Origin of the sequence: Pseudescherichia sp., from assembly GCF_031979925.1 — a bacterium.
Lineage (GTDB): Bacteria > Pseudomonadota > Gammaproteobacteria > Enterobacterales > Enterobacteriaceae > Pseudescherichia.
Genome location: NZ_DALZFB010000013.1, coordinates 1 through 56,710, shown reverse-complemented (window position 1 = coordinate 56,710; position 56,710 = coordinate 1). Strand labels below are relative to the sequence as shown.

Annotated in this window: 54 protein-coding genes (1 of these 54 cut by a window edge); 37 read left to right on the top strand and 17 right to left on the bottom strand. The window is 58.1% G+C overall.

Features of this window, described 5'->3' with window-relative positions:
- The 6 genes from RTM13_RS17975 to hemC form a co-directional block, all read right to left on the bottom strand.
- Window positions 1-817: the 5' portion of an RHS repeat-associated core domain-containing protein gene (locus RTM13_RS17975; protein ID WP_312213853.1), read on the bottom strand. The gene continues 428 nt to the left of window position 1, outside the view; 817 of the gene's 1,245 nt are visible here — the first part of the coding sequence; its start codon is at window positions 815-817; its stop codon lies off the left edge, out of view.
- Window positions 777-2,489: a hypothetical protein gene (locus RTM13_RS17970; protein ID WP_312213851.1), complete on the bottom strand. Its 1,713-nt coding sequence runs from the start codon at window positions 2,487-2,489 to the stop codon at window positions 777-779. The genes RTM13_RS17975 and RTM13_RS17970 overlap by 41 nt, the downstream gene beginning before the upstream one ends.
- Window positions 2,490-3,050: 561 nt before the next feature.
- Window positions 3,051-4,247 carry a protoheme IX biogenesis protein HemY gene (gene hemY / locus RTM13_RS17965; protein WP_312213849.1) on the bottom strand — a complete coding sequence of 399 codons (1,197 nt, stop codon included), beginning with the start codon at window positions 4,245-4,247 and terminating at the stop codon, window positions 3,051-3,053.
- 2 nt (window positions 4,248-4,249) lie between these two features.
- Window positions 4,250-5,437, bottom strand: coding sequence for a uroporphyrinogen-III C-methyltransferase (hemX, locus tag RTM13_RS17960; protein ID WP_312213847.1), 1,188 nt, complete (start codon window positions 5,435-5,437; stop codon window positions 4,250-4,252).
- A 21-nt stretch (window positions 5,438-5,458) separates the two neighbouring features.
- Complete coding sequence (gene hemD / locus RTM13_RS17955) at window positions 5,459-6,199, bottom strand: uroporphyrinogen-III synthase (protein WP_312213845.1); 741 nt, start codon at window positions 6,197-6,199, stop codon at window positions 5,459-5,461.
- A complete protein-coding gene (gene hemC, locus RTM13_RS17950) occupies window positions 6,196-7,137 on the bottom strand; it encodes a hydroxymethylbilane synthase (RefSeq protein ID WP_312213843.1) in 942 nt (313 codons plus the stop codon). The genes hemD and hemC overlap by 4 nt, the downstream gene beginning before the upstream one ends.
- Window positions 7,138-7,480: 343 nt before the next feature.
- On the opposite strand from hemC, the gene cyaA reads away from it, so the two are divergent.
- Window positions 7,481-10,027 carry a class I adenylate cyclase gene (cyaA, locus tag RTM13_RS17945; protein ID WP_312213841.1) on the top strand — a complete coding sequence of 849 codons (2,547 nt, stop codon included), beginning with the start codon at window positions 7,481-7,483 and terminating at the stop codon, window positions 10,025-10,027.
- A 68-nt stretch (window positions 10,028-10,095) separates the two neighbouring features.
- Here cyaA and cyaY read toward each other — a convergent pair whose 3' ends face one another.
- The gene (gene cyaY, locus RTM13_RS17940; RefSeq protein WP_312213839.1) at window positions 10,096-10,416 is read right to left on the bottom strand and encodes an iron donor protein CyaY; all 321 of its coding nucleotides are present in this window, start codon (window positions 10,414-10,416) and stop codon (window positions 10,096-10,098) included.
- A 135-nt stretch (window positions 10,417-10,551) separates the two neighbouring features.
- On the opposite strand from cyaY, the gene lptM reads away from it, so the two are divergent.
- The 8 genes from lptM to corA all read left to right on the top strand — a co-directional run bounded on the left by lptM (window position 10,552) and on the right by corA (window position 17,463).
- Window positions 10,552-10,755, top strand: coding sequence for an LPS translocon maturation chaperone LptM (gene lptM / locus RTM13_RS17935; RefSeq protein ID WP_312213837.1), 204 nt, complete (start codon window positions 10,552-10,554; stop codon window positions 10,753-10,755).
- Window positions 10,756-10,790: 35 nt separating this feature from the next.
- Entirely contained in the window at window positions 10,791-11,615 is an 825-nt protein-coding gene (gene dapF, locus RTM13_RS17930; RefSeq protein ID WP_312213835.1) for a diaminopimelate epimerase, read from the top strand.
- Window positions 11,612-12,319: a DUF484 domain-containing protein gene (locus RTM13_RS17925; protein WP_312213833.1), complete on the top strand. Its 708-nt coding sequence runs from the start codon at window positions 11,612-11,614 to the stop codon at window positions 12,317-12,319. The genes dapF and RTM13_RS17925 overlap by 4 nt, the downstream gene beginning before the upstream one ends.
- A complete protein-coding gene (xerC, locus tag RTM13_RS17920) occupies window positions 12,316-13,218 on the top strand; it encodes a tyrosine recombinase XerC (RefSeq protein WP_312213831.1) in 903 nt (300 codons plus the stop codon). Before RTM13_RS17925 ends, xerC begins: the two co-directional genes overlap by 4 nt.
- Window positions 13,218-13,934 (top strand): 5-amino-6-(5-phospho-D-ribitylamino)uracil phosphatase YigB, encoded by a 717-nt coding sequence (gene yigB, locus RTM13_RS17915; protein ID WP_312213829.1) that lies wholly within the window; start codon window positions 13,218-13,220, stop codon window positions 13,932-13,934. Before xerC ends, yigB begins: the two co-directional genes overlap by 1 nt.
- Window positions 13,935-13,996: 62 nt before the next feature.
- The gene (uvrD, locus tag RTM13_RS17910; protein ID WP_312213827.1) at window positions 13,997-16,159 is read left to right on the top strand and encodes a DNA helicase II; all 2,163 of its coding nucleotides are present in this window, start codon (window positions 13,997-13,999) and stop codon (window positions 16,157-16,159) included.
- A gap of 148 nt (window positions 16,160-16,307) precedes the next feature.
- Window positions 16,308-16,364 (top strand): YsgD/CorL family protein, encoded by a 57-nt coding sequence (ysgD, locus tag RTM13_RS20250; RefSeq protein ID WP_353621329.1) that lies wholly within the window; start codon window positions 16,308-16,310, stop codon window positions 16,362-16,364.
- Between the two features lie 148 nt (window positions 16,365-16,512).
- On the top strand, window positions 16,513-17,463 hold the full coding sequence (corA, locus tag RTM13_RS17905; RefSeq protein ID WP_222889085.1) for a magnesium/cobalt transporter CorA: 951 nt from the start codon (window positions 16,513-16,515) through the stop codon (window positions 17,461-17,463).
- 38 nt (window positions 17,464-17,501) lie between these two features.
- Here corA and rarD read toward each other — a convergent pair whose 3' ends face one another.
- Window positions 17,502-18,395, bottom strand: coding sequence for an EamA family transporter RarD (gene rarD, locus RTM13_RS17900; RefSeq protein WP_312213825.1), 894 nt, complete (start codon window positions 18,393-18,395; stop codon window positions 17,502-17,504).
- A 57-nt stretch (window positions 18,396-18,452) separates the two neighbouring features.
- On the bottom strand, window positions 18,453-18,920 hold the full coding sequence (gene yigI / locus RTM13_RS17895; protein ID WP_312213823.1) for an acyl-CoA thioesterase YigI: 468 nt from the start codon (window positions 18,918-18,920) through the stop codon (window positions 18,453-18,455).
- A 160-nt stretch (window positions 18,921-19,080) separates the two neighbouring features.
- Here yigI and pldA point away from each other — a divergent pair, with 160 nt between their 5' ends.
- From pldA to rhtC, 3 genes are read left to right on the top strand one after another with little or no spacing between them, the layout of a single operon-like run.
- The gene (gene pldA, locus RTM13_RS17890) at window positions 19,081-19,950 is read left to right on the top strand and encodes a phospholipase A (RefSeq protein WP_312213821.1); all 870 of its coding nucleotides are present in this window, start codon (window positions 19,081-19,083) and stop codon (window positions 19,948-19,950) included.
- A gap of 35 nt (window positions 19,951-19,985) precedes the next feature.
- Window positions 19,986-21,812, top strand: coding sequence for an ATP-dependent DNA helicase RecQ (gene recQ / locus RTM13_RS17885; RefSeq protein WP_312213899.1), 1,827 nt, complete (start codon window positions 19,986-19,988; stop codon window positions 21,810-21,812).
- 60 nt (window positions 21,813-21,872) lie between these two features.
- Window positions 21,873-22,493 carry a threonine export protein RhtC gene (rhtC, locus tag RTM13_RS17880; RefSeq protein ID WP_312213819.1) on the top strand — a complete coding sequence of 207 codons (621 nt, stop codon included), beginning with the start codon at window positions 21,873-21,875 and terminating at the stop codon, window positions 22,491-22,493.
- A gap of 38 nt (window positions 22,494-22,531) precedes the next feature.
- Here rhtC and RTM13_RS17875 read toward each other — a convergent pair whose 3' ends face one another.
- Both RTM13_RS17875 and rhtB read right to left on the bottom strand, forming a co-directional pair.
- Entirely contained in the window at window positions 22,532-23,416 is an 885-nt protein-coding gene (locus RTM13_RS17875; RefSeq protein ID WP_312213817.1) for an Rpn family recombination-promoting nuclease/putative transposase, read from the bottom strand.
- A gap of 165 nt (window positions 23,417-23,581) precedes the next feature.
- Window positions 23,582-24,202 carry a homoserine/homoserine lactone efflux protein gene (gene rhtB, locus RTM13_RS17870; protein WP_312213816.1) on the bottom strand — a complete coding sequence of 207 codons (621 nt, stop codon included), beginning with the start codon at window positions 24,200-24,202 and terminating at the stop codon, window positions 23,582-23,584.
- A 108-nt stretch (window positions 24,203-24,310) separates the two neighbouring features.
- On the opposite strand from rhtB, the gene pldB reads away from it, so the two are divergent.
- From pldB to RTM13_RS17855, 3 genes are all read left to right on the top strand, one after another.
- Window positions 24,311-25,303: a lysophospholipase L2 gene (gene pldB, locus RTM13_RS17865; protein WP_312213814.1), complete on the top strand. Its 993-nt coding sequence runs from the start codon at window positions 24,311-24,313 to the stop codon at window positions 25,301-25,303.
- A 39-nt stretch (window positions 25,304-25,342) separates the two neighbouring features.
- Complete coding sequence (yigL, locus tag RTM13_RS17860; RefSeq protein ID WP_312213812.1) at window positions 25,343-26,143, top strand: sugar/pyridoxal phosphate phosphatase YigL; 801 nt, start codon at window positions 25,343-25,345, stop codon at window positions 26,141-26,143.
- Window positions 26,144-26,214: 71 nt separating this feature from the next.
- Window positions 26,215-27,114, top strand: a complete 900-nt coding sequence (locus tag RTM13_RS17855) for a carboxylate/amino acid/amine transporter (RefSeq protein WP_312213810.1) — start codon at window positions 26,215-26,217, stop codon at window positions 27,112-27,114.
- On the opposite strand, the gene metR is transcribed toward RTM13_RS17855, so the two are convergent.
- Window positions 26,999-27,955: an HTH-type transcriptional regulator MetR gene (gene metR, locus RTM13_RS17850; protein WP_312213809.1), complete on the bottom strand. Its 957-nt coding sequence runs from the start codon at window positions 27,953-27,955 to the stop codon at window positions 26,999-27,001. The two genes, RTM13_RS17855 and metR, sit on opposite strands and share 116 nt — an antisense overlap.
- Before the next feature lie 116 nt (window positions 27,956-28,071).
- On the opposite strand from metR, the gene metE reads away from it, so the two are divergent.
- A complete protein-coding gene (metE, locus tag RTM13_RS17845; RefSeq protein WP_312213807.1) occupies window positions 28,072-30,333 on the top strand; it encodes a 5-methyltetrahydropteroyltriglutamate--homocysteine S-methyltransferase in 2,262 nt (753 codons plus the stop codon).
- A 36-nt stretch (window positions 30,334-30,369) separates the two neighbouring features.
- Here the strand turns inward: metE and RTM13_RS17840 are convergent, their stop codons facing one another.
- Window positions 30,370-31,131 (bottom strand): DeoR/GlpR family DNA-binding transcription regulator, encoded by a 762-nt coding sequence (locus RTM13_RS17840; RefSeq protein ID WP_312213805.1) that lies wholly within the window; start codon window positions 31,129-31,131, stop codon window positions 30,370-30,372.
- Between the two features lie 131 nt (window positions 31,132-31,262).
- On the opposite strand from RTM13_RS17840, the gene RTM13_RS17835 reads away from it, so the two are divergent.
- The 6 genes from RTM13_RS17835 to RTM13_RS17810 are packed head-to-tail and all read left to right on the top strand — an operon-like array spanning window position 31,263 to window position 37,022.
- A complete protein-coding gene (locus RTM13_RS17835; RefSeq protein WP_312213804.1) occupies window positions 31,263-32,240 on the top strand; it encodes an ABC transporter substrate-binding protein in 978 nt (325 codons plus the stop codon).
- 3 nt (window positions 32,241-32,243) lie between these two features.
- The gene (locus RTM13_RS17830; RefSeq protein WP_312213803.1) at window positions 32,244-33,956 is read left to right on the top strand and encodes an iron ABC transporter permease; all 1,713 of its coding nucleotides are present in this window, start codon (window positions 32,244-32,246) and stop codon (window positions 33,954-33,956) included.
- Window positions 33,944-34,969: an ABC transporter ATP-binding protein gene (locus tag RTM13_RS17825; protein ID WP_312213802.1), complete on the top strand. Its 1,026-nt coding sequence runs from the start codon at window positions 33,944-33,946 to the stop codon at window positions 34,967-34,969. The genes RTM13_RS17830 and RTM13_RS17825 overlap by 13 nt, the downstream gene beginning before the upstream one ends.
- Window positions 34,966-36,036 (top strand): MBL fold metallo-hydrolase, encoded by a 1,071-nt coding sequence (locus RTM13_RS17820; protein WP_312213800.1) that lies wholly within the window; start codon window positions 34,966-34,968, stop codon window positions 36,034-36,036. The genes RTM13_RS17825 and RTM13_RS17820 overlap by 4 nt, the downstream gene beginning before the upstream one ends.
- Window positions 36,020-36,577, top strand: a complete 558-nt coding sequence (locus RTM13_RS17815) for a histidine phosphatase family protein (RefSeq protein ID WP_312213798.1) — start codon at window positions 36,020-36,022, stop codon at window positions 36,575-36,577. The genes RTM13_RS17820 and RTM13_RS17815 overlap by 17 nt, the downstream gene beginning before the upstream one ends.
- Window positions 36,567-37,022 (top strand): hypothetical protein, encoded by a 456-nt coding sequence (locus RTM13_RS17810; RefSeq protein ID WP_312213796.1) that lies wholly within the window; start codon window positions 36,567-36,569, stop codon window positions 37,020-37,022. The genes RTM13_RS17815 and RTM13_RS17810 overlap by 11 nt, the downstream gene beginning before the upstream one ends.
- A gap of 18 nt (window positions 37,023-37,040) precedes the next feature.
- Here RTM13_RS17810 and RTM13_RS17805 read toward each other — a convergent pair whose 3' ends face one another.
- Window positions 37,041-37,853 (bottom strand): dienelactone hydrolase family protein, encoded by an 813-nt coding sequence (locus RTM13_RS17805; RefSeq protein ID WP_312213794.1) that lies wholly within the window; start codon window positions 37,851-37,853, stop codon window positions 37,041-37,043.
- 253 nt (window positions 37,854-38,106) lie between these two features.
- Between RTM13_RS17805 and udp the strand changes: the two genes are divergently transcribed.
- The 9 genes from udp to tatD all read left to right on the top strand — a co-directional run bounded on the left by udp (window position 38,107) and on the right by tatD (window position 45,918).
- On the top strand, window positions 38,107-38,868 hold the full coding sequence (gene udp / locus RTM13_RS17800) for a uridine phosphorylase (protein ID WP_042395937.1): 762 nt from the start codon (window positions 38,107-38,109) through the stop codon (window positions 38,866-38,868).
- A 134-nt stretch (window positions 38,869-39,002) separates the two neighbouring features.
- On the top strand, window positions 39,003-40,379 hold the full coding sequence (gene rmuC / locus RTM13_RS17795; RefSeq protein ID WP_409456061.1) for a DNA recombination protein RmuC: 1,377 nt from the start codon (window positions 39,003-39,005) through the stop codon (window positions 40,377-40,379).
- 66 nt (window positions 40,380-40,445) lie between these two features.
- Window positions 40,446-41,201 (top strand): bifunctional demethylmenaquinone methyltransferase/2-methoxy-6-polyprenyl-1,4-benzoquinol methylase UbiE, encoded by a 756-nt coding sequence (gene ubiE / locus RTM13_RS17790; RefSeq protein ID WP_042395932.1) that lies wholly within the window; start codon window positions 40,446-40,448, stop codon window positions 41,199-41,201.
- Between the two features lie 13 nt (window positions 41,202-41,214).
- Window positions 41,215-41,820 carry a ubiquinone biosynthesis protein UbiJ gene (gene ubiJ / locus RTM13_RS17785; protein ID WP_312213792.1) on the top strand — a complete coding sequence of 202 codons (606 nt, stop codon included), beginning with the start codon at window positions 41,215-41,217 and terminating at the stop codon, window positions 41,818-41,820.
- Window positions 41,817-43,463 (top strand): ubiquinone biosynthesis regulatory protein kinase UbiB, encoded by a 1,647-nt coding sequence (ubiB, locus tag RTM13_RS17780; RefSeq protein WP_312213790.1) that lies wholly within the window; start codon window positions 41,817-41,819, stop codon window positions 43,461-43,463. The genes ubiJ and ubiB overlap by 4 nt, the downstream gene beginning before the upstream one ends.
- A gap of 71 nt (window positions 43,464-43,534) precedes the next feature.
- A complete protein-coding gene (gene tatA, locus RTM13_RS17775; protein WP_312213789.1) occupies window positions 43,535-43,789 on the top strand; it encodes a Sec-independent protein translocase subunit TatA in 255 nt (84 codons plus the stop codon).
- Window positions 43,790-43,792: 3 nt separating this feature from the next.
- Complete coding sequence (tatB, locus tag RTM13_RS17770) at window positions 43,793-44,299, top strand: Sec-independent protein translocase protein TatB (protein WP_312213787.1); 507 nt, start codon at window positions 43,793-43,795, stop codon at window positions 44,297-44,299.
- Window positions 44,300-44,301: 2 nt separating this feature from the next.
- Window positions 44,302-45,081, top strand: a complete 780-nt coding sequence (gene tatC, locus RTM13_RS17765) for a Sec-independent protein translocase subunit TatC (protein ID WP_312213785.1) — start codon at window positions 44,302-44,304, stop codon at window positions 45,079-45,081.
- Between the two features lie 54 nt (window positions 45,082-45,135).
- Window positions 45,136-45,918 carry a 3'-5' ssDNA/RNA exonuclease TatD gene (gene tatD, locus RTM13_RS17760; protein WP_312213784.1) on the top strand — a complete coding sequence of 261 codons (783 nt, stop codon included), beginning with the start codon at window positions 45,136-45,138 and terminating at the stop codon, window positions 45,916-45,918.
- Here tatD and rfaH read toward each other — a convergent pair.
- Window positions 45,915-46,403: a transcription/translation regulatory transformer protein RfaH gene (rfaH, locus tag RTM13_RS17755; protein WP_312213782.1), complete on the bottom strand. Its 489-nt coding sequence runs from the start codon at window positions 46,401-46,403 to the stop codon at window positions 45,915-45,917. The genes tatD and rfaH overlap by 4 nt on opposite strands.
- A 170-nt stretch (window positions 46,404-46,573) precedes the next feature.
- Here rfaH and ubiD point away from each other — a divergent pair, with 170 nt between their 5' ends.
- Window positions 46,574-48,070, top strand: a complete 1,497-nt coding sequence (gene ubiD / locus RTM13_RS17750; protein ID WP_312213780.1) for a 4-hydroxy-3-polyprenylbenzoate decarboxylase — start codon at window positions 46,574-46,576, stop codon at window positions 48,068-48,070.
- A gap of 55 nt (window positions 48,071-48,125) precedes the next feature.
- Window positions 48,126-48,827: an NAD(P)H-flavin reductase gene (gene fre / locus RTM13_RS17745; RefSeq protein ID WP_312213778.1), complete on the top strand. Its 702-nt coding sequence runs from the start codon at window positions 48,126-48,128 to the stop codon at window positions 48,825-48,827.
- 54 nt (window positions 48,828-48,881) lie between these two features.
- Here the strand turns inward: fre and fadA are convergent, their stop codons facing one another.
- Both fadA and fadB read right to left on the bottom strand, forming a co-directional pair.
- The gene (fadA, locus tag RTM13_RS17740) at window positions 48,882-50,045 is read right to left on the bottom strand and encodes an acetyl-CoA C-acyltransferase FadA (RefSeq protein WP_312213776.1); all 1,164 of its coding nucleotides are present in this window, start codon (window positions 50,043-50,045) and stop codon (window positions 48,882-48,884) included.
- Between the two features lie 9 nt (window positions 50,046-50,054).
- Complete coding sequence (gene fadB / locus RTM13_RS17735; RefSeq protein ID WP_312213774.1) at window positions 50,055-52,244, bottom strand: fatty acid oxidation complex subunit alpha FadB; 2,190 nt, start codon at window positions 52,242-52,244, stop codon at window positions 50,055-50,057.
- A 187-nt stretch (window positions 52,245-52,431) separates the two neighbouring features.
- Here fadB and pepQ point away from each other — a divergent pair, with 187 nt between their 5' ends.
- Genes pepQ through hemG form a run of 4 tightly spaced genes read left to right on the top strand, consistent with a single transcriptional unit; the run spans window position 52,432 to window position 56,433 of the window.
- Window positions 52,432-53,763: a Xaa-Pro dipeptidase gene (pepQ, locus tag RTM13_RS17730; RefSeq protein ID WP_312213897.1), complete on the top strand. Its 1,332-nt coding sequence runs from the start codon at window positions 52,432-52,434 to the stop codon at window positions 53,761-53,763.
- Complete coding sequence (locus RTM13_RS17725; RefSeq protein WP_312213772.1) at window positions 53,763-54,377, top strand: IMPACT family protein; 615 nt, start codon at window positions 53,763-53,765, stop codon at window positions 54,375-54,377. Before pepQ ends, RTM13_RS17725 begins: the two co-directional genes overlap by 1 nt.
- A 41-nt stretch (window positions 54,378-54,418) precedes the next feature.
- On the top strand, window positions 54,419-55,870 hold the full coding sequence (gene trkH, locus RTM13_RS17720) for a Trk system potassium transporter TrkH (protein ID WP_312213770.1): 1,452 nt from the start codon (window positions 54,419-54,421) through the stop codon (window positions 55,868-55,870).
- A gap of 11 nt (window positions 55,871-55,881) precedes the next feature.
- Window positions 55,882-56,433 carry a menaquinone-dependent protoporphyrinogen IX dehydrogenase gene (gene hemG, locus RTM13_RS17715; RefSeq protein WP_312213768.1) on the top strand — a complete coding sequence of 184 codons (552 nt, stop codon included), beginning with the start codon at window positions 55,882-55,884 and terminating at the stop codon, window positions 56,431-56,433.
- The last annotated feature ends 277 nt before the right edge of the window (window positions 56,434-56,710 follow it).

Below are 56,710 nucleotides of genomic sequence, written 5' to 3'. Positions count from 1 at the left end.
CGTTCTGCTGAACGTTGGCCGGGCGTCGATAAGCTAACCCTACGGCTTCATTGTGGACTAATTCTCTATTCAAATAATCATACGTTGCCTGCCAGCGATCTTGAGGAGACCCCATGTTCTCATTAAAATTCTGCGTACTAACGTGTACGCCTACTTGGTTAAATAGTAAGTCAATTTCATCCAGTGAGGCAGAGTCTTGTTGCATGATCTCCGTATGGTTAACAATATTATTTACATCTGTATTTACTAACGCTGCTATCGTGCAGTAATAACAATTCTGATTTAATTGATGGGGATTCATAGCCTCGGCGACGACGGGGAACATTGCAGCAAATTGCTCCATTAAATTAGTGCCATAAAAATTGGCGAAATTTTCAGGTAATGGTCTTAGATTAAAAGACTGCATTACTTCGAGCATATGGCTGGCCCAGTCTTCGTTTGTAAAGAGGCCAATACTATCTTTGAGCGTCACAGGGTTATTGTTTACCATCCGGAACAGATTCAGCCCATCCACCTCGCCTGCCGGATCGGCGCTCACCCAGCGGCATAACCACGGCGCATAGTAACGGTGACCATAGTAGTACAGTCCGGTGCCGTCCCGCTCCTTGCCGGAGTAGCGCACGGTTTTATACTCCGCTTCCACCTCACTGCGTGCTGCCCACACCGCCGTGCCGCCGAAAGGATAGTACTCTTCCCGGCTGATAAGCTGGCCATCTCTGTCCAGCTCCAGCGACAGTAAGCTGATGTTGTCGTCTACGCTCCAGCGTACCTGGTTATTATCGATACCGTCCGGCTTCCCGCTTTCCCAGTGCAGCACCCGGATACCGGCCCGCCTGGCTGGTCACCACATGCAGCTCCTCCGTCAGCGACGGCGTGGCGCTGTTGCCTGCTGTCTCCTGCCAGCTTTTACGTAACTCCAGCCCCGGCAGGTAGCGTACTTCATCAATATTCCACAGCTGCCTTTCACCGTTCACTAGGGTGCGGGTCTGCTTGCGCACCCGCTGGCTGCCGCTGTACTGGTAGATTTCCCGATCACTGTCGCCGCTGCTGCGGCTCACTAGCGTCACCGACTGCAAATTATTGCTGCCGTCCCATACCAGGCCGTCACTGCCTGCAGCACTGGCTTGCAGGGTCAGCAGGTTGCCGTTAGCGTCGAACCAACCCGCCACCTCATCCGGCGTCTGCGGCCCGCCGTCATTCTGCTGTACGCTGCGGTTGGACGTGTTCTCCGTAGTCATGGTGCGGGTAAAACTCCCTGCACCGGTATGCTTCAGGTTCTTCAGGTTACCGCTATCGTCATAAACATAGCTGCGGGTGTAATTGACATACTGGCTGCCGTCCGACATCACCGGCAGCGTGCTGTACTGCATGACCGTATTGGTCACATTCTCCCGTCCGGTAGCACTCATCAGCTGGTAGAGCGCATCGTAGGTAAACTGCCGGGTGCCGTTTGTGGCCTGATTGCGGTAGTAACCCGTTGCCACCGTGCCGTCATTTACTGAAACAACATTACCAGTGAAGTCATACCCGTAAGTCAGGGCCTGGAGCGTAGAGTTGTCTGAACGCTGCACCGTGATGGTGGCGAGCCACTGGTTCTGCGGGTCATAGCCGTAAGTGGTGGTCACTCCATTCCCGGCCGACTCTGCCAGTACCTGGCCCTCCGCGCTCCAGGTTATGCCCGCCAGCAGGGTCTGCGTCTCTTCGCCGGCTGGGGTCACGTCCTGATATCTGGCGTGACCGCTGACATCATAACGCCAGGTCTGCACATGCCCGGCGGCGTCCGTCTGGTTCAGCGCCGCGCCGCGGGCGTCGGCGATAGTGGTTGTGGTATACACATCTGCCTCCAGCAGCGTTTCCCGCGTCGTTTCATCCTCCAGCCAGTCCGGTAGACTTTCCGCCGAAGCCAGAAAGCGCTGCGCCTGGCTGAGCACCGATCCATTGAGCGCCACAGAATTAACTTGAAGCAAGCCACTGTCATCATACTGCGCCACGCGCACGCCACGCAGATTATTCGCCTGGGAGCCATCATCCACCGACCCGGCATCGCCGTAGTCGCTGCGCCAGCTGACGCGAATGTCATCACTCCCGCTCAGCTGCTCGCTGCCGCTCTCAGGTCGCCCCAGCTCGTCGTACGCCACGGTCTGCACCGTGCTGCGCCCGTCCCGAGTCCATACCGGGCGTCCCGCTGCGTCAAATAGCATTACCTGTTTGCCACTGTCGGTGCTCTGGCGACTCAGTACCTGACCTGCCAGCGAAGGAATGCTACGCAGGTTCGCCGGAGCCGTATTGTCAGTCGACCAGGCGGCAAACAGCCGTGGGTCACGGTGCGCTGCCATCCTGCTGCTGTCATCCACTTGCGAATGACTAACCAGCAGGCGCTGCGGGTCCGATGCCTGCTCTCGGTTCCAGTTTAGGGCGCGTACCATTCCACCCCGATTATCGGTGACGCTGACTACCGGCGTACCGGTAGCGATGTTTAGATTGCTCATTTCGTTTTACCTTTCCTGTTTTTATAAAGCGTATCTGGTGCAATATTAAACAAAAGGTACAGGATTCTGGCTGGCTGAAATGAGCAGAATAGAGAGGCTGAAAACTATTAAGAAGACAAAGGCTCTACCAAGTGTCGTTAATTAAAGACACCTAATCATTTGTTTTAAATAATCTTATTTGCTGCCTGTTGTTTTCGTCGCCAGAAGGCGACACTTTTGTTGCTTTAACCGTGTGACCTAACGTTTTTTACGCCGATTTCGTGACACCTTCCATAATTCTTAAATGAATACAGGCTGCTAGTTTTAGGAGTGAAAAAGTGGCACGGGTTGTGCAATAATATACCTGTAGATGCTCATTCCATCTCTTATGCTCGCCGCCAGGCTTCATAAACTCGGGAATGACGCAGAGCCGTTTAATGGTGCTTATCGTCCACAGACAGATGTCGCTCCGGCCTCATCAAACACCATGGACACAACGTTGAGTGAAGCACCAATTTGTTGTCACGCAGACCTGTTTAATGCCCGCTCTGGTTTCAGAGCGGGCGTTTTTTTATGGCGGGTTTACTGCGGGGGATTGTTCTGCAGGGTATGCATCAGGCCGTCACGGCGCATGGCTGCTGCCTCTTCCGGCTGTTGTAGCCGGTCAAGGGTATCCGCCAGCCAGGCATAGTCAAACGGATCCGGACGCTGCTTCAGCGCGGCGCGGAAGGCCAGGCTCGCCTCCTTCCACTCACCGTGCTTCATCAGCGACTGGCCTAACGTGCTCCACAGCAGCGGGCGATCGCCCTGAGTTTTAATCTGCTGGCGCAGCACTTTCTCTACCTGTTCCGGGTTATTGGTCTTCAGACGCGGGATCGGCAGTACCAGACGATCGTCATAATGACGTTTCAGCCCATCGAGCAGGATCTCCTGGGCGGTGTCATGATCGTCACACTCAATCAGATGCTCGGCCATGGCCACCTGGAGTGCAACCTGATGGCGGGTTTTGCGGCTCTGATACTTCCACCAGGTCTTCAGGCCATCGCTGCCCCGTTCGGCCCGGGCTTGCTCCATCATGCCAATCCACGCCTGCTGGGCCAGTGCCTCACGGTGCGCTTCATCGCCGACGCCAGCTTTCGCCATAGACGGGATGCAGTCCAGCAGGGAGTTCCATGCTCCGGTACGGATATAGGCCTGCTCGGCCAGACGCAGCACCTCAGGGTGGCGTGGCGTAATCTCCAGCAGGTTATCCACGCCGTGGCGTGCCGCATGGTTTTCGTTACGGGCCAGCTGCAGACGCACGCGGGTGATCTCTACTGGAATAGGATCGTGTTCGGCCAGTTCGGAGGCGCGCTGCAAATGCTGATTAGCCCGGGCTTCGTCGCCGCGCTGCTGGGCTGCCTCGGCGGCCAGCAGATAGTTAACCACCGGCTGCTCGGCGTGATCGGCATTCTTTGCCATCAGCTTCTCAACCTGCTGATAGTCGCCTTCGGCCAGCTTGAGTAGCGCCTGCTCGGTCTGCTTGCGGGCGCGGCGGCGTTTGCGGCCCGTGAACCAGCCACGAGTGCGCGCACCAGTATAGAAAATACGGCGCAGCAGCCACTCAACGGCAAACAGCACCACCATGGCGAGGATCAGAATAATCACCAGACCCGTCACGCTGGTTTCAATGTTGTAGTTATCGGTCTGGATCAGCACGTAGCCCTGATGTCCGGCGACCATAGGTCCGACAACGATCCCGGCAAGCAGCAGTGCAAAGAGGAGCAATACTTTAAGCATAATTATTCCCCCTGCTGCGGCGCAGCGGCAGGCGCAGCTTCATTCGCCGCCGGAGCTGGTGTTGCTTCATTCGCTGCTGCCCCTGGCTGTGCCAGCAGATTACGCACGCGCGTCTGCATCAGCTTCTCCAGAATCGGCTGGCTTTGCAGCGAATCCGGCAGATCCATGGTGATATTTTGCTGACTGAGCTTATCGACCTCTTCAAGGAACGCTTTGGTGCTGGCGTCATCGGTATCGTAGTAGGCACGTACCCAGCTGGAGACGTTATCCAGGGCCTGCTTGTAGGTCTCCTCCTGATGACGCGGCACAGCCTGCGCAGCAACCAGCAGGCGAGAGCGGATGTTCTCCCGCAGGTAGATATCCTGGTTCGGAGCGAGCAGTGGAACTGCGGTCTCATCGCGGCGGCGGACGGTAATAAAGCTGTCCATAAAGTTGTGCCAGCTCTTTTGCAGGTTTACCCGCCACTCGCTTAGTGAGCTGGAGAGCTCACCGCTGTCGTTATCCATCGGCGCATCGTCGTCGTTGTTATCCGCCAGGCGCAGATTGTCGATCTGGTTGGAGAGCTGGTTAACCTTGAGGATGATGCCGTCGTAATCCACCTGCGCCACGCCGGAGAGGCTGGCCACGTCATCGGTGATGGCGCGGCGGGCGGCAATCAGGCTCGGATCGTTCATATCGGCCAGGCTCGCGTCGGCACTTTTCAGCAGCGCGGCGGCGGTAGTGATGTCGCTATCGCTCCACAGCTTCCGCCCGGCCAGCTTCACGAGGAAATCGGCCTGCGCCAACAGCCAGGTTTTAGCATCGGTTCCCGAAATGGTCGCCACTTTCTGCGACAGCTCATCAAGCTGCTTATTCAGCTCAGCCTGCTGACGATCTGCTGCTGTCAGCGCATCGCTCTGCTGCTTGATGACCGCTTCAAACTGCGTTTTTTGCGTCTCCTGCGCCTTCTGCAGGGCAGTAATTTGACTCACCAGCTCAGCGCTGGTGGCGGACTGCGTTGAGGTTTGCTGTTTCACCCAGCCATAAAGCCCCACGCCAGCCGCCAGCGCAATGGCGATAGCAATCGCACTCAGCGCAAGGCTGGTCTTATTGGTGCGATCCTTCTTCTCAGCTTTTTCTGGCTGTGGCGTGGTATCCACGGCCTCCCTGGTCTCTTCAACCACGGCAGAGGAGTTCTGTTGTTCCGTCATTATGGCTTCCCATTATGAGAGTTATTGTAATGCGCGCAGCAGCGCATCGTTGTCAGCGTTATCAGCGACCTGAATATCCTGCCAGCCCAAGTCCCGGGCGAGGTGCGCCAGACGTTCGCTTACCACCAGTAGACGGCAGCGAAGTAACCAGTTTTCACGATACCAGGCCGGAATCAGTGAGAAAAGCTGCTGGATCATCTCGCCGCTGGTCACCACGATCGTCGTGACCCCACGAGTCTGCCAGCGCATAGCCTCTTCCGCGCCGTCATAAAACTTCGCACTACGTTGATAACATTCACAAAATGTAACATCAGCGCCGCGAGCTGTCAGCGTATCGCCTAACAGCTCGCGCCCACCATTGCCACGTAATAGCATTGCACGCTTACCCGCAATATTTTGTAATTCAGGTAATTGTAGCAACACTTCGCTGATTTCCCGATCCACCGGATAGCGTACATTGAGACCGCTCACGGTATGAAGCGCCAGCGCGGTCGTACGTCCGATAGCAAAATAGCGGGGCGCAACCGGCCAGTGCAGGCCGTGATGCTGCAGGTGCGCATGGGCAAAGGCCACCGCATGCTGCGATAGCACAAAGATAAGGTCGTTAGCCGTCAGGGTGGCAAGACGGTCAGGCAGCGTAGCCAGCTCCCGGCCAGGGGTAAATTCGATCAGCGGAAAGCTCCAGGCCACCTTGCCCAGTGCGCGCAGACGGCTCACTAACTCCTCCCCGGCGGGAGAGGGGCGGGTGACCAGGATACTCATGCAGGCGCTTCTCCGTTATAGACCTCGGCCAGGATCTCGCGCGCGCCGTTAGCCAGCAGCTCTTCAGCGAGGGAGACGCCCAGCTGTTCGGCCTCTTCCGGCTTGCCGCGCCGTTCACCGCGCACCATTACCGAGCCATCCGGTGCGCCCACCAGCGCCCGCAGCCAGATCTCTCCGTCGACCAGTTCAGCATAGCTGCCGATAGGCACCTGGCAGCCGCCCTCCAGCCGCATGTTCATTGCTCGTTCGGCCTTGACGCGCAGAGCGGTATCATCATGGTTAAGCGGTGCCAGCAGCGCACGGGTGCGCTCATCGTCCAGACGGCACTCAATGCCGACTGCACCCTGACCCACGGCGGGCAGAGAAAGTTCCGGCGGCAGCGCCACGCGGATACGCGATTCGAGATCGAGACGTTTCAGCCCGGCAACAGCAAGAATGATGGCGTCGTAGTCGCCGTTATCGAGCTTGCCCAGCCGGGTACCGACGTTGCCGCGCAGCGAACGGATCTCCAGATCCGGGCGGCGTTCAGCCAGCTGACACTGGCGGCGTAAACTTGACGTGCCAACCACGCTGCCCGCAGGCAGGGCGTCCAGGCTCTCGTAGCGGTTAGAGACGAAGGCATCCCGCGGATCTTCACGCTCGCAGATGGTCACCAGACCCAGCCCCTGCGGGAACTCAACCGGCACATCTTTCATCGAGTGGACGGCCAGGTCGGCGCGGTTCTCAATCAGGGCCAGCTCCAGCTCTTTAACGAACAGCCCTTTACCGCCGACTTTGGCGAGGGGGGTATCGAGGATCACATCGCCACGCGTAACCATCGGCACCAGCTCAACGTTAAGCCCCGGATGGCAGGCCATCAGGCGCTGCTGAACATAGTGTGCCTGCCAGAGCGCAAGGGGGCTTTGGCGTGTGGCGATTCTTAAAATAGTGTCTGGCATGCTTGTTACCGTCATTGTCGTCCATCGACCATCCTAACACTGTTGTCTTAGGGTGTCAGTTTTCACGGGTGATTGCGCAAAAGGGCGAAGTGGCCGTATTCTGGGATTTACACGTAACGAACGATGCTACACTTGTATGTAGCGCATCTTTCTTTACGGTCAATCAGCAAGGTGTTAAATTGATCACGTTTTAGACCATTTTTTCGTCTGTCCTCACATAATCATAAGGACGAAAAAGGGTGACGGGTATCTTTGTAATACTAAAAATCTGAACCGGACCGCGTTGCCGACGTTGCTGTCAGCATGGCGCTACGGAAAGGTTTAAAACATCAGGCGATACGTCTTGTACCTCTATATTGAGACTCTGAAACAGAGACTGGATGCCATAAACCAACTGCGTGTCGATCGCGCGCTGGCCGCTATGGGGCCTGCTTTCCAGCAGGTATACAGTCTGCTGCCTACATTATTGCATTATCATCATCCGCTGATGCCGGGTTACCTTGACGGTAGCGTTCCCCGCGGCATCTGTCTCTACACGCCCGATGAAAACCAGCTCCACTACCTTAACGAGCTGGAGCTCAGTCGTGGCCTGCCGGTGCAGGAGTCGCCCAAGGGCGAGCTGCCTATCACTGGCCTCTATACTATGGGCAGCACCTCATCGGTCGGACAGAGCAGCTCTTCCGATCTCGACATCTGGGTGTGCCATCAGTCGTGGCTTGATAACGACGAGCGTCAGCTATTACAACGTAAATGCAGCCTGCTGGAGAGCTGGGCCGCTTCGCTCGGCGTAGAGGTGAGCTTCTTCCTGATCGATGAAAACCGCTTCCGCCATAACGAAAGCGGCAGCCTCGGCGGGGAAGACTGTGGCTCTACCCAGCACATCTTACTGCTCGATGAGTTCTACCGTACCGCCGTACGCTTGGCCGGGAAGCGTATCCTGTGGAACATGGTTCCGGGCGATGAAGAGGCTAACTACGACGACTACGTGATGTCGCTATATGCCCAGGGCGTGCTGACGCCAAACGAGTGGCTGGATCTCGGCGGGCTTAGCTCGCTGTCAGCGGAGGAGTACTTCGGGGCTAGCCTGTGGCAGCTCTATAAAAGCATCGACTCTCCCTATAAAGCGGTGCTGAAAACGCTGCTGCTTGAAGCCTACTCGTGGGAGTACCCGAACACGCGCCTGCTGGCAAAAGACATTAAACAGCGGCTGCATGACGGGGAGATCGTCTCCTTTGGTCTCGATCACTACTGCATGATGCTGGAGCGGGTCACCCACTACCTGACGGCGATCGAGGACTTCACGCGCCTCGATCTGGTGCGTCGATGTTTCTACTTAAAAGTGTGTGAAAAGCTGAGTCGCGAGCGCGCCTGCGTTGGCTGGCGACGTGAGGTTGTCAGCTCGCTGGTAAAAGAGTGGGGCTGGGACGAAGCGCGTCTCGCCATGCTCGATAACCGCGCCAACTGGAAAATCGGCCAGGTGCGCGAAGCGCATAACGAACTGCTTGATGCCATGATGCAGAGCTACCGTAACCTGATCCGCTTTGCACGCCGTAACAACCTTAGCGTCTCCGCCAGCCCGCAGGATATCGGCGTGCTGACCCGTAAGCTGTATGCCGCCTTTGAAGCGCTGCCGGGGAAAGTGACGCTGGTCAATCCGCAGATTTCACCGGATCTCTCTGAGCCGAATCTGACCTTTATTCATGTGCCGCCGGGCCGGGCCAACCGCTCCGGGTGGTATCTCTACAACCGCGCCCCGAGCATGGATTCGATTATCAGCCAGCAGCCGCTGGAGTATAACCGCTATCTGAACAAGCTGGTGGCATGGGCGTGGTTTAACGGCCTGCTGACGTCGCGCACGCATCTGTTTATTAAGGGCAACGGCATTGTCGATCTGGCGAAGCTGCAGGAGATGGTCGCCGACGTGTCGCACCACTTCCCGCTGCGCCTGCCTGCGCCGACGCCGAAGGCGCTCTACAGCCCGTGTGAAATTCGTCATCTGGCGATTATCGTTAATCTGGAGTACGACCCGACGGCGGCATTCCGCAATCAGGTGGTCCATTTTGACTTCCGCAAGCTGGACGTGTTCAGCTTCGGCGAGCAGCAAAACTGCCTGGTGGGCAGCGTCGATCTGCTCTATCGCAACTCGTGGAACGAGGTGCGTACCCTGCACTTTAACGGCGAGCAGGCGATGATCGAGGCGCTGAAGACCATTCTCGGTAAGATGCACCAGGACGCCGCGCCGCCGGACAGCGTAGAGGTGTTCTGCTATAGCCAGCACCTGCGCGGTTTGATTCGTACCCGCGTACAGCAGCTGGTGTCAGAGTGCATTGAACTGCGCCTCTCCAGCACCCGGCAGGAGACCGGTCGCTTTAAAGCGCTGCGCGTCGCCGGGCAGACCTGGGGACTCTTCTTTGAGCGTCTGAACGTGTCGGTGCAGAAGCTGGAGAATGCCATTGAGTTCTACGGGGCGATCTCCCACAACAAGCTGCACGGCCTGTCGGTGCAGGTAGAGACCAACCAGGTCAAGCTGCCGTCGGTGGTTGATGGGTTTGCCAGCGAAGGGATTATTCAGTTCTTCTTTGAAGAGGCGGGCGACGAGACGGGCTTTAACATCTATATCCTGGACGAGAGCAACCGGGCAGAGGTGTATCACCACTGTGAGGGCAGCAAAGAGGAGCTGGTGCGCGACGTAAGCCGCTTCTACTCCTCATCCCACGATCGCTTTACCTACGGCTCCAGCTTTATCAACTTCAATCTGCCGCAGTTCTACCAGATTGTAAAAGTTGATGGGCGTGCGCAAGTGATCCCGTTCCGTAACCAGGCGATTGGCGTGCCGCCGCCGGCCAGTCCAAACAACGACGCGCCGCTGCTGCAGCACTATTTTTCCTGAGGGCAGTTTGCTGACGTAATGCCCGGTGGTGCTGCGCTTACCGGGCCTACAAGGGCGCGAAACCGTTATTAACGGAAGTTCACCGGCTCCCCGGCCTGCTGCGTTGCCGCCTGCTCCAGCAGATCCCAGAAATTGTCGCCGGTGCGATCGCAGATCCAGGCGTCGCCTTTCAGATCGAAGTGGTAGCCGCCCTGTTTGGTGGCCAGCCAGACCTGGTGCAACGGCTCCTGACGGTTAATGATGATTTTGCTGCCGTTTTCAAAGGTCAGGGTCAGCACGCCGCCGTTAATCTCGCAGTCGATATCGCTGTCGCCGTCCCAGCTATCCAGGCGCTCTTCAATGTTCTGCCACAGGCCATCGGCAAGACGGTGAAACTCAGAGTCGTTCATTTTTTTTCCTTCTGATCGTGATGGCGGCAGTATAACGCGAAATAATTCCCATTGCAGGCGGCGTGCAAACTCTTGCTTTTGTGCCCTCTCCTGCGATGATAGAAAACATAAAGCATGAACTTACAGGCAACCATAATGAAAAACGTTTTTCGTTCGCTGGCGGTACTTCTGACCCTGTTTAGCCTGACGGGCTGCGGTTTGAAGGGACCTCTCTATTTTCCGCCCGCTGACAAATCTGCACCACCGCCAACGAAGAAAGTCGATAACCCGGCCCAGACGAGTACGCCGACGCGTAACGATCGCGGTACCACTGACGGCCCGACTCAGGTGATTTACTGACGGTAACATTCTGTTTCTGTGCAATGGAGTCAATGATGCAGTTCTCTAAAATGCATGGCCTTGGCAACGACTTTATGGTCGTCGACGCGGTAACGCAGAATGTCTTTTTCTCACCAGAGCTGATCCGCCGGCTGGCGGATCGCCATCTGGGCGTCGGCTTCGATCAACTGCTGATCGTTGAGCCGCCTTACGATCCGGATCTCGACTTTCACTACCGGATCTACAACGCTGACGGCAGCGAAGTGTCTCAGTGCGGCAACGGTGCACGCTGCTTCGCCCGCTTTGTGCGGCTAAAGGGGTTGACTAACAAGCGCGATATCCGCGTTAGCACCGCCAATGGGCGGATGGTGCTGAGCGTCACGGAAGATGAGCTGGTGCGGGTTAATATGGGTGAGCCGAACTTTGATCCGGCCGCCGTTCCGTTTCGTGCGAACAAAGCGGAAAAAACCTATATCATGCGTGCAGCTGAACAGACCATTCTGTGCGGCGTCGTTTCGATGGGAAATCCGCACTGCGTGATTCAGGTAGACAATGTCGACACCGCCCCGGTCGAAACGCTGGGCCCGGTGCTGGAGAGCCACGAGCGCTTCCCGGAGCGCGCCAATATCGGCTTTATGCAGGTCGTTAAGCGCGAACATATTCGCCTGCGCGTCTTTGAACGCGGTGCGGGCGAGACCCAGGCCTGCGGCAGCGGCGCATGTGCGGCGGTAGCCGTGGGGATCCAACAAGGTTTACTGGCAGAAGAGGTACGCGTGGAGCTTCCAGGCGGCCGTCTTGATATCGCCTGGAAGGGACCGGGCCAGCCGCTGTTTATGACCGGCCCGGCAACACACGTCTACGACGGATTTATTCATCTATGAAGCACATTGAGGAAGAGCAGCAGGCGGCCCTGGCCGAACTTACCGATCGCGAGGTCGTTGATTACCTGCTGCGTAATCCTGAGTTTTTTATCCGCAACGCTCAGGCGGTGCAGATGATCGAAGTCCCGCACCCGGTGCGCGGCGCGGTATCGCTGGTTGAGTGGCAGATGGTGCGTGCGCGCAACCATATCAACGTGCTGGAAGAGAACATGACCCTGCTGATGGAGCAGGCGAGCAGTAATGAGGATCTCTTCTCCTGCCTGCTGCGTCTGCAGGGACAAATGGCCGCAGCCAGCAGTCTTGAAGATCTGCTGGTGCGCTTCCAGCGCTGGGCAAAAGAGATGGGTCTGGCTGGTGCCAGCATCCGTCTGTTCTCTGACCGCTGGCGCATTGGCGCGCCCTCTGACTTTACCCATCTGGCGCTGAGCCGTCAGGCCTTTGAGCCGCTGCGTATTCAGCGCCTGGGCCAGGAGAATCACTATCTGGGGCCGCTTAACGGACCTGAGCTGCTGCTCCTGCTCCCTGAGGCCCGTGCCATCGGCTCCGTGGCACTCTCTATGATGGGCCACGATGGCGATCTGGGGGTGATTATTTTCAGCAGCCGGGATGTGACCCATTACCACCCGGATCAGGGCACCCAGCTGTTACAGGAGGTAGCGGCAATGCTGCCTGAGCTGCTGGCGCGCTGGATTGAACGCATATGATCGACTCGCCGCTGCAGCCGCTGGTAACCCGCTTTCTGCGCTACCTGAGCGTCGAGCGGCAGCTGAGTCCGATCACCCTGCTGAACTACGAGCGCCAGCTCGCGGCCATCATCATGCTGGCGGACGAGAGCGGCGTGAAAAGCTGGCCGCAGTGCGATGCCGCCGTGGTGCGCAGCTTTGCGGTCAAGAGCCGACGTAAGGGGCTGGGGGCAGCAAGCCTGGCGCTGCGGCTCTCTGCCCTGCGCAGTTTTTTTGACTGGCTGGTGAGCCAGGGCGAGCTGGTCGCTAATCCGGCGAAGGGGATCTCAGCCCCGAAAGCGCCGCGCCACCTGCCGAAAAATATTGATGTCGATGACGTTAACCGCCTGCTGGATATCGATCTTAACGATCCGCTGGCCGTGCGCGACCGGGCAATGCTGGAGGTGATGTACGGCGCGGGTCTGCGTCTGTCTGAGCTGGTAAACCTGGACATCCGCCATCTTGATCTCGACACCGGTGAGGTATGGGTGTTGGGGAAAGGCAGTAAAGAGCGCCGTCTGCCGATAGGGCGCAACGCGGTAATCTGGGTTGAACACTGGCTGGATCTACGCGGGCTGTTTGGCACCGATGAGGACGCGCTGTTCCTGTCGAAGCTCGGCAAGCGTATTTCGGCGCGCAACGTGCAGAAGCGATTTGCCGAGTGGGGCATCAGGCAGGGGCTGAACAGCCACGTGCATCCGCATAAGCTGCGCCACTCCTTTGCCACCCATATGCTGGAGTCGAGCGGCGATCTGCGCGGCGTGCAGGAGCTGCTGGGCCACGCCAACTTATCCACCACCCAGATCTATACCCATCTCGATTTTCAACACCTTGCCTCAGTGTACGACGCGGCGCATCCACGCGCTAAACGGGGGAAATAATGCGTTTTTACCGCCCACTGGGTCAGATCTCCGCGCTGACCTTTGACCTTGATGACACCCTGTATGACAACCGTGAGGTGATCCTGCGGACCGAGCACGAGTCGCTAACCTTCGTGCAAAACTATCATCCTTCTCTTAGCCATCTGCAAAATACCGACTTTCACCGTCTGCGCCAGGCGCTGCGGGAAAGCGAGCCGGATATCTACCACGACGTCACGGAGTGGCGGCGGCGTGCGGTGGAGCGTGCCATGCTGGATGCCGGCCTGAGCGCGGAAGAGGCAGAGGAGGGGGCCACCGCGGCGATGGCAAACTTTGCTATCTGGCGCAGCCGGATCGACGTCCCCCAGGCAACGCACGATACGCTGGCGGCGCTGGCCAAAAAGTGGCCGCTGGTGGCGATCACCAACGGCAACGCGCAGCCGGAGCGGTTTGGCCTTGGCGACTACTTTGAATTTGTGCTGCGCGCTGGCCCCGACGGGCGCTCGAAGCCGCATCAGGATATGTACCATCTGGCGGCGGAGAAGCTCGACCTGCCGCTGGGAGAGATCCTGCACGTGGGTGATGACCTTACCACCGACGTGGCGGGGGCGATCCGCTGCGGGATGCAGGCCTGCTGGATCAAACCGGAAGGCGTTAGCCTGCTGACCGCTACCGACAGTCGCTTATTACCCCACGTTGAAATTTCCCGGTTGGCATCTCTGACCTCGCTGATATAATCACCAGATAATCTGTATATATTAACAGGGGTCCGTATGGCCCCTCTTCCCCGGCGGTGCCAATGGACGTTTCTTACCTGCTCGACAGCCTTAATGACAAACAGCGTGACGCCGTGGCCGCGTCGCGCAGCAATATGCTGGTGCTGGCGGGCGCAGGCAGCGGTAAGACACGCGTGCTGGTTCACCGTATCGCCTGGCTGCTGAGCGTAGAGAACTGCTCGCCGTACTCGATTATGGCGGTGACCTTTACCAATAAAGCGGCGGCAGAGATGCGTCACCGTATTGGCCAGCTGATGGGCACTACCCAGGGCGGCATGTGGGTCGGCACCTTCCACGGGCTGGCACACCGCCTGCTGCGCGCCCATCATCTGGACGCCAACCTGCCGCAGGATTTCCAGATCCTCGACAGCGAGGATCAGCTGCGCCTGCTGCGTCGTCTGATCAAGGCCATGAATCTTGACGAGAAGCAGTGGCCGCCGCGCCAGGCGATGTGGTACATCAACGGCCAGAAAGACGAGGGCATTCGCCCACACCATATTCAGAGCTTTGGTAACCCGGTTGAGCAGACCTGGCAGAAGGTTTATCAGGCCTATCAGGAGGCGTGCGATCGCGCCGGGCTGGTGGACTTCGCCGAGCTGCTGCTGCGCGCCCACGAGCTGTGGCTCAACAAGCCGCATATTCTCAACCACTACCGCGAGCGCTTTACCAACATCCTGGTGGATGAGTTCCAGGACACTAACAACATTCAGTACGCCTGGATCCGCCTGTTGGCAGGGGATACCGGCAAGGTGATGATCGTTGGCGATGACGACCAGTCCATCTACGGCTGGCGCGGCGCGCAGGTAGAGAACATCCAGCGCTTCCTCAACGACTTCCCCGGCGCAGAGACCATCCGCCTGGAGCAGAACTACCGCTCGACCAGCAACATCCTCAGCGCGGCTAACGCCCTGATTGAGAACAACAACGGTCGTCTTGGGAAAAAGCTCTGGACCGAGGGTCTCGATGGCGAGCTGATTTCGCTCTACTGCGCCTTCAACGAACTCGATGAAGCACGCTTCGTGGTTAACCGCATCAAGACCTGGCAGGAGAGCGGCGGCGCGCTGGAGCAGTGTGCCATTCTCTACCGCAGCAACGCCCAGTCGCGCGTGCTGGAAGAGGCCCTGCTACAGGTCGGCATGCCGTACCGTATCTATGGCGGCATGCGCTTCTTTGAACGCCAGGAGATCAAAGATTCGCTCTCCTATTTACGCCTGATTGCTAACCGCAACGACGACGCGGCCTTTGAGCGCGTGGTCAATACGCCAACGCGTGGTATTGGCGATCGCACCCTGGACGTGGTGCGCCAGGCGTCGCGCGATCGTCAGCTGACGCTGTGGCAGGCCAGCCGGGAGCTGTTGCAGGAGCGAGCCCTGGCCGGACGCGCGGCCAATGCACTCCAGCGTTTTCTTGAGCTTATCGACGCCCTGGCCCAGGAGACCGCCGATATGCCGCTGCACGTGCAGACCGACCGGGTGATTAAAGACTCCGGCCTGTGGATGATGTATGAGCAGGAGAAGGGCGAAAAGGGCCAGGCGCGTATCGAAAACTTAGAGGAGCTGGTGACGGCAACGCGCCAGTTCAGCTACAACGACGAAGAAGAAGATCTGATGCCGCTGCAGGCGTTTCTCTCCCACGCGGCGCTGGAAGCGGGCGAGGGGCAGGCCGATACCTGGCAGGATGCGGTGCAGCTGATGACCCTGCACTCGGCGAAAGGGCTGGAGTTTCCGCAGGTGTTTATCGTCGGCATGGAGGAGGGGATGTTCCCTAGCCAGATGTCTCTTGACGAAGGCGGTAGGCTGGAGGAGGAGCGCCGTCTGGCCTACGTGGGCGTGACCCGCGCTATGCAGAAGCTGACCTTGACCTATGCCGAAACCCGCCGTCTGTACGGCAAAGAGGTCTACCATCGTCCATCGCGCTTTATCGGCGAGCTGCCAGAGAACTGTGTGGAAGAGGTGCGCTTGCGCGCCAGCATCAGCCGCCCGGTGAACCATCAGCGGATGGGCACCCCGGTGGCGCAGAACGACTCCGGCTATAAGCTTGGCCAGCGCGTACGTCATCCCAAATTTGGCGAAGGCACCATCGTTAATCTCGAGGGCAGCGGCGAGCACAGCCGTCTGCAGGTGGCCTTCCAGGGCCAGGGGATCAAATGGCTGGTGGCCGCTTACGCCCGGCTGGAAGAAGTGTAACTTTCAGAAAAATATCACTATTTTGTAACACTCTGCTACCCTTAAACGCTGAAGGCCAATTATTGTTCTTCAGCGTTCCGTTGCGTGTTGACGCCATATTTTAGCTGGCGTAACATGCGCGCACGATCACGCTAAGAGGACATTCGCCTTGGACACACCCAGTAGATGCTGGCTCAATTCCCTGTCATTCAGGAACAACTCCTAAGGCTATCTCCTCGCGCTGATGGCCTTAGTGGTTGTCAGCGGCAATAATTCCCGTCGCGCTGAGTCAGGCTGTTTAATGGTCTGAAACCCAATTTGTTTCTGTGTGCCCACCGAACTGTCCGATAATTTTTGTATTGGGAGTCCCGGTCATGTTGAGCGCATTTCAACTGGAAAATAACCGTCTCACCCGTCTCGAGGTTGAAGAGGCACCTACCCTGATCGATGCGGTGTGGGTGGATCTGGTCGAGCCGGACGATGATGAACGTAACCGTGTGCAGACGGACCTCGGTCAGAGCCTGGCAACGCGTCCTGAACTGGAGGATATCGAAGCCTCCGCGCGTTTCTTTGAGGATGAGGACGGGCTGCATATCCACTCCTTCTTCTTTTTTGAAGATGCAGAGGATCACGCCGGTAACTCGACAGTGGCGTTCACCATTCGTGACGGCCGCCTGTTTACCCTGCGCGAGCGTGAGCTTCCAGCGTTTCGCCTCTACCGGATGCGCGCCCGCAGCCAGGCAATGGTTGACGGTAACGCCTACGAGCTGCTGCTCGATCTCTTTGAAACCAAAATCGAACAGCTGGCGGATGAGATTGAGAACATCTACAGCGACCTGGAGAAGCTGAGCCGCGTCATTATGGAAGGCCAGCAGGGCGATGAGTATGACGAGGCGCTCTCAGCGCTAGCAGAGCAGGAGGATATCGGCTGGAAGGTACGTCTGTGTCTGATGGATACCCAGCGTGCGCTGAACTTCCTGGTGCGTAAAGCGCGCCTGCCGGGTAGCCAGCTGGAACAGGCTCGCGAGATCCTGCGCGATATCGAATCCCTGCTGCCGCATAATGAGTCCCTGTTCCAGAAGGTCAACTTCCTGATGCAGGCGGCGATGGGCTTTATCAATATCGAGCAGAACCGCATTATTAAGATCTTCTCGGTGGTCTCGGTAGTGTTCCTGCCGCCGACGCTGGTGGCCTCCAGCTACGGGATGAACTTTGAGTTTATGCCTGAGCTGCACTGGAGCTTTGGTTATCCAGGCGCAATCGTCTTTATGATGCTTGCTGGCCTGGCACCCTATCTCTACTTTAAACGCAAAAACTGGCTGTAATCGTTCCAGATCGGGTGGCTTTACGCCACCCGACGTTATTACATCTTCCGCATCCGGCGCTGAGTATAGATAGCGTCCATCACGAACACCGCCAACGCCACCCAGATGAAACCAAAGGTCACCATCTTATCCATGCCCGGTACTTCACCATAGAAGGTGACTGCCAGCAGGAACATCAGCGTCGGGCCGATATACTGGAAAAAACCCAGCGTCGAAAGACGCAGACGGGTAGCCGCGCCGGTAAAGCAGAGCAGGGGGATAGTGGTCACCACGCCCGCCGCCATCAGCATCACGTTGAGCGTCCACGGATTATTTCCCATATGGCTGGTCGGGCTGTCAGCGATGCCAAATAGCCAGACGGCGGCGACCGGCAGTAGCCACAGGGTCTCTATCAGCATGCCGGTCTGGGCATCAACGGCAATCTTCTTACGCACCAGGCCGTAGAAGGCAAAGCTGAACGCCAGCGCCAGGGCGATGATCGGCAGTGAACCAAACGTCCAGAGCTGCACCAGTACACCGCAGCCAGCAAGGATCACCGCCAGCCACTGCATGCGACGGAAGCGCTCGCCAAGAAAGATCATCCCCAGCAGGATATTTACCAGCGGATTGATAAAGTAGCCGAGGCTGGCTTCCAGCATGTGATGGTTATTGACCGCCCAAATAAACAGCAGCCAGTTACCACCGATCAAGACCGCCGAGAGGGCCAGCAGCAGGATTTTCTTTGGCGTGTGTAGAAGGTTTTTGAGCCGTGACCACTGGCGGCTGACGCTGATCAGCACCACCATAAAAAAGAACGACCAGATGACCCGGTGGGTAAAGATCTCATTGGCGGGAACGTAGTCGATCAGCTTGAAGTACGCCGGTGCGATACCCCAAATAAAATAAGCGGCAAGAGCGAGTAGTACGCCCTGCCGCGTCTGCTTAGCATCCATCGGAACATCCAAATCCGTTAGCAAAAAAGTAACAGCATGTTACCCGATTTTACCGCCTCAACCTACCATGTAGGTGGCGGTGGCGCTGGCAATATAGATCTGCTCTTCGTTATGCAGCTCAACGCGAGCCACGGCAACTTTGTTACCCGCCCGCAGCAGGCTGCTGGTGGCGGTAAAGCGATTGCCCCGCCCGGGCCGCAGATAGTCGACACGCAGATCGATAGTGCCCATCTTTGCGAGGCGCGTGCGCAGCTCCTCTTCAGCAATAGTGTCATGGCGGGTGAGGGTGCTGCCAACGCAGACCAGCCCTGCCGCGACGTCCAGTGCAGAGGCGATCACCCCGCCGTGAAGGATGCTTTGCGCCCAGTTGCCGACCATCATCGGCTGGTTGTTAAAGCTAAGCTGGGCAAACGCTTTTTCGTAGCGCTCCAGCTCCAGCCCCAGCGCACGGTTAAAGGGCATGTGATAAACAAAAATTTCACCCACCAGCTGTAAAGCTTCCTCGGCGGTAAGAACGGCTGACATTATTTTATACGTCCGGTAGTTAATGAGTTGTTGATTTTATGCTTCTTAATTGTTGTTTTCCACTTTCAGAAACGATAGCTGCGCAGCGTTTATAGAAATATGTAAAATAGGTGTCTGAATATTACCCATTTCAACATTTTTGGTCAGGAGAGCAAAACCGATGCGGACGTATCTGCCCTGGTTTTTGTCAGCCATCGCACTGCCTTTTACAGCATTAGCGCAGGAAGCCACGGTTAAAGCAGTACACGATGCGCCAGCGGTCCGCGGCAGCATCATCGCGAATTTGTTACAGGAGCACGATAACCCCTTTACGCTCTATCCCTATGAGTCAAACTATCTGCTCTATACGGTAACCAGCGATCTCAACAAAGAGGCAATCAGTACCTATAACTGGTCCGACAATGCTCGCAAAGATGAGGTAAAATTCCAGCTCAGCCTGGCATTCCCGTTCTGGCGCGGTATCATGGGGCCGAACTCGGTACTGGGTGCGTCCTATACGCAGAAGTCCTGGTGGCAGCTCTCTAACAGCGGTGAGTCTTCGCCGTTTCGTGAAACCAACTACGAGCCGCAGCTGTTCCTTGGCTTCGCCACCGACTATGAGCTGGCAGGCTGGACGTTGCGCGACGTGGAGTTTGGATACAACCACGACTCTAACGGCCGCTCCGATCCCACCTCCCGCAGCTGGAACCGAATCTATAGCCGCCTGATGGCGCAGAATGCTAATTGGTTGGTAGAGGTGAAACCCTGGTATGTGGTGGGCGATACCGACGATAACCCGGATATCACCAAGTACATGGGCTACTACCAGCTCAAGATTGGCTACGAGCTGGGCGAGGCCATTCTGAGTGCCAAAGGGCAGTACAACTGGAATACCGGCTACGGCGGCGCCGAGCTGGGTCTAAGCTATCCGGTCACAAAGCATGTACGCTTGTATACCCAGGTTTACAGCGGTTATGGTGAATCATTAATTGATTACAACTTTAACCAGACACGCGTTGGCGTGGGCGTTATGCTTAACGATCTTTTTTAAGGCAGAGTCATTTTTTGAAGGCAGATGGGGTTAACGTGGCGCAGGCGGAAGTAATGAATCTGGAGTCGGGGGCAGTGCAGGTTTTGCGGGAGACCTTCGGCTACCAGCAGTTCCGCCCGGGTCAGCAGACCATCATTGAGACCGTGCTCGAGGGGCGCGACTGTCTGGTGGTAATGCCGACTGGCGGCGGGAAATCCCTCTGCTATCAAATTCCGGCCCTGGTGCAGGACGGGTTGACGGTGGTAGTCTCGCCGCTGATCTCTCTGATGAAAGATCAGGTCGACCAATTGCTCGCGAACGGCGTGGCGGCCGCCTGCCTGAACTCTACCCAGAGCCGAGAGGAGCAGCAGGCCATTATGGCGGGCTGCCGCAGCGGTCAGATCCGCCTGCTCTATATCGCGCCGGAACGTCTGATGCTGGATAACTTCCTTGAGCATCTCGCCCATTGGGATCCGCGTATGGTGGCGGTTGACGAGGCGCACTGTATCTCGCAGTGGGGTCACGATTTCCGGCCTGAGTATGCTGCGCTCGGCCAGCTGCGCGCCCGCTTCCCGTCCGTCCCCTTCATGGCGTTGACTGCAACGGCGGATGACACCACCCGCAGCGATATTGTGCACCTGCTCGGGCTGCGCGATCCGCTGATCCAGGTTAGCAGCTTCGACCGACCTAACATCCGCTATACGCTGCTGGAGAAATTTAAGCCGCTCGATCAGCTCCTGCGCTACGTTCAGGAGCAGCGTGGCAAATCTGGCATCATCTACTGCAACAGCCGCGCTAAGGTAGAGGATACCGCCGCGCGCTTACAGGCCCGTGGCTTTAGCGCTGGTGCCTACCATGCTGGTTTGGACAACAGCATTCGCGCCGACGTGCAGGAGAAGTTCCAGCGTGACGATCTGCAGATCGTAGTGGCTACCGTGGCGTTCGGGATGGGGATCAACAAACCCAACGTGCGCTTTGTGGTGCACTTTGATATTCCGCGCAACATTGAGTCCTACTATCAGGAGACCGGCCGCGCCGGGCGTGATGGCTTGCCTGCCGAGGCGATGCTTTTTTACGATCCGGCGGACATGGGCTGGCTACGTAAATGTCTGGAAGAGAAACCCCCGGGTCAGCTGCAGGATATCGAGCGTCACAAGCTCAACGCGATGGGGGCGTTTGCCGAAGCGCAGACCTGCCGCCGTCTGGTGCTGCTGAACTACTTTGGCGAAGGACGCCAGGAGCCATGCGGCAACTGCGATATCTGCCTCGACCCGCCGCGCCGCTACGACGGACTGGTGGACGCTCAGAAAGCACTCTCCGCTATCTACCGCGTCGGTCAGCGCTTTGGTATGGGCTATGTCGTAGAAGTGCTGCGCGGTGCGAATAACCAGCGTATTCGCGACATGGGCCATGACAAGCTCAAGATCTATGGCGAAGGCCGTGACCAGACAACGGAGCACTGGGTGAGCGTGATCCGCCAGCTTATCCACCTCGGCGTGGTGACACAAAATATCGCTCAGCACTCGGCGTTACAGCTTACCGAGGCCGCGCGCCCTTTCCTGCGTGGTGAAGTGCCGCTCCAGCTTGCCGTGCCGCGTGTCGTGGTGGTGAAGGCGCGAGCAAACCCGAAAGTCTTCGGCGGCAACTACGATCGCAAGCTGTTTGCCAAACTGCGCAAGCTGCGTAAGGCGATTGCTGATGAAGAGAATATTCCGCCCTATGTGGTGTTCAACGATGCCACACTGATCGAGATGGCCGAGCAGATGCCAATCACCGCCAGTGAGATGCTCAGCGTGAACGGCGTCGGGATGCGCAAGCTTGAGCGCTTCGGCAAGCCGTTTATGACGCTTATTCGTGAGCACGTCGACGGCGACGACGAGTAGTCAGCGGGGCGAAAAGGTGCCAGGATAGTAGCCTGATCAATCTTTCCCCACGAGTAATCTATGTTAACGCTATTTCTGACCGTGGCGCTGGTGCACCTGGTGGCGCTGATGAGTCCCGGCCCGGACTTCTTTTTTGTTTCGCAAACCGCCGTCAGCCGATCGCGCAAAGAGGCGATGATGGGCGTGCTGGGCATCACCCTCGGCGTCATGATCTGGGCAGGCGTGGCGCTGCTTGGACTCAATCTGATCCTCGAAAAAATGGCCTGGCTGCACACCATCATCATGGTCGGTGGCGGGCTCTATCTCTGCTGGATGGGCTACCAGATGCTGCGCGGGGCGCTGAAGAAAGAGGTCCTGAATGCGCCTGCACCGCAGGTTGAGCTGGCAACCGGCGGACGTAGCTTTGTGAAGGGGCTGCTGACTAACCTGGCGAATCCAAAGGCGATTATCTACTTCGGTTCGGTCTTCTCGCTTTTTGTGGGTGACAGCGTCGGTGAAACGGCACGCTGGGGCATTTTCGTCCTGATCGCGCTGGAGACCTTCGCCTGGTTTACTCTCGTGGCGAGCCTGTTTGCCCTGCCAGCGATGCGCCGCGGTTACCAGCGTATGGCGAAGTGGATCGACGGCGTAGCTGGCGCGCTCTTCACCGCCTTTGGCCTGCACCTGATTATTTCTCGTTAAGCATTCGCCCGTCTGGTTTTAACCGGGCGGGTCGCGTTTCAGTGTCGTAGCTGCTGAAGTTCGTCTTTTGACAGACCGGTGATCTTCATTATTGCCTCAGAATCGAGGCCCAGCCTGAGCATTGTTTCTGCAATTTCTTGTATGGCAACGCGTTTCCCTTCTTGCATGCCTTCATTGCGTAATTTCTCTGCAAACGTCATCAGTGTTTCTCCATGCTGCGGCACACGCTGTGCCAGTCCAAATAACAGTGTCTGAACGTCCTGTGCTTCCCCCGCCTGTGCGATGTAGTTTATCAGCGTGGTTATTTGTTGTCCGCTCATCTGCTCCAACATCAACAAAACTGTGAGCTTGTCCAAAAGCTGCGCCATATCGCGCTGGCGAATATGCTTCTGAATTAGCGTCAGGGCCGCTATGCTGCGGTGCTGCATGATCTCATCGTCGGGGATAACGGTGATATCCACCAAGGGAAAGGGCGTACTGTAAAGCTGACGAGCAATATCCGGATTGCTAAACGCCTCCAGCCAGTTCAGAGACCAGGGGTAAGGGCTGCGACGTCCCTGATAGAAGAGTATCGGGATCACCAGCGGTAGGGTTTTATGCCCCGCCTCAAGATGCCGATGCATTGCCGCTACTGCGTAGCGCATGAGACGAAACGCCATGAGTTTGTCCGGTGAGCTTTGATGTTCAATGAGAATGTGTACATAGCCACGCCCACAGACGGTCTCCAGCGAATAGAGAACGTCGCTGTAAAAGGGACGCAGGCTGTCTTCAATGAAGCTGCCCGACTCCAGATGCAGAGTATCAAGCTTACAGATGCGGATTAACGAGGGCGGGAGATGAATTTCGATGAAATCCCGTGCGGTTTCTACACGGGAAAGAAAGGTTTTAAATACTGCGTCATGCGGTGTCGCTGTCTCCGCCATCGTTCATCATCCTTGAATGGGAGTGTCTGGCGGCATTCTGACATTGGTCGCGCTGGGCCAACAGCGTAGAAAAAAGGAAACTACTCTGCCTGCGGGAAGCGTCGAGAGAGCATGGTCGAACGTGCAGCTTATTGCCCTGACGTTGCGAGCATGCTCCAGTGTTAATTAGGCGTGCCTTGCCGAGGCCAGCAGCGCCCCGACCAGCATAAACAGCGAGCCAAATACCCGGTTCAACGCTTTCATCTGGCGCGGTCCTTTGATCCATGCTGCGATACGCGTTGCCAGAGTGGCATAGCCAATCATCACGATGATATCCACCACAATGGTGGTGACGCCAAGCACCAGATACTGCATCACCTGGGGCTGATCCGGATTGATAAACTGCGGAAACAGCGCGGCGAGAAACACGATGCTTTTGGGGTTGGTGAGGTTCACGAAGACGGCACGTTTAAACAGGCGTCCGCGGGATTGAGCCTGTGCGAGGGTGTTGAGATCCAGCGCGCCAGCGGCCCGCCACTGCTGAATGCCCAGCCAGACCAGGTAGGCCGCACCCGCCCACTTCAGCACCTCAAAGGCCAGCAGCGATCGGGAGAAGAGCGTCCCGAGGCCAACGCCAACCAGGACGATATGGATTGCCAGACCGGCCTGCAAGCCGCTAATGGAGGCTGCTGCCCCTCGGTAGCCATGACTGATGGCGGTGGTCATGGTATTAATCGCGCCGGAGCCTGGCGAGAGGCTGAGGATGATTGAGGTAAGCAGATAGGCAAACCACCACTCGAAGGTCATGCGAAACTCCCTGAACGATATATTTTATGCAACAATACGCTATTGTTAACGTGTTGTATCACGAGTCATAAAAAAACAATTTTACAGACGACCGGGGGCGGAAACCCAATGTTTCGGCAGAAAAAGGGGTGGGAAACAAGAGAAAATGCCTTTGCGGCTTTCACGCACGGACCCTTGACCGATTTCTGGCGGCAGCGTGAAGAGGCTGAATTCACTGGCGTTGGCGATATTCCAGTGCGCTTCGTGCGCTTTCATGCCGCCGAGCACGATCGGGTAATCGTCGTCTGTCCTGGGCGTATTGAAAGCTACGTCAAGTACGCCGAGCTTGCCTACGATCTGTTCCATCTCGGGTTTGACGTGCTGATCATCGACCATCGTGGGCAGGGGCGTTCAGGTCGTATTCTGCCCGATAGACACCGTGGGCACGTTGATAACTTTGATGACTACGTTGACGATCTGCAGGCCTTCTGGCAGCAGGAGGTTGTGCCGGGCCCATGGCGTAAGCGTTATATTCTGGCACACTCGATGGGCGGGGCGATCGCCACGCTGCTGCTTCAGCGGCAGCCACAGCTTTGCGATGCGATCGCGCTCTGTGCGCCCATGTTTGGTATTGTTATCCGTCTGCCCGACTGGATGGTGCGCCATATCCTGAACTGGGCCGAAGGCTATCAGCCCTTCCGGGAGAGCTACGCACTGGGGACAGGGCGCTGGCATGCGCTGCCGTTTAGCATTAACGTGCTTACCCATAGCCGGGTACGCTACCAGCGAAACCTGCGCTGCTATGCTGACGATCCGCAGCTGCGCGTCGGCGGCCCAACTAACCACTGGGTACGAGAGGGTATTCTTGCCGGTGAAAAGGTGCTGGCGGGCGCGGCACAGGATGCGACGCCTATGCTCCTGCTTCAGGCAGAGGAGGAGCGCGTCGTCGATAACCGTATGCACGATCGTTTTTGTGAAATTCGCGCCGCAGCGGGCCATCCCTGTGAGGGAGAGAAGCCGCTGGTCATCAAAGGTGCGTACCATGAGATCCTTTTTGAAAAGGACGCCATGCGCTCAGTCGCGCTTAACGCCATCGTTGATTTTTTCGACAGGCATAACTAATCCGGCGGTTCGCCGCCTGACCAGAGGTTAAATTCTATTATGTATCAGGTTGTTGCGTCTGACTTAGATGGCACGCTGCTCTCACCCGACCACTCACTCTCCCCCTACGCTAAAGAGACGTTAAAGCTGCTGACCGCGCGCGGCGTCAACTTCGTTTTTGCCACTGGCCGTCACCATGTCGACGTAGGACAGATCCGCGATAAGCTGGGTATCAAAGCCTATATGATCACCTCTAACGGCGCGCGGGTGCACGATACCGATGGCAATCTGGTCTTTACGCATAATCTGGATCGCGAAATCGCTGAGGATCTGTTTGGCGTGATGCATCACGACCCGCACATCGATACTAACGTCTATCGTGACGACGAGTGGTTTATCAATCGCCACCGTCCGGATGAGATGCGCTTCTTCAAAGAGGCTGTCTTCCAGTATTCGCTCTATGAGCCGGGCCTGCTTGATCCGGAAGGGATCAGCAAAGTGTTCTTCACCTGCGATACTCATGAGCCGCTGCTGCCGCTGGAGCAGGCCATCAACGCCCGCTGGGGCGATCGCGTTAACGTCAGCTTCTCTACTCTGACTTGCCTTGAAGTGATGGCGGGCGGCGTCTCGAAAGGCCATGCGCTGGAGGCGGTCGCCACCGCGATGGGCCACACACTGAAAGAGTGCATCGCCTTTGGCGACGGGATGAACGACGCTGAGATGCTCTCCATGGCGGGTAAAGGCTGCATTATGGCTAACGCGCACCAGCGCCTGAAGGATCGCTATCCGCAGCTGGAAGTGATCGGCACCAACGGCGACAACGCGGTACCAAACTATCTGCGTAAGCTGTTTCTTGATTGATTAAACATTAATCAGCCGTCAACCGGTAACTCCGCTACAATGAGCGCTCATTAACCAACGAGACACTCATTGTGGCGTTACTGATTATCACCACCGTTCTGTGGGCCTTCTCCTTTAGCCTGTATGGCGAATACCTCGCCGGACATATCGACAGCTACTTCTCCGTGCTGATGCGCGTTGGGCTGGCGGCGCTGGTCTTTTTACCTTTCCTGCGCACGCGGGGTCATGGCCTGAAAACTATCGGTCTCTATATGCTGGTGGGGGCTATGCAGCTGGGCATCATGTATATGCTTAGCTTCCGCGCCTATCTCTACCTGACGGTCTCCGAGCTACTGCTGTTTACCGTCCTGACGCCGCTCTATATCACCCTGATTTACGATTTGATGAGCCGACGCCGGCTGCGCTGGGGCTATGCGCTGAGCGCGCTGCTGGCGGTAATTGGGGCAGGGATCATCCGCTACGATCAGGTCACCAACCACTTCTGGACCGGACTGCTGTTGGTACAGCTCTCTAACATCAGCTTCGCCATCGGTATGGTGGGCTACAAGCGCCTGATGGAGACCCGTCCAATGCCGCAGCATAACGCCTTTGCCTGGTTCTATCTGGGCGCGTTCCTGGTAGCGGTAGTGGCCTGGTTTTCGCTGGGCAACGCACAGAAGCTGCCGGAGACCACCTTACAGTGGAGCATTCTGGTGTTTCTCGGCGTGGTGGCGTCAGGGATTGGCTACTTCATGTGGAACTACGGCGCAACCCAGGTGGATGCCGGTACGCTCGGCATCATGAATAACATGCACGTCCCGGCAGGGCTGCTGGTCAATCTTGCCATCTGGCAGGAGCAGCCCCACTGGCCAAGCTTTATCCTTGGCGGGACAGTGATAGTGGCGTCCCTGTGGGTGCATCGCCGCTGGGTCGCTCCGCGCTCCGCACAAAAGGAAGGTGGTCGCACGCATGGTTCCGCGCTGAGCGAATAAACGCTTCCGTTACCGGCTGGCGCTGCTCGCCATCGCGCACCGCCGCGTACAGCCGGCTCCACAATCCTTCGCCCAGGGTCTTGGTCACGATCAGGCCCTGGCGCTCAAAGCTCTCCACCACCCAGTGCGGCAGTGCCGCAATACCCATTCGGGCCGCCACCATCTGGATCAGCAGCAGCGTGTTATCCACGCTCTTCACCATCGGATTGATGCCCGCCGGCTGTAGGAAGTGACGCCAGATATCCAACCTGCTGCGCTGCACCGGATAGATCAGCAGCGTTTCAGCGGCGATATCCTCTGGCGTAATGCGCGCCCGGTTCGCGAGGGGATGATCCGGGGCCAGTACCAGCCGCACTTCATAATCAAACATCGGCGAATAGTGTAGCCCGCTACGGGGCAAAATGTCTGAGGTCAGCACCACATCCAGCTCGCTCTGTTGCAACGCTGGCTGAGGATCGAAGGTGACGCCGGATTTGAAGTCCATCTCTACCTGCGGCCATTTTGCACGGAAATTCTCAAGCGCGGGGGTGAGCCACTGAATACAGCTGTGGCACTCAATGGCGATCCGCAGGGTGGTTTGCTGCGGCTCGTTACAATCCTGCAGCGCACGGCTAATCTGCGGTAGCACCTGGTTCGCCAGCTGCAACAAAATCTCGCCCTGCGGCGTAAAGCGCAGCGGCTGGCTTTTACGTACGAAGAGACGAAAGCCAAGGCGCTGTTCGAGATCGCTGAACTGGTGGGAGAGGGCGGACTGCGTCTGATGTAGCGTGGCCGCCGCTGCCGCCAGCGATCCGCTGTTCCGTAACGCCTGGAGCGTTTTCAGGTGTTTAATTTCGATCATGAAAGTCCTTCACTTCGCCATGAACATTTTGCGCTTGAGGAATATAAAGTACCTGTCGAATATAGATGTGTAAACATCTGGACGTCCAAAATCCTAAAATTCACAAGGGGCATACCATGACAGTACTGAATCACACCCTCGGTTTTCCTCGCATTGGTCTGCGTCGCGAGCTGAAGAAAGCGCAAGAGAGTTACTGGGCAGGTAATATCACGCAGGAGGCGCTGCTGGCGGTAGGCCGCGAGCTACGTGCTCGCCACTGGGATCAGCAGAAGCAGGCGGGCATCGATCTGCTGCCGGTGGGCGATTTCGCCTGGTACGACCATGTTCTGACTACCAGCCTGCTGCTTGGCAACGTGCCGGCTCGTCATCAGAACAGAGATGGATCGGTCGATATCGACACCCTGTTCCGCATTAGCCGGGGCCGCGCGCCAACGGGTGAGCCAGCGGCAGCGGCGGAAATGACCAAGTGGTTTAACACCAACTATCACTATATGGTACCGGAGTTCACTAAAGGGCAGCGGTTCACGCTAACCTGGACCCAACTGCTGGACGAAGTGGACGAGGCGCTGGCGCTGGGCCACAGGGTAAAACCCGTTCTACTGGGGCCGGTAACCTACCTGTGGCTGGGCAAGGTAAAAGGCGAACAGTTTGATCGCCTGAGCCTGCTGAATGATATTCTGCCGGTCTATCAGCAGGTGCTGGCCGAGCTGGCAAAACGCGGGATTGAGTGGGTACAGATCGACGAGCCCGCGCTGGTGCTGGAGCTGCCCCAGGCGTGGCTGGAGGCGTTCCAACCCGCCTATAGGGCGCTGTCAGGGCAGGTGAAGCTGCTGCTGACCACCTATTTCGAAGGCGTGACGCCAAACCTTGATACCATTGCCGGGCTGCCAGTGCAGGGTCTGCACGTTGACCTGGTGCACGGCAAGGATAACGTCGCCGAGCTGCATAGCCGTCTGCCCGCTGACTGGCTGCTCTCCGCCGGGCTGGTGAATGGCCGTAACGTCTGGCGGGCCGATCTCACCGAGAAATATGCCCCGGTTAAAGATATCGTCGGCCAGCGCGATCTGTGGATCGCCTCCTCCTGCTCGCTGCTGCACAGCCCCATCGATCTGAGCGTTGAAACGCGGCTGGATGCCGAGGTGAAGAGCTGGTTTGCCTTTGCCCTGCAAAAATGTCATGAGCTGGCCCTGCTGCGCGATGCCCTGAACAGCGGCGACACTGCGCCTCTGATTGAGTGGAGCGCCCCGATCCAGGCGCGCCGCGATTCGACCCGGGTACACAATACGGCGGTGGCGCAGCGTCTGGCGGCGATTACCGCTGAGGATAGCCAGCGCACGCGTCCCTACGCGGAGCGTGCGTTGGCCCAGCGGGCGCGATTCAACCTGCCCGCCTGGCCGACAACGACCATCGGCTCGTTCCCGCAGACCACCGAGATCCGCGGCCTGCGCCTGGACTTTAAGCAGGGGCGTTTAGACGCGGGCAACTACCGTACCGGTATCGCCGAACATATCAAGCAGGCGATTGCCGAGCAGGAGCGGCTGGGCCTTGACGTGCTGGTGCACGGTGAAGCCGAGCGTAACGACATGGTGGAGTATTTCGGCGAGCACCTGGATGGCTTTGTCTTCACTCAGAATGGCTGGGTTCAGAGCTACGGCTCCCGCTGCGTGAAGCCGCCGGTGGTGATCGGCGACGTTAGCCGCCCGGAGGCGATCACCGTTGAGTGGGCGAAATATGCTCAGTCCCTCACCGACAAGCCGGTAAAAGGGATGCTCACCGGGCCGGTGACCATTCTCTGCTGGTCTTTTCCGCGTGAAGACGTTAGCCGGGAAACCATTGCCAAACAGATCGCCCTGGCGTTACGGGATGAGGTAGCAGATCTGGAGGCGGCAGGCATCGGTATCATCCAGATTGATGAGCCTGCTTTGCGCGAAGGGCTGCCGCTGAAGCGCAGCGACTGGGATGCCTACCTGGCGTGGGGCGTGGAAGCCTTCCGTATCAACGCCGCGGTGGCGAAGGACGAGACGCAGATCCATACCCACATGTGTTACTGCGAATTCAACGATATCATGGACGCTATCGCCGCCCTGGATGCGGACGTGATCACCATTGAAACCTCGCGCTCGGATATGGAGCTGCTGGAGTCGTTTGAGGCCTTTGAATACCCAAATGAAATTGGACCGGGTGTGTATGACATTCACTCGCCAAACGTGCCGGACGTTGAGTGGATCGAGACCCTGCTGAAGAAGGCGGCGGATCGTATTCCAGCCGAGCGCCTGTGGGTTAACCCTGACTGTGGCCTGAAAACGCGCGGCTGGCCGGAGACCCGGGCGGCGTTGGCGAACATGGTGAAAGCGGCGCAGAACCTGCGTCAGGCGTAAGCTAATGATGCCGGGCGGCGCGAGCGCTGGCCCGGCCTACGTCTGGCTTAGCCACGCTGTTCCCATCTGCTTTATGACTGCATGCTGTCGTGGCGTCGGCGTCCGGTCGCTGATCACATAATCGAAATCCCCTACGCTGCCGTTCTGGCAGATCGCCGTCCGGCCAAACTTGGTGCTGTCCACCACCAGCACGCTCACCGCAGCGCTGGTTATGAGCGCCTGACGTGCCGCCACTTCATCATCGTTATAGTCATACAGCTCGCCCGCCTCGCCGATCCCGCCTACAGCGACCACCCCGACATCGACCCGATAGCGGCTGAAAAAGGTCTGGGCATCGCTGCCGATCACATCCAGATCGCGTTTGCGGACGCGCCCGCCCGCCACCGTCAGCTCGCAGGCGGCGAGACGGCTCAGCGCTCCGGCGGCGTGCAGGTTATTGGTGAATACCGCCAGCCGACTCTCCTCCGGCAGTGCCCGGGCCACCATCTCAACGGTGGTGCCGGTACCGAGAAAGCAGCTCTGGTAGTCGCCCAGCAGCAGCGCCGTGCGCTCGCCGATCCAGCGTTTGCCAGCAATATTGACGATCTCCCGCTGCTGATAGCCGATATTTTCGCGGGCGAAAGGGGTAACCATGCCGTGACGCCGCAGCAACAGTCCGCCTGAGGTGAGCATGCGCAGATCGCTACGCACGGTTTGCAGCGAGACGCCAAAGTGCTGCGCCAGCTGCTCAATGCTGCTTTCACCGTGCGCCGTCACCAGCTCGACAATTGCCGTGCGGCGGGATTCGGGGGTCATCATATGCTCCTGTTAGCACTCTTTCTCACAATGCTAGCGTGCGAATGTGAAATTATTACTACGAAAAAATATGGTCACATTTTTGTCAGATTTGCCTGTTTTAATCATCACAACGAAAATAGAGGGAAGAGACCATGAGTAAGCACACCGCGCTGGCAGCCGTTATCGTAACCGCGTTAAGCACACCGGCTTTCGCCGCTTCCACGCTGACGCTCTATACCAGCCAGCCGAACGAAGATGCCCAGATGACCGTCACCGCCTTCGAAAAGGCGCACCCGGACATTAAGGTCAAATGGATCCGCGATGGAACCACTAAGCTGACGGCGCGCCTGCAGGCCGAGCTGGTGGCAGGCGGTGCCGCACCGGACGTGCTGCTGATTGCCGACAGCGTTACCATGGAGGCTCTGAAAAAGCAGGATCTGCTGGCAGCCTATAAATCTCCCGAGGCCAGCCGCTACGATGCCCAGCTGTACGATCCGCAGGGCTACTACTACGGCACCAAGCTGATCACCACCGGGATTGCCTACAACACTCGCGCGCCGGTGAAGCCTGGCTCCTGGCAGGATCTGCTCAAGCCTGAACTTAAGAACATGACCACGCTGCCCAGCCCGCTCTACTCTGGCGCGGCGCAGATCCATATGGCGACGCTGATGAACGATCCGCAGCTCGGCTTTGCCTGGTACGAAAAGCTGAAGGCCAACGGCGCGATGCCGCAGAGCGGGAACGGCGCGGTGATGAATGCCATCACTTCCGGCAGCAAGGGCTATGGCGTGCTGGTGGACTACATGGCGATCCGCGAAAAAGCCAAGGGCGCACCGATTGAGTTTGTTTTCCCGAAAGAGGGGGTCAGCATCGTGACCGAACCGGTAGCGATGCTGAAGAATGCGAAAAACCCGGACGGGGCGAAAGCCTTTATCGACTTTGTGCTGTCGGATGCGGGTCAGCGCCTGGTGCTAAAGCAGGGTTACCTGCCCGCCGATGCGAGCCTCCCGGCGCCGGAAGGCTTCCCGGCGCGGGACAGCATCAAGCTGATGCCGTATGACCCGGCGAAGGCGCTGGCGGATACCGATGCCAATAAAAAACGCTTCGCCGATCTGTTTGGAAACCGCTAACTGATGACCACTATGACCCTCCGTCAACCCGCCAGCAGCGGTCCGCCGAAGGGGCTGCTCTGGCTGCTGCTTGGCCTGGTGGCGCTGCTAAGCCTGCTGCCGAGCCTGCGGCTGCTGGTCTCGGCACTGCTGGACTGGCAGCAGGGGAGCAGCAGCAGCCTGTGGCGGGTGCTCAGCAACCCAACCACCTGGACCGCGCTCTACAATAGCCTCTATACCAGCGGCCTCGGTACCCTGCTCTCACTGCTGCTGGGTGGGCTGTTTGCCTTCTGTCTCGCGCTGACTAACATCCGTCTCAAGCAGGTCTGGGTATTCCTGTTCATGCTGCCGATGATGATCCCACCCCAGGTGACAGCCCTGAGCTGGCTCCAGCTCTTCGGGCCGAGCAGCATTCTGCTTAACAGCCTCGGCATTGCGCCGTCGTTTGGCAGTGCCAATCCGCTCTACTCCCCCGAGGGGATCGCTCTGCTACTGGGGATCCAGCACGCGCCGCTGGTCTTCCTGGCCCTGCGCACCCAGCTTCAGTGCCTGCCGAAAGAGCAGATCGAGGCCGCACGGCTCAATGGCGCTTCGCTGTGGCGGGTGTTTATCGACATCGTGCTGCCGCTGTGCCGTACCGCGCTGTGGGCCGGGGCGGCGATAGCCTTCGTCTCTGCGCTGGGCAACTTTGGTATTCCGGCAATGCTCGGCATCCCCATCTCCTACTTCGTGCTGCCAATTCAGATCTACCAGTCGTTGTCGAGCTTCGGGCCGTCGATGCTCAGCGACGTGGCGGCACTGTCGGTGCTAATGGGCGTGCTGGCAATCGGCATCGTCTCCCTGCAGGGCTATCTCCAGCGTCGCCACGCGCTGCCGCTGATCGGTATGGCCGGGCGGGCGCTCGATTTCCAGCTTGGCAGGTGGCGTCTTGCCACCGAGCTGCTGCTGGGCGCGGTGCTGGCCGCTATTCTGCTGGCCCCGCTGCTGGCGCTGGTTGCTACCTCACTGGTGCCGACTCTCGGCGTACCGCTGACGGCCAGGACCCTGACCTTTAACGCTTACCACGCGATGCCGGAGAGCGGCAGTGCCACCTGGCGCGCGCTGAGCAACAGCCTGCTGCTCTCGGTCTCTGCCGCGCTGGTACTGATGCTGCTGAGCCTGCCGCTGGCGTGGCTGCTGGTGCGTTTTCCAGCACGTCCGCTGCGCTGGCTGCACAGCGCGATCGACATTCCCTATACCTTGCCGGGAGTGGTGCTGGCCATCGCCTGCATCCTGCTGTTCGCCCGTCCGCTGCCCATTATCGGCATCAGCCTGAGCGGTACGCTGCTGATCATCTTCTTCGCCTACCTGGCGCGCTTTCTCACCGTCTGCCTGAAGCCGCTGCACAACAGCATGCTGCAACTCGATCCGGCGATGGAGGAGGCGGCCAGCCTGGCGGGAGCCAACTTCTCCCAGCGGCTGCGGCATATCGTGCTGCCGCTGCTGGCCCCGGCGGCCTTCGCTGGCGCACTGCTGGTATTTCTGACGGCGGTAAACGAGCTGACCGTCTCGGCGCTGCTGTGGAGTGCGGGCAAGGAGACCCTTGGCGTAGTGATTTTTAACCTTGATGAGAGCGGCGATAAGGTGCTGGCCTCTGCCATCTCGGTGATGGTCGTCGCGCTGGTAGCGCTGGTGATGCTGATGCTGAGCGGCCTTGGCCGCTATCTACCCAAAGGAGTGATCCCGTGGCAGAACTGAAGCTGGAGAGCCTGAGTAAAACGTTCGGCGACCAGACCGTGGTGCGCGACCTGAACCTGACCATTCCCGAAGGCGCATTTACGGCGCTGCTCGGGCCAAGCGGCTGCGGGAAAACTACCACGCTGCGTATTCTGGCCGGGCTGGAGCGGCTCTCCGAGGGCCGTCTGATGCTGGGCAACCGGCTGCTGGCCGATGCCACCACTCATTTGCCGCCGGAGGCGCGCAACATGGGGATGGTGTTTCAATCCTATGCCCTCTGGCCGCATATGACGGTAGCGGAGAACGTTGGCTATCCGCTGAAGCTGAAAAAAGTGAACGGCGCGGCACGGCATAAACAGGTGATGGCTGCCCTTGAGGTGGTGGAGCTAGGGGCGTATGCCGACCGTTCGCCACAGGAGCTGAGCGGTGGCCAGCGGCAGCGCGTGGCGCTGGCGCGCTGCCTGGTCTCCGAGCCGCAGGTGGTGCTGCTTGACGAGCCGCTGGCGAATCTCGACCGTCATCTGCGGGCCACCATGGAGCAGACCTTCCGCGAATTTCATCGCCGCACCGGGGCAACCTTTGTCTACGTCACCCACGATCAGGCGGAGGCGATGGCGCTTGCCAGCCATATCGCCGTGATGCATCGGGGCGAGCTGATGCAGTGGGGAACGCCGCAGGAACTCTATCAGCAGCCGCGCAGCGCATGGGTTGCGGGCTTTATTGGTAAGGGCAGCGTGCTGAACCTGGCGAGCGCGACGCCGGATCGCTATCTGGATGGCATACAGCTTCATCATGGGCTGAGCGTGAGCGGTGGCGTGCGCCACCCGGTGCTGGTGCGTCCCGAGCATGTTGAAATAGGTGAGGGCGGCCTTGCCGCTACCGTTGAAAACTGCATCTATCAGGGGGAGCGCTACCTGCTGGCGCTGCGCCTGGCCGATGGGCAGCGGCTCACAGCCTTCCATCACCTGCCGCTGCACGAGCAGCAGCTGACCGCCGTGCGCCTGCATCAGGGCTGGCGGCTGGAGGCGGCGTGACGGCGCAGATTGAGATTATTAGCGGGCTACATGACAAAACGCCCGCCGCCATTCTGGTGACCACCCCCACGCAGCGCATTCTGCTGGACGCCGGGGGCTCGCTGGAGCCGGGAGCCGATGACTGGCCAATGCCGGATCGGCTGGATGCCGTGCTGCTCAGCCACGATCATATCGATCATATTGCCGGACTGGCACGGTTGCCCGCCTCGGTGCCGATCTACTGTAGCGCCGTAACGGCCCGCGCGCTGCCGACGGGATCGAATGTTCACCCGATACCTGTGCGCGGCCAATTCTCCCTCGGCGAATTGACGGTTACCACCGGCAGCAGCGGCCATGCCTGGGGTGGGATCTGGTTCCACCTCGATGTGCCGGGGGGGCTGTTCTACAGCGGCGACGTTAGCCTGGAGTCAGCGCTGTTTCATTTCGACCCGCCCCCGCCTGCGGCGGTCGCGCTGATGGACGCCTCGTATGGCCTGTACGATATGCCCCAGCATCAGCAGCTTGAGGCTCTGTGGCTGCACGTGCAGCGACCTGTGCTCTGTCCGGTTCCGCCCTCCGGACGGGCGGTGGAGATAGCTCTGCTGCTGGCGCGGCGAGGCATGAATGACGTGGTGATGGATGACGCCTGCCGCGAGATGCTGACCCTGATGGCGGAGCATAACGACGGCAGCCTGATCCCCGGCGTAGAGCGTGAGCTGCGGCAGCGGGTAAGTAACCTGCCATCGTTTACCGCTGACGCGCCGATCATTCTGGCCGCCGACCCGGATGGGCAGCATGGCATAGCGGGCGAACTGCGGCGGCGCGCTGATTTCCATCACCGCACCCTGTTTACCGGTCATATGAATCACCGCGCCCGCGAGCAGCATCAACGAGGCGAGGTCGATTTCTGCCGCTGGAACGTTCATCCCACGCGTCGCTGCTTACAAAAGCTGGTAGCGATGCTGGACTGTCGCCAGCTGGTGCCGCTGTTTACCCCTGTTGATGACGCCGTGCTCTGGCAGCAGACGCTGGGCTGCGACATTCTCACCCAGCCCCGTTTCAGGATAAAACATGACGCTACTGCCTAAGCCTTTTGTCTTTGTTCGCCACGGTGAGACGCCGCTCAACCGCGATCGCCTGATTGGTGGGCGCACCGAAGTACCGCTCACGGCAACGGGCGAGCAGCAGGCCCGCGATGCCTCGCCGCTGCTGTTAAACCGCTCATGGAGCATCGTCGCCGTCAGTCCGCAGCAGCGCGCCCGGCGTACCGCAGAGCTGGCGCTGCCCGGCGCATCATTGACCCTGGTTGCCGACCTGCGCGAGCGGGACTGGGGCGATCTTGAGTGCCGTCCCCTTAGCGAGCAGACACCCTACGAGGAGACGCCGCCGAACGGTGAAGCCTGGCTGCCTTTCTGTAGGCGCGTGACCGATGCCCTGAACGCCCTGCTGGCGGAGTACGACACGCCATTGGTGGTGGCTCACTCCGGGGTATTCCGCGTGATCCGCATGCTGGCGACTGGCTCTCCCCGTGGTGAGCGGGTCGGCAACGTTGCCCCGCTCTGGATCCTGCCCGGCGCTACCCCTGACGACTGGAAAATTATTCCGCTGGAGAAGATGAATGCTGACTGAACAGTGTGTGATTGTAGATATTGACGGTACCCTCGCCGAGTTTGATGCCGAGGCGGTACGCGAGTGGGTATTAGGCCCGGAAAAGCAGTGGCAGCCCTTTTTTGCTCATATGGCGGAGGCGCTGCCGAGCGTGGCCATCAGCCGTCTGGTGGGGCTGCTCAGCGCCCAGCAGCAGAAGATTGTGATCTGCAGCGGGCGGCCCGCCAGCTTTCAGCGCCACACCCAGGAGTGGCTGGAGCGGCACTGTATCCCTTTTGATGCGCTCTATCTTCGACCGGAGGGAGAGGATACGCTCCCGGATGAGGTAGTGAAAAAAACGCTGCTGGAACAGATAAAAGCGGACGGCTACGCCCCCTGGCTGGTGATCGACGATCGTCAGGCGGTGGTAGATTTCTGGCGTGCGGAGGGATTGACCTGTCTGCAGTGTGCGCCGGGCGATTTTTAAGCCGCCCGGCATGGGACGTTAGCCTCGTTTTTCGCCATACTGGGCAAACCATGCCAGCATGCGCTGCCAGCCATCTTTGGCTGACTCCTCGTGATAGCTTGGGCGATAGTCGGCGTTAAAGGCATGCCCGGCATCGGGGTAGACCACGATCTCCGCCTCGGCGTTGGCGGCCCGCAGAGCATGGCGCATGGTCTCCACGGTATCAAGGGGAATGCTGCCGTCCTGAGCACCATAGAGGCCGAGAACCGACGCATTGAGGTCGGTAGCGATATCCACCGGATGCTTCGGCGAGTTCAGGGTTTTATCGCCCACCAGCTTGCCATACCACGCCACCGCTGCTTTCAGCTGCGGATTATGCGCGGCGTAGAGCCAGGCGATACGCCCGCCCCAGCAAAAGCCGGTAAGCAGTAGCCGGTGTGCATCGCCGCCGTTGCGTGCCGCCCAGTTGGCAACGTGATCAAGATCGGCCAGCACCTGGGCATCGGGCACCTTTGAAACCAACTCCTTAAACAGCGTGGGAACATCGCTGTAGTCGTTGGGGTCGCCCTGGCGGAAGTAGAGTTCAGGCGCGATGGCCAGATAGCCCTCCTGCGCCAGCCGACGGCAGATATCACGGATATGCTCGTGCACGCCAAAAATTTCCTGCACGACAATCACCACCGGCAGCGGGCCGTCGGCCTTCTGTGGCCGGGCGTGCCAGGCAGGCATGTTATCTCCCTGGGTGGGAATTGACGTTTCACCGGTCAAAATCGACTCTTCAGAGGTGTGAACTGCGGTGGAAGCGTGAGGTGAAGCTGCAGGTGCAAAGCCGGGCTGTTTTTCTGTTGTCATGGCAATCTCCGTACCCTTATTTAGCGCATCAGCTAACTATAGCCAGTACGGCAAAATCATCCTGTGCAGAAGAGACTATCTTTACGACGAATGGGGGAAGGAGAGCGTTACAGTGTGATATAAATCACCTTTTGATGAAAAATTGATGTAAACAGTTTTCTTCAGAGTGACTGGTGTCACGAAAAAAAGCAATGGCCTTCTGTAGAGTACCGTTTTACTTCTGCTGATGAATCGACCCACAAAGGAGTCACCTATGTCCAAGTCTGATGTTTTTCACCTCGGTCTTACCAAAAACGATCTGCAGGGGGCAACGCTGGCTATCGTCCCTGGCGATCCGGAGCGAGTGGAAAAGATCGCCGCGCTGATGGATAAGCCGGTTAAGCTGGCATCGCATCGCGAATTTACCTCATGGCGTGCCGAAGTGGATGGCAAAGCAATCATTGTCTGCTCCACCGGGATCGGCGGCCCGTCAACCTCTATCGCCGTTGAAGAGCTGGCGCAGCTGGGCATCCGGACTTTCCTGCGCGTGGGCACCACCGGTGCTATTCAGCCGCACATCAACGTGGGTGACGTGCTGGTGACCACGGCTTCCGTGCGTCTCGACGGGGCTAGCCTGCACTTTGCGCCGATGGAGTACCCGGCGGTAGCTGATTTCACCTGTACCACCGCGCTGGTAGAGGCGGCTAAAGAGGTGGGCGCGACTACCCACATCGGCGTGACCGCCTCGTCTGACACCTTCTACCCAGGTCAGGAGCGTTACGACACCTTCTCCGGCCGCGTCGTCAGCCGCTATAAAGGCTCTATGGAAGAGTGGCAGTCAATGGGCGTGATGAACTATGAGATGGAGTCCGCCACGCTGCTGACTATGTGCTCCAGCCAGGGCCTGCGCGCGGGCATGGTCGCGGGCGTGATCGTCAACCGTACTCAGCAAGAGATCCCGAACGCAGAGACCATGAAGCAAACCGAAAGCCACGCGATTAAAATTGTGGTGGAAGCGGCGCGCCGTCTGGCTTAACGCTCATCTCCGGCAGGCCGATCCCCTCGGCCTGCCCGTTTTGCGTAGTACCTCGCAGGAAAATCCTTCCCAACTGGACACCTATCCAGCACACTCTTATTTTGCATCGGTAAGTGGTTTATGCAGGAGGCAGGGTGGATATCTCAATTTTACTCAGCGTGGCAGCGGCGATAGCCGGCTTGCTGATAGGCTGGCTGGCGACAAAATCCCATGCCGATCGCCTGCGGGCCGATTTTGCCGAAGAGCGGCGCGAGCTGGATATCGAACTGAGCGCGGCGCGGCAGCGGCTGGTGCAAAACCAACACTGGCGCGACGAGTGCGAGCTGCTGAATAATGAACTGCGCAGCCTGCGGGAGATCAACACCTCGCTGGAGGCCGATCTGCGCGAGGTCACCACCCGTCTGGAATCCACCCAGCTGCATGCGGAAGATAAAATCCGCCAGATGATCAACAGCGAGCAGCGCCTGAGCGAGCAGTTTGAAAATCTCGCTAACCGCATCTTTGAGCAGAGCAACCGCCGGGTCGAAGAGCAGAACCGGCAGAGCCTCCACGGGCTTCTCTCCCCCCTGCGGGAGCAGCTGGACGGTTTTCGCCGCCAGGTGCAGGACAGCTTTGGCAAAGAGGCGCAGGAGCGCCACACCCTCGCCCACGAGATCCGTAACCTACAGCAGCTTAATGCCCAGATGGCGCAGGAAGCGATCAACCTGACCCGCGCCCTGAAGGGTGACAATAAGGCGCAGGGTAACTGGGGTGAGGTGGTGCTGGCTCGCGTGCTGGAGGCGTCCGGCCTGCGTGCAGGCTATGAGTATGAAACCCAGGTCAGCATTGAAACCGAAGCCCGCGCCAGAATGCAGCCCGACGTTATCGTCCGGCTGCCGCAGGGCAAAGACGTGGTGATTGATGCCAAGATGACGCTGGTGGCCTATGAACGCTACTTCAACGCCGACGATGAGTACACCCGCGAAAGTGCGTTGCAGGAGCACATTGCCTCGGTGCGCAGCCATATTCGCCTGCTGGGCCGGAAAGACTACCAGCAGCTGCCGGGACTGCGATCCCTTGACTACGTGCTGATGTTTATTCCCGTCGAGCCAGCATTTTTAGTGGCTCTCGATCGGCAGCCGGAGCTGATCACCGAGGCGTTAAAACACAACATTATGCTGGTTAGCCCGACCACGCTGCTGGTGGCCCTGCGCACCATCGCTAACCTCTGGCGCTACGAGCATCAGAGCCGCAACGCCCAGCAGATTGCTGAGCGCGCCAGCCGCCTTTACGACAAGATGCGACTGTTTGTTGACGATATGTCATCGGTGGGGCAGAGCCTGGAGAAAGCGCAGGATAACTACCGCCAGGCGATGAAAAAACTTACCTCCGGGCGGGGGAATCTGCTCGCCCAGGCCGAGGCGTTTCGCGGGTTGGGGGTTGAGATCAAGCGCGAGATCAATCCGGATTTAGCCGACCAGGCCGTGGCGCAGGATGAGGAGTTCCGCCTGCGCGCCGGACAGGAGGGTTGAAACGTAGGGCAATTGCGCCCAATCTGTTACACTTCACGAACAATTTCTTGATTAGCAGGCACTGAGATGGCGGAAGATTCACAGGAAACGACGCATTTTGGTTATCAGACTGTCGCCAAAACGCAAAAGGCGGACATGGTGGCTCACGTATTTCACTCCGTGGCCGCAAAATATGACGTAATGAACGATCTGATGTCGATGGGTATCCATCGTTTGTGGAAACGTTTCACGATTGACTGCAGTGGCGTGCGCCGTGGGCAGAAGGTTCTCGACCTTGCTGGCGGTACCGGCGATTTGACGGCGAAATTTTCCCGTCTGGTGGGTGAAACCGGACAGGTGGTGCTGGCCGATATTAACGACTCAATGCTAAAAGTCGGGCGTGAAAAGCTGCGCAACCTTGGCGTAGTGGGTAACGTTGAATACGTGCAGGCCAACGCCGAAGCGCTGCCGTTCCCGGACAATACCTTTGACTGCATCACCATCGCCTTCGGCCTGCGAAACGTCACCGATAAAGAGAAAGCGCTGCGCTCCATGTTCCGCGTGCTCAAGCCGGGCGGCCGCCTCTTAGTTCTTGAGTTCTCTAAACCGATTATCGAGCCGCTGAGCAAGGCCTATGACGCCTACTCCTTCCACGTTCTGCCGCGCATCGGCGAGCTGGTGGCGAAGGATGGCGAAAGCTACCGCTACCTGGCGGAGTCCATCCGTATGCATCCCGATCAGGAGACGCTGAAGGCGATGATGCAGGATGCCGGTTTTGAAAATGCCGAATATTTCAATCTGACGGCGGGTATCGTCGCGCTGCACCGTGGATATAAGTTCTGACAGGAGTGAGTGAATGCCCTTTACGCCTTTAGTGAGCGCTGGAATCGAAGGTGTTCTCAATACATTTTTATATCGCGAAAGGGCATTAAAACCCGCCCGCCAGCGCCTGCAGGGTAAGGTACTGCGTATTGTTCTCAACGAGTTCTCTACGCCGCTGATTCTGGCCTTTAGCGAGCGCCAGGTCGACGTGCTGAGCGCCTGGGAGGGCGAGGCGGACTGCACCGTTATTACCCAGGCACGCCTGTTACCGAAGCTGCGCGATCGCCAGCAGCTGACTACGCTTATACGCAGCGGCGAGCTGGAAGTGCAGGGCGATATTCAGGTTGTTCAAAACCTTAGCGCGCTTTTCGATCTCGCAGAGTTCGATTTTGCTGAGCTACTTGCCCCTTACACCGGCGATATCGCCGCCGAAGGCATCGCTAAAGTTCTGCGCGGTGGTGCAAAGCGCTTCCGACATGGCCTGCAGCGTCAGCAGCAGTACGTGGCCGAAGCCTTAACGGAGGAGTGGCGTCTGGCACCCGGCGGACTGGAAGTCGCCTGGTTTGCCGAAGAGGCCGCCGCCGTCGCGCGATCGGTTGATGCGTTAACTAAACGGCTGGAAAAACTGGAGGGCAAATGACGCCAGGTGAAATTCGCCGCCTGTATTTCATCATCCAAACTTTTTTGAGTTACGGGCTTGATGAGCTCATCCCACGAATGCGTCTTACCCTGCCGATTCGGCTCTGGCGTCGCACGCTGTTCTGGATGCCAAACCGTCACAAAGATAAAGAGTTAGGTCATCGTCTGCGGCTGGCGCTGCAGGAGCTTGGGCCGGTATGGATCAAGTTCGGGCAGATGCTCTCTACCCGCCGCGATCTCTTTCCGCCTGTCATTGCCGATCAGCTGGCAATGCTGCAGGATCGCGTAGCTCCCTTTGACGGCGTGCTGGCTAAGCGCCAGATCGAAAAGGCGATGGGGGATATTCCCGTTGAGACATGGTTTGATGATTTTGATATCACGCCGCTGGCTTCAGCCTCTATCGCTCAGGTTCACACTGCCCGCCTGAAAGAGACCGGCAAAGAGGTGGTTATCAAGGTGATCCGGCCGGATATTTTGCCGGTGATCAAAGCCGATATGCGTCTTATCTATCGTCTTGCGCGCTGGGTTCCACGCCTGCTGCCGGACGGGCGTCGTCTGCGTCCGCTTGAGGTCGTGAAGGAGTATGAAAAGACGCTGATCGACGAGCTGGATCTGCTGCGCGAAGCGGCCAACGCGATCCAGCTGCGGCGTAACTTTGACAACAGCAAGATGCTCTACGTGCCGGAAGTTTACTCCGACTACTGCAGCCAAAATATGCTTGTCATGGAACGCATCTATGGTATTCCAGTGAACGACGTTGCGGCGCTGGAGAGGAACAATACCGATTTGAAGCTTTTGGCCGAGCGTGGCGTGCAGGTGTTCTTTACTCAGGTGTTCCGTGACAGCTTTTTCCATGGGGATATGCACCCTGGCAATATTTTTGTCAGCTATGAGCACCCCGAGGATCCGCAGTATATTGGTATCGACTGCGGTATTGTCGGCTCGCTGAATAAAGAAGATAAGCGCTACCTGGCAGAGAACTTTATTGCGTTCTTCAACCGTGACTACCGTCGGGTTGCCGAGCTGCACGTTGATTCCGGCTGGGTACCGCCGGATACCAACGTTGAGGAGTTTGAGTTCGCCATCCGCACCGTCTGTGAACCGATTTTCGAGAAGCCGCTGGCGGAGATCTCCTTTGGTCACGTGCTGCTGAACCTGTTTAATACGGCGCGGCGGTTCAATATGGAAGTGCAGCCGCAGCTGGTGCTGCTGCAAAAAACGCTGCTTTATATAGAGGGCGTAGGGCGTCAGCTCTATCCGCAGCTCGATTTGTGGAAAACGGCGAAACCTTTCCTCGAAACGTGGATCAAAGATCAGGTAGGCTTCCCGGCGTTGGTCCGTTCCCTGAAAGAGAAAGGGCCGCTGTGGATTGAAAAAATGCCCGAGCTTCCCGAGCTGATCTATAACAACCTGCGCCAGCATAAGCAGCTGCAGCATAACGTGGATCTGATCACCCGTGAGATACGTGTTAACCACGTACGCCAGGGGCAGTCCCGCTATCTGTTCGGCATTGGGGCAACGTTGATCCTGAGTGGGACGCTCTTTTTGATCAATCGTCCGGAGTGGCAAACGGCGTCCGCATGGCTGATTGCTGGCGGACTGGTCGCCTGGCTCATTGGCTGGCGAAAAACCCGCGTGCTATAGCCGCACGCTTTATGGGCCGGGTACCCGGTATGCGGCCCGTTAATTTCAGCATCTCTGCTTGAGGATTATGTATGGGTGGTATCAGTATTTGGCAGTTAGTGATTATTGCCGTCATCGTTGTGCTGCTGTTTGGAACAAAAAAGCTAGGCTCTATCGGTTCCGATCTGGGTGCGTCGATCAAAGGCTTTAAAAAAGCCATGGGCGATGACGATAAGCATGAGAAGAAACCGACGGAGGACGCTGATTTCTCCACTAAAACCCTTGCTGAAAAGCAAGATGATGTGAAAAAAGACGAAGAAAAGCGTCGCGATAAAGAGCAGGTGTAATTCGTGTTCGATATTGGTTTTGGCGAGCTGGTACTGGTATTCGTTATCGGCCTCATTGTGCTGGGGCCGCAGCGTCTGCCGGTAGCGGTCAAAACGGTGGCCGGGTGGGTGCGTGCGCTGCGCTCGCTGGCAAGCACCGTACAGAATGAGCTGGCGCAGGAGCTGAAGATCCAGGAGCTTCAGGACAGTCTGAAGAAGGTCGAAAAAGCGAGTATGGATCACCTGACGCCAGAGCTGAAAGAGTCCATGGACGAGCTGCGCCATGCGGCGGAGTCAATGAAACGCTCCTACAGTGCGAACGATCCTGAGCGCGCGAGCGACGTGGCGCACACTATTCATAATCCGATTGTGAAAGGGAACGAGGAGCAGCACCAGGGGGTAACGCCTGCCGCTGCGGAGCATCAGGCCAGTGCCCCTACGCAGGCACCGGAAGCGCCCGCTGATGGTAAACCTACGCAGCCTGCTGCCTCTGCCGCACCTTCACCTTCATCGACAAGTGATAAACCGTAAACATGGCTGTACAAGATACCCAACCGCTGATTACGCACCTAATCGAGCTACGAAAACGCCTGATGAACTGCATCATTGCGGTGTTCGCCATTTTCGTGGTGCTGGTCTATTTCGCTAACGATATCTACCAGCTGGTCTCTGCCCCGCTGATCAAGCAGATGCCTCAGGGCGCAACGATGATTGCCACCGACGTGGCGTCGCCCTTCTTTACCCCAGTGAAGCTGACCTTCATGGTGTCGCTGATCCTCTCCGCGCCCGTTATTCTTTACCAGGTCTGGGCCTTTGTTGCCCCTGCGCTCTATAAGCACGAGCGACGTCTGGTTATGCCGCTGCTGGTCTCCAGCTCATTGCTATTCTATATCGGCATGGCCTTCGCCTACTTTGTGGTCTTCCCGCTGGCGTTTGGCTTTTTAACCCATACCGCGCCGGTGGGCGTGCAGGTATCAACGGATATCGCCAGCTACCTCGACTTCGTCATGGCGCTGTTTATGGCCTTTGGCGTGTCGTTTGAAGTCCCGGTAGCGATTGTCCTGCTCTGCTGGATGGGCGTAACAACACCGGACGATCTGCGCCGTAAGCGGCCCTACGTACTGGTAGGGGCATTTGTTGTCGGTATGCTGCTGACGCCGCCGGACGTCTTCTCCCAGACGCTGCTGGCGATCCCGATGTACTGCCTGTTTGAGGTAGGCGTCTTCTTCTCGCGCTTCTATATCGGCAAACGCCGCTTCCGCCAGGACGAGGACGACGAAACCGAAGATGAAGCCGAACGTCACAAAGAGTAATTACCAGCCGCCCGTCAGGGCGGTTGTTTTATGTAGATAGCGTACGGGGAAACGATGTTTGATATTGGCGTAAACCTTACCAGCTCACAGTTTGCTGGCGATCGCGAGCAGGTTGTCGCGCGTGCTGCCGCCGCAGGCGTTAACGGCATGCTGCTGACCGGGACCAATCTGCATGAGAGCCAGCAGGCGCAGGCGCTCGCGGCACAGTACGCCAGCTGCTGGTCGACGGCAGGCGTCCACCCGCATGATAGCAGCCAGTGGCAGCCGGAGACGGCAGACGCCATTCACCAGCTCGCCAACCAACCGCAGGTGGTAGCCATAGGTGAGTGTGGGCTGGATTTTAACCGTAACTTCTCTACCCCGCAGGCGCAGGAGGCGGCGTTCAGCGCCCAGCTGGCTATTGCCGCTGAGCTATCGCTACCGGTGTTTTTGCACTGCCGCGACGCCCATGAACGCTTTTTAGCCCTGCTCGATCCGTGGCTGGATAAACTCCCCGGCGCAGTGCTGCACTGCTTTACCGGCTCGGCGCGGGAGGCACATGACTGCCTGGCCCGTGGGCTCTATCTGGGAATTACCGGCTGGGTTTGCGATGAGCGGCGCGGGCAGGAACTCTGTGAAATCGTCCCGCTGATCCCGGCCGATCGCCTGCTGATTGAAACCGATGCGCCTTATCTGCTGCCTCGCGATATCAAGCCTAAGCCAGCCTCACGGCGTAATGAACCCGCCTTGCTAGGGCATATCCTGCAACGCGTGGCGCAGCTGCGCGGGGAGGAGGTCGAGTGGCTTTCAGAAGTGACGGATCAAAACGTCAGGCGGCTGTTTAACATTACTTTTTAAGCCTTGCGGAAGTCGGTATTTCTGACGCTCTGCACCACCTGCTGATTGAGCAGGTTCAGCAGCAGCATTGAGCGCGCCTCACCGTCCGGCTCGGTAAAAATCGCTTTTAACCCTTCAAACGCCCCTTCGGTGATCACCACGCTATCGCCGGGGTAGGGCGTCTGGGGATCGGTCACCCCTTCGGGCTGATAGTTTGCCAGCTGGGCAATAACCGGTTCAGGCACGGTTGCCGGGCTGGCACCAAAGCGAACAAAGTGGCTGACGCCGCGAGTGGCGTTAATTGTGGTAGTGTGGATAACTTCCGGATCAAATTCGATAAACAGATAGTTAGGAAACAGCGGTTCGCTGACCGCGGTGCGTTTGCCGCGTACTATTTTTTCAAGCGTGATCATAGGCGTCAGGCAGTTTACCGCCTGGCGTTCAAGATGTTGCTGGGCGCGTTCGAGCTGGCCCCGCTTGCAGTAAAGTAAATACCAGGCTTGCATAATCACTCTGTTTTAGCTGTTCGTGCGCAAGCATATCAAAACCCGATAATGATGGCTAAGTTGATTATAGAGGTCCTCGCCACGCCAGGACGTAACGATTTACCCTAATTTAACAAAATTACAGCATCACGCTGATGTTCACCGTATAATGGAAGGCTGACTCCGAGGCCATGATTAACTGCATGAAATACCACGACCTACGTGATTTTATGGCGCTGCTGGAACAGCAGGGCGAACTCAAACGCATTACGCTGCCTGTTGATCCTCATCTGGAAATAACAGAAATTGCCGACCGCACCCTGCGCGCCGGTGGCCCCGCTCTGTTATTTGAAAACCCAACGGGCTACTCCATGCCGGTGCTCTGTAATCTCTTTGGTACGCCGAAGCGCGTGGCCCTGGGAATGGGGCAGGAGGATGTATCAGCCCTGCGTGAAGTGGGTAAGCTGCTGGCCTTTCTGAAAGAGCCGGAGCCGCCAAAAGGCTTCCGCGATCTCTTTGATAAGCTACCGCAGTTCAAACAGGTGCTCAACATGCCATCCAAACGCCTGCGCACCGCGCCGTGCCAGCAAAAGGTGGTACAGGGCGAGGCGGTGGATCTCACCACCATCCCTATCATGCAGTGCTGGCCGGAAGACGCCGCCCCGCTGATCACCTGGGGACTCACCGTCACCCGCGGTCCGCATAAAGAGCGGCAGAACCTCGGCATCTATCGTCAGCAGCTTATCGGCAAGAACAAACTGATCATGCGCTGGCTGTCACATCGTGGCGGCGCGCTGGATTACCAGGAGTGGTGCGCGGCGCATCCCGGTGAACGCTTCCCGGTTGCCGTGGCGCTGGGCGCGGATCCCGCCACGATTTTAGGCGCGGTAACGCCAGTGCCGGATACGCTTTCCGAGTATGCCTTTGCCGGTCTGCTACGCGGCACCAAAACCGAGGTGGTTAAGTGCATCTCGAACGATCTGGAAGTGCCCGCCAGCGCGGAGATTGTGCTTGAGGGCTACATTGAGCCGGGCGAGATGGCCCCGGAAGGCCCGTATGGCGACCACACGGGCTACTATAATGAGATTGATAGCTTCCCGGTCTTTACGGTCACGCATATTACCCAGCGTGAAGATGCTATCTACCACTCAACCTACACGGGCCGCCCGCCGGATGAGCCGGCCGTGCTCGGCGTGGCGCTGAACGAAGTCTTTGTGCCAATCCTGCAAAAGCAGTTTCCGGAGATCGTCGATTTTTATCTTCCCCCGGAAGGGTGCTCATACCGCCTTGCGGTAGTGACCATTAAAAAGCAGTATGCTGGTCATGCCAAGCGGGTAATGATGGGCGTCTGGTCATTTCTGCGGCAGTTTATGTACACCAAGTTTGTTATTGTTTGTGATGATGACGTTAACGCGCGCGACTGGAACGACGTTATCTGGGCGATCACTACCCGTATGGATCCGGCAAGGGATACGGTGCTGGTAGAGAATACGCCGATAGACTACCTGGATTTTGCCTCGCCGGTTTCCGGTCTTGGCTCGAAAATGGGGCTGGATGCTACCAACAAATGGCCCGGTGAAACCCAGCGTGAATGGGGGCGTCCGATTAAAAAGGATCCTGCCGTTACCGCGCGAATCGACGCTATCTGGGATGAGCTGGCCATAATGAGTGACGGTAAAGGCAGCTAATGCGCCGCCGTTTTGCCTTTTGATTCGTAATAAAACGACCCGACAGAGGGAGCGCATGACAACCTTAAGCTGTAAAGTGACCTCGGTAGAAGCTATCACCGATACCGTATACCGTGTTCGTCTTGTATCAGACGCGGCGTTTTCATTTCGCGCCGGGCAATATTTGATGGTGGTGATGGACGAGCGCGATAAGCGTCCGTTCTCTATGGCGTCCACGCCGGATGAACAGGCGTTCATCGAGCTGCACATCGGTGCTTCTGAGCTGAACCTCTATGCCATGGCGGTCATGGACCGGATCCTGAAAGAGCGCGAAATCGTGATCGATATTCCGCACGGCGATGCCTGGCTGCGCGATGACGAAGAGCGTCCGCTGATCCTGATTGCTGGCGGGACGGGCTTCTCCTACGTGCGCTCCATTCTGCTCACCGCGCTGGCGCGTAACCCAGATCGTGATATCACTATTTACTGGGGCGGGCGTGAAGAGAAGCACCTGTACGATCTCTCTGAGCTGCAAGCCTTAGCGGTCAACCACCCCAATCTGAAGGTGGTGCCGGTGGTTGAACAGCCGGAAGAGGCGTGGCAGGGCCGCAGCGGTACGGTATTGACGGCGGTGCTTCAGGATTTCGGCACGCTGGCCGAGCATGATATCTACATTGCCGGACGTTTCGAAATGGCAAAAATTGCCCGGGATCTCTTCTGCAACGAACGCGGCGCGCGGGAAGATCGCCTCTTCGGCGACGCTTTCGCCTTTATCTAAGCTCCAGCGTAACTGGCCCGACGGTGTCTCTCCCGCCGGGCCTGCATAACAGCTTTAAACCCGCTCAAATACCGTCGCAATCCCCTGACCCAGACCAATACACATTGTCGCCAGGCCAAACTGGACGTCTTTACGCTCCATCAGGTTCAGTAGCGTGGTGCTGATCCGCGCGCCGGAGCAGCCAAGCGGATGTCCCAGAGCGATCGCGCCGCCGTTGAGGTTGATCTTCTCGTCAATCTGCTCCATCAGACCCAAATTCTTGATGCACGGCAGGATCTGCGCGGCAAAGGCTTCGTTCATCTCAAACAGATCGATGTCGCTCACCGTCAGACCGGCTTTTTTCAACGCCAGCTGCGAGGCCGGAACCGGACCGTAGCCCATGATAGAGGGATCGCAGCCCACGACCGCCATTGAACGCACACGCGCCCGTGGCGTCAGGCCCAGCTCGCGGGCGCTGCTTTCGCTCATCACCAGCATCGCCGCCGCGCCGTCGGAGAGGGCGGAGGAGGTGCCTGCCGTCACCGTGCCGTTAGCCGGATCGAACGCGGGCCGCAGGGCGGCAAGACCTTCAACGCTGGTTTCCGGGCGGATCACCTCGTCGTAGTTAAACATTTTCGGCACGCCGTCAGCGTCGTGACCGCCGGTAGGGACAAGCTCATTTTTGAATGCCCCGGACTGGGTCGCGGCCCATGCGCGGGCGTGGGAGCGGGCGGCAAACTGGTCCTGCATCTCACGGCTGATGCCGTGCATGCGTGCCAGCATCTCAGCGGTTAAGCCCATCATGCCCGCCGCTTTAGCCACGTTACGGCTGAGGCCAGGATGAAAATCAACGCCGTGGCTCATCGGCACATGGCCCATGTGCTCTACGCCGCCCACCAGGCACGCCTGTGCATCGCCGGTCATGATCATGCGAGCCGCATCGTGCAAGGCCTGCATTGACGAGCCGCACAGGCGGTTAACGGTCACCGCCGGAACAGAGTGGGGGATCTCCGCCAGCAAAGCGGCGTTACGGGCAATGTTAAAGCCCTGCTCCAGGGTCTGCTGCACGCAGCCCCAGTAGATATCGTCCAGCGCCGCAGCGTCCAGCGCCGGGTTGCGCGCCAGCAGGCTACGCATCAGGTGTGCGGAGAGATCTTCCGCGCGAACGTTACGAAACGCGCCGCCCTTAGAACGGCCCATCGGGGTACGAATTGCATCGACAATGACTACCTGTTCCATTGTGACTCCTTAAGCCGATTTCAGAACGCCTGCCGGGCGGGCTGGCGCAACGGGAGGATAATAGGGTTCGTTGTGGCGCGCTTTCTCGCGCAGGCCGTCTGGCACGGCGTAGAGCGGGCCAAGGGCGGCAAACTGCTGCGCACGATCGAGATAGCTGGCGCTGCCCTGGGTATCGAGCCAGCGGAACGCGCCGCCGTGGAACGGTGGGAAGCCGAGGCCGTACACCAGGGCCATATCGGCTTCCGCCGGGCTGGCGATAATGCCCTCCTCCAGACAGCGCACCACTTCGTTGACCATCGGGATCATCATGCGGGCAATAATCTCCCCGTCAGAGAAGTCGCGCGTCGGCTGGCTAACCTCTGCCAGCAGGCCGTCAACGGCGGCATCCTCCTCTTTCTTCGGCTTGCCTTTGCTGTCCTCTTTATAACGCCAGAAGCCCAGGCCGTTTTTCTGCCCGAAGCGCCCCGCGTCAAACAGCACGTCAATGGCATCGCGGTAATCCTTCTGCATGCGCTCCGGGAAGCCAGCGGCCATCACCGCCTGGGCGTGATGCGCCGTATCGATGCCCACCACGTCCAGCAGATAGGCCGGACCCATCGGCCAACCAAACTGCTTCTCCATCACCTTATCGACACGGCGGAAGTCTGCGCCGTCACGCAGCAGCTGGCTGAAGGCGGCAAAGTAGGGGAACAGGACGCGGTTGACGAAGAAGCCAGGGCAGTCGTTAACGACGATAGGCGTTTTGCCCATTTTGCTCGCCCAGGCGACCACTTTGGCGAGCGTCTCTTCCGAGGTTTTCTCTCCGCGGATCACCTCTACCAGCGGCATACGGTGTACCGGGTTGAAGAAGTGCATGCCGCAGAAGTTCTCCGGGCGTTGCAGAACGCTGGCCAGCTCGCTGATAGGAATGGTGGAGGTGTTTGAGGCCAGTACCGTATCCGGGCGCACCTTCTGTTCGGTCTCTGCCAGCACCGCTTTTTTCACCTTAGGATTCTCGACGACCGCTTCCACCACCACGTCGACGCGATCAAAGCCGGTGTAGTCGAGGGTTGGATGGATAGTGGCAATCACGCCCGCCAGCTTTAAACCATCGATCTTGCCGCGCTCAAGCTGCTTGTTAAGCAGCTTGCTGGCCTCGCTGATGCCCAGCGTCAGGGATTTGTCATTGATATCTTTCATTAACACCGGCACGCCTTTCCATGCGGACTGGTACGCGATGCCGCCGCCCATAATACCTGCGCCCAGCACGGCAGCCTGCTTCGGCGTGTCGACGTTCTGGGTCAGCTTTTTGGCCTGGCCTTTGACATATTGATCGTTGAGGAAGATCCCTACCAGCGCACGGGCCTCGTTGGTGTGAGTTAGTGGGACAAAGCTCTGGTTCTCAAGCACCAACGCCTCGTCACGGCCAAACCTGGCCGCCGCCTCAATGGTTTTTACCGCCGTCAGCGGGGCGGGGTAGTGCTTGCCTGCGGTCTGCATCACCATGCCTTTGGCGATAGTAAAGCTCATGGCGGCTTCAATCTTGCTGAGCTTCAGCGGCTCCAGCTTCGGCTGACGTTTGGCGCGCCAGTCCAGATCGCCGCTGATGGCCTGACGCAGAACGGCCAGCGCACCGTCGCGCAACTTTTCCGCCGTCACGATGCCATCGACCAGGCCGATTTTTAGCGCCTGATCGGCACCCACATCTTTGCCAGCGGCAATGATCTCCAGCGCGCTGTCAGCGCCCAGTAGACGCGGCAGGCGTACCGAGCCGCCAAAGCCTGGCATAATCCCCAGCTTGGTTTCCGGCAGGCCAATGCGCAGGTCCGGCGTCGCCAGGCGATAGTCGGTGGCCAGCACGCACTCGCAGCCACCGCCCAGCGCATAGCCGTTAACGGCGGAAATGGTTGGTACAGGCAGATCTTCCAGGCGGTTAAAGACGCTGTTAGCGAAATGCAGCCACTGGCTAAGCTGCTCCTCGGGAACCTGGAACAGAGAAAGGAATTCGGTGATGTCCGCACCGACAATAAAGGCGGCTTTGTCGGAGCGCAGCAGCAGCCCGGTGAGATCGGGGCTTTTTTCCAGCACGTCCAGCGCCTGGCCGAGACTGGCCACCGTCGCCGTATCGAGCTTGTTGACCGAGCCGGGGGCCGCGAACACCAGTTCAGCAATGCCATTTTCCAGCCAGTCGAGGTACAGGGTATCGCCTTTGTAGAGCATGTCAGTCTCCTGAATCCAACAGGGTTACTGGTCTTACCAGATGAGACGGAGTGTGGTTATTATGTTAATAAAATGCAAATGAGTGTTTAAAAACTTGCTGGGAGGATCACGCTAAACGGAAAACACGCAGGGGTGAGCGGGTATGCTAAGATGCGGAGAATTGATGTCTAAACAAGAAGGGAAAATCATGGACTCACTGGCTTCGCTTTATAAAGATCATATCGTTACCCTACAGGAACGTGCCCGGGACGTGCTGGCCCGCTTTAAGCTCGATGCACTGCTGATTCACTCCGGCGAGCTGTTCAACATCTTCCTTGATGACCATCCGTACCCCTTTAAGGTCAACCCGCAGTTTAAAGCCTGGGTGCCCGTCACGCAGGTTCCCAACTGCTGGTTGCTGGTGGACGGAGTTAACAAACCAAAACTCTGGTTCTACCTGCCGGTGGATTACTGGCACAACGTCGAGCCGCTGCCGACATCGTTCTGGACCGAAGAGGTCGAGATTATTGCCCTACCCAAAGCCGAGGGTATCGCCAGCCAGCTGCCTGCGGCGCGAGGTAACATCGCCTACATCGGCCCGGTAGCAGAGCGCGCATTGCAGCTGGAGATCAACGCCGAGAATATCAACCCGAAAGGGGTGATTGACTATCTGCACTACTACCGTGCCTATAAGACCGACTACGAGCTGGCCTGTATGCGGGAAGCGCAGAAGACGGCGGTGATGGGACACCGTGCGGCACACGAGGCGTTTCTCTCCGGTATGAGCGAGTTCGATATCAATATTGCCTACCTGACCGCCACCGGCCACCGCGATACCGACGTGCCCTACAGCAACATTGTGGCGCTCAACGAGCACGCCTCCGTGCTGCACTACACCAGGCTGGATCATCGTGCGCCAGCTGAAATGCGCAGCTTCCTGCTGGATGCCGGCGCTGAGTATAACGGCTACGCCGCCGACCTGACCCGTACCTGGTCCGCTAACGGCGATAACGATTTTGCACAGCTGATCAAAGACGTCAACGAGGAGCAGCTGGCGCTGATCGGCACCATGAAAGCGGGGGTGAGCTATATCGATTACCACCTGCAGTTCCATCAGCGTATTGCGAAGCTGCTCCGCCGCCATCAGATTGTTACCGACATCAGCGAAGAGGCAATGGTCGAGAACAATCTCACCGGGCCGTTTATGCCGCACGGTATCGGTCACCCGCTGGGCCTGCAGGTACATGACGTCGCTGGCTTTATGCAGGATGATACCGGTACGCATCTGGCCGCCCCGGCGAAGTACCCCTACCTGCGCTGCACCCGCCTGATACAGCCGCGCATGGTGCTGACCATTGAGCCGGGTATCTACTTCATCGACTCGCTGCTGGCCTCATGGCGGGAAGGGGAGTTTAGCAAGCACTTCAACTGGCAGAAAATTGAGACGCTGAAGCCGTTCGGTGGGATCCGCATCGAAGATAACGTGGTGATCCATGAGCACGGCGTGGAGAACATGACCCGGGATCTGAAGCTGGCCTGATGGAGAGCTGGCTGATACCGGCCGCGCCGGTGACCTTCGTCGAGGAGATCAAAAAGAGCCGCTTCATTACGCTGTTGGCCCACACCGACGGCGTAGAGGCGGCGAAAGCCTTTGTCAGCGCCGTGCGGGCGGAACATCCCGAGGCGCGGCATCACTGCGTCGCGTGGGTAGCCGGGCCGCCGGACGACTCGCAGCAGCTGGGCTTCTCTGACGATGGTGAACCGGCTGGCACAGCGGGCAAGCCGATGCTGGCCCAGCTGATGGGCAGCGGCGTCGGTGAGATCACCGCCGTGGTAGTGCGCTACTATGGCGGCATCCTGTTAGGTACCGGTGGTCTGGTCAAAGCCTATGGCGGTGGCGTGCAGCGCGCGCTGAATCAGCTCACCACCTCCCGCAAATTACCGCTGACCGAATATACTTTGTGTTGTGATTATGCGCAGTTGGCTGGCGTAGAAGCGCTGCTTGGGCAGTTTGAGGGCCGGATCGTCAACAGTGACTATCAAGCTGCCGTGCAGTTACGGGTGGCACTTCCCCGCGCCAGGCTGAGCGAGTTTGCCGCTAAGCTGGCAGATTTTAGCCGCGGTTCATTGCAATTATCAGCCATTAAAGAATAATCCCCACCTCATTTATCTGGATACCTAAGGAAGCGGCAGAGATGCATTTTCGCGCCATTACCCGAATCGTTGGACTACTGGTCATACTGTTTTCCGGAACGATGATCCTGCCTGGACTGGTTGCGCTGATTTATCGGGACGGCGCGGGGCGTGCATTCACCCAGACCTTCTTTGTGGCACTGGCAATCGGTTCCCTGCTGTGGTGGCCTAACCGCCGGGAGAAGAGCGAACTGAAGTCGCGGGAAGGCTTCCTGATCGTCGTACTGTTCTGGACGGTGCTGGGCAGCGTGGGGGCCTTGCCGTTTATCTTTTCTGAGCGTCCCAACCTGACGGTGACCGACGCCTTCTTTGAATCCTTTTCTGGCCTGACGACCACAGGGGCGACCACGCTGGTGGGACTGGATACCTTGCCGCACGGCATTCTTTTCTATCGCCAGATGCTGCAATGGTTCGGCGGGATGGGGATCATCGTGTTGGCGGTGGCTATTCTTCCCATCCTTGGCGTCGGGGGGATGCAGCTTTACCGGGCGGAGATGCCCGGCCCGCTGAAGGATAATAAGATGCGTCCGCGTATTGCCGAGACGGCAAAGACGCTGTGGATTATCTATGTGCTGCTGACGGTGGCCTGCGCGCTGGCGCTCTGGTTTGCGGGTATGCCCGCGTTTGACGCTATTGGACACAGCTTTGCTACCATCGCTATTGGTGGGTTCTCGACGCATGATGCCAGCGTGGGCTACTTCGATAGCCCAACGATTAACACCATTATTGCTATCTTCCTGCTGATCTCCGGCTGTAACTATGGCCTGCACTTCTCCCTGCTGAGCGGGCGTAACCTGAAGGTCTACTGGCGCGATCCCGAGTTCAGGATGTTCATCGGCGTGCAGCTGACGCTGGTGGCGATCTGCACCCTGGTACTCTGGTTCCACGATGTCTACAACTCAGCGGTCACTACGCTAAACCAGGCGTTTTTCCAGGTGGTGTCGATGGCAACGACCGCTGGCTTTACTACCGATAGCATTGCACGCTGGCCGCTATTCCTGCCGGTACTCCTGCTCTGCTCAGCGTTTATCGGCGGCATGGCGGGGTCGACCGGCGGGGGACTGAAGGTCATTCGTATCCTGCTGCTATTTAAGCAGGGCAACCGCGAGCTAAAACGGCTGGTGCATCCTAACGCGGTGTACAGCATCAAGCTGGGGAACCGCGCGCTGCCGGAGCGTATACTTGAGGCGGTGTGGGGTTTCTTCTCCGCCTATGCGCTGGTCTTTATTGTGAGTATGCTGGCAATTATCGCCACGGGCGTGGATGACTTCTCCGCCTTTGCCTCAGTAGTGGCGACGTTAAACAACCTCGGACCGGGGCTTGGGGTGGTAGCGGATAACTTTGCCAGCATGAATCCGGTGGCGAAGTGGATCCTGATCGCCAATATGCTTTTCGGTCGTCTTGAAGTCTTTACGTTGCTGGTGCTCTTTACCCCAACGTTCTGGCGCGAATAAGGGAGCACGCTATGAAAACGTTGATTCTATTTTCCACCCGTGACGGACAAACCCGTGAGATTGCCGCCAGTATCGCCTCGGAGCTGAGCGAGCTGGGCGTCTATGCCGATGTGGTGAACCTTAACCGTACGGAATCTATTACCTGGCAGGATTACGATCGGGTGGTTATCGGGGCGTCGATCCGTTACGGGCACTTTCATCCGGCCGTGGATCGGTTTGTGAAAAAGCATCTGCAGCACCTTAATGCGCTGCCCAGTGCCTTTTACGCCGTCAATCTTGTGGCACGTAAACCAGAGAAGAGCTCGCCGCAAACCAATAGCTATACGCGTAAATTTTTATTGAACTCGCCCTGGCAGCCGGATCGCTGTGCGGTGTTTGCCGGTGCCTTGCGCTATCCACGTTATTCCTGGTACGACCGCATCATGATCCGCCTGATTATGAAGATGACCGGGGGAGAGACAGATACGCGCAAAGAGGTGGTCTATACCGACTGGTCACGCGTAAGCGAATTTGCACGCGAAATTGCACAATTAACCAGCAAATCGGTGGCAAAACAGGCATAAAGTCTGTAAATTGAGCGCTTGAAAAGTTTTTTGCATTTAAGTCTTGTCAGCCCCGAATAACTCCCTATAATGCGCCACCACTGACACGGAACAACGGCGAATAAGCCGGCCGGTCAGCGAGGCGCCTCCGGGCACTTCGGCAGAGAAAAGCGAAAATAAACGCTTGACTCTGAATGAGGAAAGCGTAATATACGCCACCTCGCAACGGTGAGCTGAAAGCCACGTTGCACTGCTCTTTAACAATTTATCAGACAATCTGTGTGGGCACTCGAAGACA

Bases quoted from the DNA above. Each gene is read 5' to 3' on its own strand.
- rarD (WP_312213825.1), bottom strand. From the start codon at position 18,395: ATGGATGCTAAGCAGACGCGGCAGGGCGTACTACTCGCTCTTGCCGCT.
- hemC (WP_312213843.1), bottom strand. From the start codon at position 7,137: ATGCCAGACACTATTTTAAGAATCGCCACACGCCAAAGCCCCCTTGCG.
- RTM13_RS17840 (WP_312213805.1), bottom strand. From the start codon at position 31,131: ATGATGACCCCCGAATCCCGCCGCACGGCAATTGTCGAGCTGGTGACG.
- metE (WP_312213807.1), top strand. From the start codon at position 28,072: ATGACAGTACTGAATCACACCCTCGGTTTTCCTCGCATTGGTCTGCGT.
- fadB (WP_312213774.1), bottom strand. From the start codon at position 52,244: ATGCTCTACAAAGGCGATACCCTGTACCTCGACTGGCTGGAAAATGGC.
- xerC (WP_312213831.1), top strand. From the start codon at position 12,316: ATGATCGACTCGCCGCTGCAGCCGCTGGTAACCCGCTTTCTGCGCTAC.
- pepQ (WP_312213897.1), top strand. From the start codon at position 52,432: ATGGACTCACTGGCTTCGCTTTATAAAGATCATATCGTTACCCTACAG.
- rhtC (WP_312213819.1), top strand. From the start codon at position 21,873: ATGTTAACGCTATTTCTGACCGTGGCGCTGGTGCACCTGGTGGCGCTG.
- rfaH (WP_312213782.1), bottom strand. From the start codon at position 46,403: ATGCAAGCCTGGTATTTACTTTACTGCAAGCGGGGCCAGCTCGAACGC.
- yigL (WP_312213812.1), top strand. From the start codon at position 25,343: ATGTATCAGGTTGTTGCGTCTGACTTAGATGGCACGCTGCTCTCACCC.
- RTM13_RS17830 (WP_312213803.1), top strand. From the start codon at position 32,244: ATGACCACTATGACCCTCCGTCAACCCGCCAGCAGCGGTCCGCCGAAG.
- RTM13_RS17970 (WP_312213851.1), bottom strand. From the start codon at position 2,489: ATGAGCAATCTAAACATCGCTACCGGTACGCCGGTAGTCAGCGTCACC.
- RTM13_RS17805 (WP_312213794.1), bottom strand. From the start codon at position 37,853: ATGACAACAGAAAAACAGCCCGGCTTTGCACCTGCAGCTTCACCTCAC.
- ubiB (WP_312213790.1), top strand. From the start codon at position 41,817: ATGACGCCAGGTGAAATTCGCCGCCTGTATTTCATCATCCAAACTTTT.
- RTM13_RS17810 (WP_312213796.1), top strand. From the start codon at position 36,567: ATGCTGACTGAACAGTGTGTGATTGTAGATATTGACGGTACCCTCGCC.
- tatC (WP_312213785.1), top strand. From the start codon at position 44,302: ATGGCTGTACAAGATACCCAACCGCTGATTACGCACCTAATCGAGCTA.
- dapF (WP_312213835.1), top strand. From the start codon at position 10,791: ATGCAGTTCTCTAAAATGCATGGCCTTGGCAACGACTTTATGGTCGTC.
- cyaY (WP_312213839.1), bottom strand. From the start codon at position 10,416: ATGAACGACTCTGAGTTTCACCGTCTTGCCGATGGCCTGTGGCAGAAC.
- RTM13_RS17925 (WP_312213833.1), top strand. From the start codon at position 11,612: ATGAAGCACATTGAGGAAGAGCAGCAGGCGGCCCTGGCCGAACTTACC.
- ubiJ (WP_312213792.1), top strand. From the start codon at position 41,215: ATGCCCTTTACGCCTTTAGTGAGCGCTGGAATCGAAGGTGTTCTCAAT.
- tatA (WP_312213789.1), top strand. From the start codon at position 43,535: ATGGGTGGTATCAGTATTTGGCAGTTAGTGATTATTGCCGTCATCGTT.
- udp (WP_042395937.1), top strand. From the start codon at position 38,107: ATGTCCAAGTCTGATGTTTTTCACCTCGGTCTTACCAAAAACGATCTG.
- rhtB (WP_312213816.1), bottom strand. From the start codon at position 24,202: ATGACCTTCGAGTGGTGGTTTGCCTATCTGCTTACCTCAATCATCCTC.
- RTM13_RS17815 (WP_312213798.1), top strand. From the start codon at position 36,020: ATGACGCTACTGCCTAAGCCTTTTGTCTTTGTTCGCCACGGTGAGACG.
- tatD (WP_312213784.1), top strand. From the start codon at position 45,136: ATGTTTGATATTGGCGTAAACCTTACCAGCTCACAGTTTGCTGGCGAT.
- RTM13_RS17875 (WP_312213817.1), bottom strand. From the start codon at position 23,416: ATGGCGGAGACAGCGACACCGCATGACGCAGTATTTAAAACCTTTCTT.
- fadA (WP_312213776.1), bottom strand. From the start codon at position 50,045: ATGGAACAGGTAGTCATTGTCGATGCAATTCGTACCCCGATGGGCCGT.
- ubiE (WP_042395932.1), top strand. From the start codon at position 40,446: ATGGCGGAAGATTCACAGGAAACGACGCATTTTGGTTATCAGACTGTC.
- ubiD (WP_312213780.1), top strand. From the start codon at position 46,574: ATGATTAACTGCATGAAATACCACGACCTACGTGATTTTATGGCGCTG.
- corA (WP_222889085.1), top strand. From the start codon at position 16,513: ATGTTGAGCGCATTTCAACTGGAAAATAACCGTCTCACCCGTCTCGAG.
- uvrD (WP_312213827.1), top strand. From the start codon at position 13,997: ATGGACGTTTCTTACCTGCTCGACAGCCTTAATGACAAACAGCGTGAC.
- hemD (WP_312213845.1), bottom strand. From the start codon at position 6,199: ATGAGTATCCTGGTCACCCGCCCCTCTCCCGCCGGGGAGGAGTTAGTG.
- yigB (WP_312213829.1), top strand. From the start codon at position 13,218: ATGCGTTTTTACCGCCCACTGGGTCAGATCTCCGCGCTGACCTTTGAC.
- hemY (WP_312213849.1), bottom strand. From the start codon at position 4,247: ATGCTTAAAGTATTGCTCCTCTTTGCACTGCTGCTTGCCGGGATCGTT.
- metR (WP_312213809.1), bottom strand. From the start codon at position 27,955: ATGATCGAAATTAAACACCTGAAAACGCTCCAGGCGTTACGGAACAGC.
- lptM (WP_312213837.1), top strand. From the start codon at position 10,552: ATGAAAAACGTTTTTCGTTCGCTGGCGGTACTTCTGACCCTGTTTAGC.
- pldA (WP_312213821.1), top strand. From the start codon at position 19,081: ATGCGGACGTATCTGCCCTGGTTTTTGTCAGCCATCGCACTGCCTTTT.
- RTM13_RS17725 (WP_312213772.1), top strand. From the start codon at position 53,763: ATGGAGAGCTGGCTGATACCGGCCGCGCCGGTGACCTTCGTCGAGGAG.
- pldB (WP_312213814.1), top strand. From the start codon at position 24,311: ATGTTTCGGCAGAAAAAGGGGTGGGAAACAAGAGAAAATGCCTTTGCG.
- yigI (WP_312213823.1), bottom strand. From the start codon at position 18,920: ATGTCAGCCGTTCTTACCGCCGAGGAAGCTTTACAGCTGGTGGGTGAA.
- hemG (WP_312213768.1), top strand. From the start codon at position 55,882: ATGAAAACGTTGATTCTATTTTCCACCCGTGACGGACAAACCCGTGAG.
- fre (WP_312213778.1), top strand. From the start codon at position 48,126: ATGACAACCTTAAGCTGTAAAGTGACCTCGGTAGAAGCTATCACCGAT.
- trkH (WP_312213770.1), top strand. From the start codon at position 54,419: ATGCATTTTCGCGCCATTACCCGAATCGTTGGACTACTGGTCATACTG.
- hemX (WP_312213847.1), bottom strand. From the start codon at position 5,437: ATGACGGAACAACAGAACTCCTCTGCCGTGGTTGAAGAGACCAGGGAG.
- RTM13_RS17835 (WP_312213804.1), top strand. From the start codon at position 31,263: ATGAGTAAGCACACCGCGCTGGCAGCCGTTATCGTAACCGCGTTAAGC.